Annotated in this window: 48 protein-coding genes and 1 pseudogene (2 of these 49 cut by a window edge); 28 read left to right on the forward strand and 21 right to left on the reverse strand. The window is 61.8% G+C overall.

Going from position 1 to position 57,671, the window contains the following annotated elements; translation table 11 throughout:
• From FHX03_RS02515 to FHX03_RS02530, 4 genes are all read left to right on the forward strand, one after another.
• Window positions 1–290 carry the 3' portion of an RT0821/Lpp0805 family surface protein gene (locus FHX03_RS02515; protein WP_003588112.1) on the forward strand. 169 nt of this gene lie to the left of the window's left edge, so only the last 290 of its 459 coding nucleotides appear in the window; its start codon lies beyond the left edge, outside the window; it ends in the stop codon at window positions 288–290.
• A 276-nt stretch (window positions 291–566) separates the two neighbouring features.
• Window positions 567–1,772 carry a J domain-containing protein gene (locus FHX03_RS02520; RefSeq protein WP_183852466.1) on the forward strand — a complete coding sequence of 402 codons (1,206 nt, stop codon included), beginning with the start codon at window positions 567–569 and terminating at the stop codon, window positions 1,770–1,772.
• 122 nt (window positions 1,773–1,894) lie between these two features.
• Window positions 1,895–2,713, forward strand: a complete 819-nt coding sequence (fabI, locus tag FHX03_RS02525; protein WP_049736024.1) for an enoyl-ACP reductase FabI — start codon at window positions 1,895–1,897, stop codon at window positions 2,711–2,713.
• A gap of 21 nt (window positions 2,714–2,734) precedes the next feature.
• Complete coding sequence (locus FHX03_RS02530; RefSeq protein ID WP_183852468.1) at window positions 2,735–3,325, forward strand: histidine phosphatase family protein; 591 nt, start codon at window positions 2,735–2,737, stop codon at window positions 3,323–3,325.
• 30 nt (window positions 3,326–3,355) lie between these two features.
• Here FHX03_RS02530 and FHX03_RS34975 read toward each other — a convergent pair.
• Together FHX03_RS34975 and FHX03_RS02540 are read right to left on the reverse strand one after the other, a co-directional pair.
• Window positions 3,356–3,598, reverse strand: a pseudogene (locus FHX03_RS34975) (DUF1902 domain-containing protein).
• 21 nt (window positions 3,599–3,619) lie between these two features.
• Entirely contained in the window at window positions 3,620–3,880 is a 261-nt protein-coding gene (locus tag FHX03_RS02540) for a DUF1344 domain-containing protein (protein ID WP_003569889.1), read from the reverse strand.
• Between the two features lie 241 nt (window positions 3,881–4,121).
• Between FHX03_RS02540 and FHX03_RS02545 the strand changes: the two genes are divergently transcribed.
• The 3 genes from FHX03_RS02545 (at window position 4,122) to ribB (ending at window position 9,658) form a co-directional block, all read left to right on the forward strand.
• Window positions 4,122–7,295, forward strand: coding sequence for an EAL domain-containing protein (locus FHX03_RS02545; RefSeq protein WP_183852470.1), 3,174 nt, complete (start codon window positions 4,122–4,124; stop codon window positions 7,293–7,295).
• A gap of 152 nt (window positions 7,296–7,447) precedes the next feature.
• Window positions 7,448–8,545, forward strand: coding sequence for a chorismate synthase (gene aroC / locus FHX03_RS02550; protein WP_183852472.1), 1,098 nt, complete (start codon window positions 7,448–7,450; stop codon window positions 8,543–8,545).
• 9 nt (window positions 8,546–8,554) lie between these two features.
• On the forward strand, window positions 8,555–9,658 hold the full coding sequence (gene ribB, locus FHX03_RS02555; protein ID WP_097624085.1) for a 3,4-dihydroxy-2-butanone-4-phosphate synthase: 1,104 nt from the start codon (window positions 8,555–8,557) through the stop codon (window positions 9,656–9,658).
• Between the two features lie 50 nt (window positions 9,659–9,708).
• Here ribB and FHX03_RS02560 read toward each other — a convergent pair whose 3' ends face one another.
• Complete coding sequence (locus tag FHX03_RS02560; protein ID WP_183852475.1) at window positions 9,709–10,899, reverse strand: winged helix-turn-helix domain-containing protein; 1,191 nt, start codon at window positions 10,897–10,899, stop codon at window positions 9,709–9,711.
• Window positions 10,900–11,192: 293 nt separating this feature from the next.
• Here FHX03_RS02560 and FHX03_RS02565 point away from each other — a divergent pair, with 293 nt between their 5' ends.
• The 3 genes from FHX03_RS02565 to FHX03_RS02575 are packed head-to-tail and all read left to right on the forward strand — an operon-like array spanning window position 11,193 to window position 13,063.
• Complete coding sequence (locus tag FHX03_RS02565; RefSeq protein WP_097624083.1) at window positions 11,193–11,867, forward strand: energy-coupling factor ABC transporter ATP-binding protein; 675 nt, start codon at window positions 11,193–11,195, stop codon at window positions 11,865–11,867.
• A complete protein-coding gene (locus tag FHX03_RS02570) occupies window positions 11,867–12,475 on the forward strand; it encodes an energy-coupling factor transporter transmembrane component T family protein (RefSeq protein ID WP_183852476.1) in 609 nt (202 codons plus the stop codon). Before FHX03_RS02565 ends, FHX03_RS02570 begins: the two co-directional genes overlap by 1 nt.
• A gap of 24 nt (window positions 12,476–12,499) precedes the next feature.
• Window positions 12,500–13,063: a biotin transporter BioY gene (locus FHX03_RS02575; RefSeq protein ID WP_012556795.1), complete on the forward strand. Its 564-nt coding sequence runs from the start codon at window positions 12,500–12,502 to the stop codon at window positions 13,061–13,063.
• A 592-nt stretch (window positions 13,064–13,655) separates the two neighbouring features.
• Here FHX03_RS02575 and FHX03_RS02580 read toward each other — a convergent pair.
• Together FHX03_RS02580 and FHX03_RS02585 are read right to left on the reverse strand one after the other, a co-directional pair.
• Window positions 13,656–15,221, reverse strand: a complete 1,566-nt coding sequence (locus FHX03_RS02580) for a methionine--tRNA ligase (RefSeq protein WP_183852478.1) — start codon at window positions 15,219–15,221, stop codon at window positions 13,656–13,658.
• A 253-nt stretch (window positions 15,222–15,474) separates the two neighbouring features.
• The gene (locus FHX03_RS02585) at window positions 15,475–16,368 is read right to left on the reverse strand and encodes a LysR substrate-binding domain-containing protein (RefSeq protein ID WP_183852480.1); all 894 of its coding nucleotides are present in this window, start codon (window positions 16,366–16,368) and stop codon (window positions 15,475–15,477) included.
• A 249-nt stretch (window positions 16,369–16,617) separates the two neighbouring features.
• Here FHX03_RS02585 and FHX03_RS02590 point away from each other — a divergent pair, with 249 nt between their 5' ends.
• Window positions 16,618–17,004: an ectoine synthase gene (locus FHX03_RS02590; RefSeq protein WP_183852482.1), complete on the forward strand. Its 387-nt coding sequence runs from the start codon at window positions 16,618–16,620 to the stop codon at window positions 17,002–17,004.
• A gap of 176 nt (window positions 17,005–17,180) precedes the next feature.
• The gene (locus FHX03_RS02595; RefSeq protein WP_183852484.1) at window positions 17,181–17,798 is read left to right on the forward strand and encodes a 2'-5' RNA ligase family protein; all 618 of its coding nucleotides are present in this window, start codon (window positions 17,181–17,183) and stop codon (window positions 17,796–17,798) included.
• A 173-nt stretch (window positions 17,799–17,971) separates the two neighbouring features.
• Here the strand turns inward: FHX03_RS02595 and FHX03_RS02600 are convergent, their stop codons facing one another.
• Window positions 17,972–19,843, reverse strand: a complete 1,872-nt coding sequence (locus tag FHX03_RS02600; RefSeq protein WP_239619825.1) for a methyl-accepting chemotaxis protein — start codon at window positions 19,841–19,843, stop codon at window positions 17,972–17,974.
• A 494-nt stretch (window positions 19,844–20,337) separates the two neighbouring features.
• On the opposite strand from FHX03_RS02600, the gene FHX03_RS02605 reads away from it, so the two are divergent.
• A complete protein-coding gene (locus FHX03_RS02605) occupies window positions 20,338–21,348 on the forward strand; it encodes a PAS domain-containing protein (protein WP_183852486.1) in 1,011 nt (336 codons plus the stop codon).
• Window positions 21,349–21,536: 188 nt separating this feature from the next.
• Here the strand turns inward: FHX03_RS02605 and FHX03_RS02610 are convergent, their stop codons facing one another.
• The 4 genes from FHX03_RS02610 to FHX03_RS02625 all read right to left on the reverse strand — a co-directional run bounded on the left by FHX03_RS02610 (window position 21,537) and on the right by FHX03_RS02625 (window position 27,295).
• On the reverse strand, window positions 21,537–22,640 hold the full coding sequence (locus FHX03_RS02610; RefSeq protein WP_183852488.1) for a helix-turn-helix transcriptional regulator: 1,104 nt from the start codon (window positions 22,638–22,640) through the stop codon (window positions 21,537–21,539).
• A gap of 276 nt (window positions 22,641–22,916) precedes the next feature.
• A complete protein-coding gene (locus FHX03_RS02615) occupies window positions 22,917–24,266 on the reverse strand; it encodes an SLC13 family permease (protein ID WP_097624073.1) in 1,350 nt (449 codons plus the stop codon).
• Between the two features lie 93 nt (window positions 24,267–24,359).
• Window positions 24,360–25,874 (reverse strand): malonate--CoA ligase, encoded by a 1,515-nt coding sequence (locus FHX03_RS02620; RefSeq protein ID WP_183852490.1) that lies wholly within the window; start codon window positions 25,872–25,874, stop codon window positions 24,360–24,362.
• Window positions 25,871–27,295 (reverse strand): malonyl-CoA decarboxylase, encoded by a 1,425-nt coding sequence (locus tag FHX03_RS02625; RefSeq protein ID WP_183852492.1) that lies wholly within the window; start codon window positions 27,293–27,295, stop codon window positions 25,871–25,873. The genes FHX03_RS02620 and FHX03_RS02625 overlap by 4 nt, the downstream gene beginning before the upstream one ends.
• 162 nt (window positions 27,296–27,457) lie before the next feature.
• Here FHX03_RS02625 and FHX03_RS02630 point away from each other — a divergent pair, with 162 nt between their 5' ends.
• Window positions 27,458–28,108, forward strand: a complete 651-nt coding sequence (locus FHX03_RS02630) for a GntR family transcriptional regulator (RefSeq protein WP_097624070.1) — start codon at window positions 27,458–27,460, stop codon at window positions 28,106–28,108.
• A 149-nt stretch (window positions 28,109–28,257) separates the two neighbouring features.
• On the opposite strand, the gene FHX03_RS02635 is transcribed toward FHX03_RS02630, so the two are convergent.
• Together FHX03_RS02635 and FHX03_RS02640 are read right to left on the reverse strand one after the other, a co-directional pair.
• Complete coding sequence (locus FHX03_RS02635) at window positions 28,258–28,677, reverse strand: hypothetical protein (RefSeq protein WP_131711366.1); 420 nt, start codon at window positions 28,675–28,677, stop codon at window positions 28,258–28,260.
• Between the two features lie 12 nt (window positions 28,678–28,689).
• Complete coding sequence (locus FHX03_RS02640; protein WP_097624069.1) at window positions 28,690–29,091, reverse strand: acyl-CoA thioesterase; 402 nt, start codon at window positions 29,089–29,091, stop codon at window positions 28,690–28,692.
• Between the two features lie 188 nt (window positions 29,092–29,279).
• Between FHX03_RS02640 and FHX03_RS02645 the strand changes: the two genes are divergently transcribed.
• The 4 genes from FHX03_RS02645 to FHX03_RS02660 all read left to right on the forward strand — a co-directional run bounded on the left by FHX03_RS02645 (window position 29,280) and on the right by FHX03_RS02660 (window position 32,365).
• Complete coding sequence (locus tag FHX03_RS02645; protein ID WP_183852494.1) at window positions 29,280–30,215, forward strand: histone deacetylase family protein; 936 nt, start codon at window positions 29,280–29,282, stop codon at window positions 30,213–30,215.
• 2 nt (window positions 30,216–30,217) lie between these two features.
• Entirely contained in the window at window positions 30,218–30,469 is a 252-nt protein-coding gene (locus tag FHX03_RS02650) for an exodeoxyribonuclease VII small subunit (protein ID WP_003545921.1), read from the forward strand.
• A gap of 88 nt (window positions 30,470–30,557) precedes the next feature.
• The gene (locus FHX03_RS02655) at window positions 30,558–31,325 is read left to right on the forward strand and encodes an SDR family NAD(P)-dependent oxidoreductase (RefSeq protein WP_183852496.1); all 768 of its coding nucleotides are present in this window, start codon (window positions 30,558–30,560) and stop codon (window positions 31,323–31,325) included.
• 116 nt (window positions 31,326–31,441) lie between these two features.
• Complete coding sequence (locus FHX03_RS02660) at window positions 31,442–32,365, forward strand: pirin family protein (protein WP_183777282.1); 924 nt, start codon at window positions 31,442–31,444, stop codon at window positions 32,363–32,365.
• Between the two features lie 43 nt (window positions 32,366–32,408).
• Here the strand turns inward: FHX03_RS02660 and FHX03_RS02665 are convergent, their stop codons facing one another.
• Window positions 32,409–34,388, reverse strand: coding sequence for a phospholipase D-like domain-containing protein (locus FHX03_RS02665; protein WP_183852498.1), 1,980 nt, complete (start codon window positions 34,386–34,388; stop codon window positions 32,409–32,411).
• A gap of 287 nt (window positions 34,389–34,675) precedes the next feature.
• Between FHX03_RS02665 and dxs the strand changes: the two genes are divergently transcribed.
• Window positions 34,676–36,592 (forward strand): 1-deoxy-D-xylulose-5-phosphate synthase, encoded by a 1,917-nt coding sequence (gene dxs, locus FHX03_RS02670; protein ID WP_054181462.1) that lies wholly within the window; start codon window positions 34,676–34,678, stop codon window positions 36,590–36,592.
• Between the two features lie 171 nt (window positions 36,593–36,763).
• Here the strand turns inward: dxs and FHX03_RS02675 are convergent, their stop codons facing one another.
• The 3 genes from FHX03_RS02675 to FHX03_RS02685 all read right to left on the reverse strand — a co-directional run bounded on the left by FHX03_RS02675 (window position 36,764) and on the right by FHX03_RS02685 (window position 43,639).
• Window positions 36,764–40,072: an AAA family ATPase gene (locus FHX03_RS02675; protein WP_183852500.1), complete on the reverse strand. Its 3,309-nt coding sequence runs from the start codon at window positions 40,070–40,072 to the stop codon at window positions 36,764–36,766.
• Window positions 40,073–40,498: 426 nt separating this feature from the next.
• Complete coding sequence (locus tag FHX03_RS02680; RefSeq protein ID WP_183852502.1) at window positions 40,499–42,436, reverse strand: methyl-accepting chemotaxis protein; 1,938 nt, start codon at window positions 42,434–42,436, stop codon at window positions 40,499–40,501.
• Window positions 42,437–42,655: 219 nt separating this feature from the next.
• Window positions 42,656–43,639, reverse strand: a complete 984-nt coding sequence (locus FHX03_RS02685) for a DUF4424 domain-containing protein (RefSeq protein ID WP_097624062.1) — start codon at window positions 43,637–43,639, stop codon at window positions 42,656–42,658.
• 92 nt (window positions 43,640–43,731) lie between these two features.
• Here FHX03_RS02685 and FHX03_RS02690 point away from each other — a divergent pair, with 92 nt between their 5' ends.
• Together FHX03_RS02690 and FHX03_RS02695 are read left to right on the forward strand one after the other, a co-directional pair.
• The gene (locus FHX03_RS02690; RefSeq protein WP_409565121.1) at window positions 43,732–44,517 is read left to right on the forward strand and encodes a TlyA family RNA methyltransferase; all 786 of its coding nucleotides are present in this window, start codon (window positions 43,732–43,734) and stop codon (window positions 44,515–44,517) included.
• Window positions 44,514–45,764 (forward strand): class I SAM-dependent RNA methyltransferase, encoded by a 1,251-nt coding sequence (locus FHX03_RS02695; protein ID WP_097624061.1) that lies wholly within the window; start codon window positions 44,514–44,516, stop codon window positions 45,762–45,764. Before FHX03_RS02690 ends, FHX03_RS02695 begins: the two co-directional genes overlap by 4 nt.
• A 54-nt stretch (window positions 45,765–45,818) precedes the next feature.
• On the opposite strand, the gene FHX03_RS02700 is transcribed toward FHX03_RS02695, so the two are convergent.
• A complete protein-coding gene (locus FHX03_RS02700; RefSeq protein ID WP_097624060.1) occupies window positions 45,819–46,268 on the reverse strand; it encodes a winged helix-turn-helix transcriptional regulator in 450 nt (149 codons plus the stop codon).
• An 86-nt stretch (window positions 46,269–46,354) separates the two neighbouring features.
• Here FHX03_RS02700 and FHX03_RS02705 point away from each other — a divergent pair, with 86 nt between their 5' ends.
• Window positions 46,355–47,173: an oxidoreductase gene (locus tag FHX03_RS02705; RefSeq protein ID WP_131711364.1), complete on the forward strand. Its 819-nt coding sequence runs from the start codon at window positions 46,355–46,357 to the stop codon at window positions 47,171–47,173.
• Window positions 47,174–47,256: 83 nt separating this feature from the next.
• Window positions 47,257–48,261 (forward strand): MBL fold metallo-hydrolase, encoded by a 1,005-nt coding sequence (locus tag FHX03_RS02710; RefSeq protein WP_183852506.1) that lies wholly within the window; start codon window positions 47,257–47,259, stop codon window positions 48,259–48,261.
• On the opposite strand, the gene FHX03_RS02715 is transcribed toward FHX03_RS02710, so the two are convergent.
• Together FHX03_RS02715 and FHX03_RS02720 are read right to left on the reverse strand one after the other, a co-directional pair.
• Window positions 48,258–49,013 (reverse strand): crotonase/enoyl-CoA hydratase family protein, encoded by a 756-nt coding sequence (locus FHX03_RS02715; protein WP_183852508.1) that lies wholly within the window; start codon window positions 49,011–49,013, stop codon window positions 48,258–48,260. The genes FHX03_RS02710 and FHX03_RS02715 overlap by 4 nt on opposite strands.
• Window positions 49,014–49,022: 9 nt before the next feature.
• On the reverse strand, window positions 49,023–50,801 hold the full coding sequence (locus tag FHX03_RS02720; RefSeq protein ID WP_183852511.1) for an acyl-CoA dehydrogenase: 1,779 nt from the start codon (window positions 50,799–50,801) through the stop codon (window positions 49,023–49,025).
• A gap of 222 nt (window positions 50,802–51,023) precedes the next feature.
• On the opposite strand from FHX03_RS02720, the gene FHX03_RS02725 reads away from it, so the two are divergent.
• The gene (locus tag FHX03_RS02725; protein WP_183852513.1) at window positions 51,024–52,019 is read left to right on the forward strand and encodes a transporter; all 996 of its coding nucleotides are present in this window, start codon (window positions 51,024–51,026) and stop codon (window positions 52,017–52,019) included.
• 259 nt (window positions 52,020–52,278) lie between these two features.
• Window positions 52,279–52,542, forward strand: a complete 264-nt coding sequence (locus FHX03_RS02730) for a DUF982 domain-containing protein (RefSeq protein ID WP_183852515.1) — start codon at window positions 52,279–52,281, stop codon at window positions 52,540–52,542.
• Window positions 52,543–52,813: 271 nt separating this feature from the next.
• On the opposite strand, the gene FHX03_RS02735 is transcribed toward FHX03_RS02730, so the two are convergent.
• Window positions 52,814–53,284, reverse strand: a complete 471-nt coding sequence (locus FHX03_RS02735; RefSeq protein WP_183852517.1) for a BA14K family protein — start codon at window positions 53,282–53,284, stop codon at window positions 52,814–52,816.
• 169 nt (window positions 53,285–53,453) lie between these two features.
• Window positions 53,454–54,698, reverse strand: coding sequence for an aromatic ring-hydroxylating oxygenase subunit alpha (locus tag FHX03_RS02740; RefSeq protein WP_097624179.1), 1,245 nt, complete (start codon window positions 54,696–54,698; stop codon window positions 53,454–53,456).
• 403 nt (window positions 54,699–55,101) lie between these two features.
• Here FHX03_RS02740 and FHX03_RS02745 point away from each other — a divergent pair, with 403 nt between their 5' ends.
• The 3 genes from FHX03_RS02745 to FHX03_RS02755 form a co-directional block, all read left to right on the forward strand.
• Complete coding sequence (locus FHX03_RS02745; protein WP_003588182.1) at window positions 55,102–55,710, forward strand: DUF6656 family protein; 609 nt, start codon at window positions 55,102–55,104, stop codon at window positions 55,708–55,710.
• 88 nt (window positions 55,711–55,798) lie between these two features.
• On the forward strand, window positions 55,799–56,773 hold the full coding sequence (locus tag FHX03_RS02750; RefSeq protein WP_183852519.1) for an L-threonylcarbamoyladenylate synthase: 975 nt from the start codon (window positions 55,799–55,801) through the stop codon (window positions 56,771–56,773).
• Window positions 56,774–56,809: 36 nt separating this feature from the next.
• A protein-coding gene (locus tag FHX03_RS02755) for an FAD-binding oxidoreductase (RefSeq protein ID WP_183852521.1) crosses the window boundary here: on the forward strand, window positions 56,810–57,671 show its 5' portion. It continues 575 nt past the right edge of the window; 862 of the gene's 1,437 nt are visible here — the first part of the coding sequence; it begins with the start codon at window positions 56,810–56,812; the stop codon falls past the right edge of the window.

The raw sequence follows: 57,671 nt of genomic DNA on the forward strand, positions 1-57,671 counted from the left end.
CGCAGACGCCGCCGAGTACCGATACGCTGTCGGACGAGATGACCGTGCGCAATGCCGTGACCTCGGCTGATGTGCAAAGGCTCGAGGGCCAACCGCTTCCCTGGGCGAATGCATCGACAGGCAGCGCCGGCGTCATCGATACGATCGTCGAGAATAACGAGTCGGGCCAGGTTTGCCGCCAGTTCCGCACGACGCGGCATTCCTATGTCGGCATCGCCAAATTCTACGGCAAGACCTGCCTCGTCGGCGGCGGCAACTGGCAGCTCTTGAGCTTCCAGCCGGAAAGCTGATCCGGCGGGAAAGCTGATCCGGCTCGCCGACAGGTTAACGCCCGACACCTTTCGGCCGAATGCTTAGCAAAGAGCTAACCATTCGGCGCAAAACACCCCACATCTCTCCATAGAAATAAGAAGTGATTAGCAACTCCGACGCACGATCAGCGTTGAGAGTGGTTGTCCCTGCCTATGCGGCGGGATGGCGCGAATTGTTATTGGGCTTTTGATTTCGGAATTTCGGGATGCCGGGCAAGGACGTGGCTTCCCGCATCGCAACACCGGCGGTTTGACATGCGCGATCCTTATAAAATTCTGGGCGTCAAGCGCGACGCGGCAGCGGACGAGATCAAGGCGGCCTGGCGCAATATGGCCAAGTCAGCCCATCCCGACCACAATCAGGGTGACCCGACGGCAACCGCCCGGTTCGCCGAGATCGGCCGCGCCTATGAAACGCTGAAGGACCCGCGCAAACGCAGCCTGTTCGACAATGCCGTGCGGATGGCGGAAGCCAAGAAGAACGAACAGACGATCATGCAGCAGCGCCAGGCCGCACGTGAGGCCGCAGTGCGCGCCAAGGCGGCGCAGGCCAATGCCGAGCGGGTGATGGAAGAGCTTGCGCGCGCCGCCCAGAAGGCCGCCGCCGACGGCTCCAGACAACAGGCAGGATCGGCCGAGCCCGCCGACGAGATGGTCGATCGCATTTTCGGCGCTCAGGCCCGCGCTGCGGCCGGCGGCCAGGCGCAGGCTCGCGCGCAACAGGCGCAATACCAGCAGGCCCAGAGCCAGCAGACACAGAATCAACAGGCCCAAAACCAGCAGGCTGGCGAGGCCGGCAGGCGCGTGGATGGCGACGCCGCCGAGGGTGAAACCAAGGGCGACGAGGAGGCCGGCGAGGCTGGGCCAAATGCCGGCGCCAACCTGCCGCTGCCGCTCAGCATCCTGACATCCCTGGTGCGCCGGTTCACCGGCGTCAAGGATACCGGCGTGGAAAAAGCCCCCGACGAGGTGGCGACGGCGACGGTGACGATCGACGACGTGCTGAAAAGCGGCTGGATCACCGCCTCACTGCCGGAGGGTCGCGAGATCGGTTTCGCGTTGCCGGCCGGCACCAAGGATGGTCACGAGCTGCGGCTCAAGGGACAAGGCTTCAAGCTGCCGGGCATGCAGCGGGGCGATGCCGTCATCAACATTCGCATTGCGCCCGATCCACGCTTCACGGTCGCCGGTTTCGATCTGCATGCGGTGCTGCCGCTCAGCATCGAAAATGCCGTGCTCGGCACCGAGGCGCGTATCGAAGGACCGAGCGGGCCGCTGAACGTGACGATCCCCGCATGGTCCGGCTCGGACAAGACGATTAGAATTCCCGGCCAGGGATTGCCTCGCGAAGAGGGCGGCAGAGGCGATCTCGTCGTCGAATTGCGCATTATCCTGTGGGAAAAGCCCGACGACAAAGTCACCGATCTCATGCGGAGCATGCGCGAAGGCCTGTTCCTGTGAAATATTTATGACTTTCGCACCCTTTGTTACGAAACCTAACAGTTGATGATCCAGGCCAAGCTTGAACCGATTAGCGGCCTATGCCATAGGCAGGATCAATCAGAATTCCTAGGGAGCGAAATATGGCTCAAGCATCCGGCCTCATGGCAGGCAAACGCGGCGTCATCATGGGTGTCGCCAACAATCGCTCGATTGCGTGGGGTATTGCCAAGGCCATTCATGCGCAGGGCGGAGAAGTCGCGCTCACCTACCAGGGCGATGCGCTGAAGAAGCGCGTCGAGCCGCTTGCCGCCGAAATCGGCGCAACGCTGGTCGGACACTGTGACGTTGCCGACGAAGCCACCATCGACGAGGTTTTCGCAAACGTCGAAAAGCTCTGGGGCAAGATCGATTTCCTGGTGCATGCGATCGGCTTCTCCGACAAGGACGAGCTCACCGGCCGCTACGTCGACACCTCGGCCGACAATTTCGCCAAGACGATGCAGATCTCCGTCTATTCCTTCACCTCGGTCGCACGCCGCGCCGAGAAGCTGATGACGGATGGCGGCGCTATGCTGACGCTGACCTATTACGGCGCCGAAAAGGTGATGCCGAACTATAACGTCATGGGTGTCGCCAAGGCCGCGCTCGAAGCGAGCGTCAAGTATCTGGCCGTCGACCTCGGACCGCAGAATATCCGCGTCAACGCCGTCTCGGCCGGCCCGATCAAGACGCTCGCAGCCTCCGGCATCGGCGATTTCCGCTATATTCTGAAGTGGAACGAATACAACGCGCCGCTGCGCCGCACCGTCACCATCGAAGAAGTCGGCGATGTCGGCCTCTATCTGCTGTCCGATCTCTCGCGCTCCGTCACCGGCGAAGTGCACCATGCCGACAGCGGCTATCATGTCATCGGCATGAAGGCGGTCGACGCCCCTGACATTTCGGTCGTCAAGGACTGAAGCATTCCCGGAGCAGAGACCGTGCTTATCTACGTGATCAGACACGGTCAGACCGACTGGAATGCCGAGCGCCGCCTGCAGGGCCAGAAGGACATCCCGATGAACGCCACGGGCCTGGAACAGGCCCGGCAGAACGGGGTGGCGCTTGGCGAAATTCTCGGCGACACGGTCGATGAATTCGATTTCGTCGCAAGCCCGCTGCAACGCACGCGCGCGACCATGGAAATCGTCCGCGGCGCCATGGGCCTGCCGCCGTTTGCCTATCGCACCGATCCGAGGCTGGTCGAGATCTCCTTCGGTGACTGGGAGGGCTCGACGCTCAAGGAGCTGAAGGCCACGCAGCGCGAGCGGGTGGCCGAACGCAATGCTTCGAAATGGGATTTCATCCCGCCCGGCGACGACGCGGAAAGCTACGAGATCCTCTCCTGGCGCACCGGCTCATGGCTGCAATCCGTCGACCGCCCGACCGTCTGCGTCACCCATGGCGGCGTCATCCGCACACTGTTCCAGATGATCGCCGACCTGCCGAAGAGCAGCGCTGCCGAAGGCGGGATCCCGCAGGACCAGATTGTCAGGATCAATACTACTGAGCGGACGATCGTCTGGCTGTAGGGCGTTGCCGCATCTTAGCCCGCGATAGGCTCACTTTGTGGGATTGGGGATGCCGACGAGTTGTTCGGCTATGATGTGGATCGGGATTTCCGGCTGGTTAGAGGTAAAACCGTTCAGCTCGAGAAGGCCGGCTGCAAAAGCGATAAGTTTAGGCTTGGGGGCTTCGAAGGGTACCGGCTTCAATGGCCAGTCCTTCGATATCGTTGCTGCTAGCGACCCAAACGCCAGCCTCTTCATCCCAATAGCACGCACGACGATCGAAGCATGCTTCATGCCATCCTCCGCGGACCCGCCCTACTTGACGATATCGAGATCGTTGATGACGCGCTTGCCGTCGACCTCGGTATAGAAGACGATCACCTTCACGCCGGCTTCGAGGCCGTCGAAATTGAATTCCTCAGGCGCCTGATAGGTTTTGCCGTCGTCGAGCGTCAGCACCAGATTGGCGGTATCGACCTTCTTGATCGTCGCCTCGACATCGGCGCTCTCGGCAAAACCGCTCATCGGCGACAGGAAACTTGCTGTTGCCAAAAGCGTGGCGACGACGAAACGCATGGCGACAATCCTTTTCAGACGCTGCACGAGAACATGACTGGCCACAGATAGCCTCCTGAATATGGCGAAAATTGCCCGGAAGAATGGCTTTTCCCGCCTAATTGATGAATAGGATTTTAAATATAATCAAGACGCCGTGTTAACCGCTGCTTTTGCCTTCCCATGATTTTTGGCATCGCTTGCGGGCAATCGTAAATTAACCCCCACGCCCTAAAGTCGCCCGGAAGACGGGAGTTTCATTTTGCTATTCAGGCTGAGCGACAACAAGCAGTTACGGCGCGTGTTGAAGAATACCCGCGTTTCGTTTCTGGTTTCATCGCTTGTCGCCCTTGTCGTCATCATGGTCGGCTTCGGCCTCGACCGGGCCAATACTCAATCCTATGAGCGCGAACTTCATATCCGCACCGAAAGCGAGGCAAACCTCATCCGCGCCCGGGTGATGGCTGAGATCAATATGGACCTCAGCATGGTCCGCGATCTTGCCAATCTGATCTCCGTCAGTGCGGCAAACGGCGAGGAGATGGAGCGGCAGATCAACTGGCTGCTGATCCAGAATCCGTCCTTCATTCACATCGCCGTCGCACCGGATTTCATCATCGACAACGTCTATCCCCGGCTACCCGGCAATGAGGAGATCGGCCGCGACGTGCGCGCAACGCTGTTTTCACGCCAGGCGATGACGCCGGCGGCCGCCGATCTGTCGGCGCGCTTTTATGGCCCTGTCAGCACCGACGGCCGGGACGGCTTTGCCATATTCTTCCCGGTTTTCGTCAAGGAGAACGGCCAACGGCGGCTCTGGGGGGCGGTCGAGCTCGTCATCGACCAGCAGATGTTCTACGAGGCGACCGGGCTGATGCCGGCGCGCGACCGCGAGAACCGGGAACGTTTTCCGCATCTCAACCATCTATCAATCGCCCTCCGGGATACCGGCTCATCGGCGAGGGCCGCGACAACCGCGCCGTTCTTCGGGTCGTCCGAGATCGATGACAAGGATCCTATGCGCCAGAAGATCGGCTTTGCCGGCGGCAAGTGGGAACTTTCCGTCGTTCCGAACAGCGGCTGGCACGCGATACCGGAGAACCAGACCGAGCTGCGGCTGATCGTCGTTGCCGCCGGCTGCATCATCATCATCCCGATCTTCTTCGCGACCCTCCTGCTTGGGGAGCGCAATCGCAATATCACCGAGCTCGAGACGCGCGAAGCGAAACTCAAGGAATTGTCGCAACGGCTCGATCTGGCGTTGGAATCCTCGAATATCGGCATCTGGGAGCTGGATGATCATTCGAGCAGCCTGCTCTGGGATGCACGTGCGGCGGCCCTGCACGGCAAGCCGGCGCAGGAAGGAAGCCGGGCGCTCGACGAATGGCTAACGGCGATCCTGCCCGAGGACCGCGAGATCGCCGAAGTGCATTTCTTCAGCTGCAGCATCGCCGGTGCCGCCTGCACGGCGCAGTACCGTATCGTGCCAGCCGATGGCGGCATCCGTCACCTGCGCTCGGTCGGCGCCTTCTATACCGATGCCGGCGGCGTCAGCAGGACGATCGGCATCGTCTGGGACGTGACCGCCGATGCGGAGACGACCGATACGCTGCGCAAGGCGAAAGACATGAGCGAGGTCAAGAATGCCGAGCTGGAGCTGGCGCTTGAAGAGCTTTCCAGCCGCGAGGGACAACTCGCCGAGCTGTCGAGCCGGCTCGACCTGGCGCTCAACTCCTATCAATGCGGCATCTGGGAAGCGCGGCCCGACCGGGGCGGCTCGATCTGGAACGAGCGCATGCACGAGCTCTATGGGCTTGCGCCGCGCAACGGCTTCATGACCGAGGAGACCTGGCTTGGCTGCATCCACCCCGAGGATCGGGGTCTGGCGCTCGAAAGCGCGCGCCACTTCAAGAAAAATGGCGATACCCACACCCTCGTCTGTCGGGTGATCGTCGATGGCGGCGCGGTGCGCTATGTCCGCTCCGTCGGCAAGGTCCACCAGACGGGGACCGGCGAGATGAAGATCATGGGCATCGCCTTCGATGCCACCGAAGACGTGCTAATGACGATCCGGCTGAAAGCCGCCAAGGACGAGGCGGTCGCCAAGAATATCGAGCTCGAGCTTGCCAAGAACAGGATCGAGCACAATTCGCTGCACGACCCGCTGACCGCGCTTGCCAATCGCCGCAAGCTCGATATCGCGCTCGAAGAATTGACGAATGACGGCCGCCGGCAGCGGCAGAAATTCTCGATCCTGCACATCGACCTCGACCGCTTCAAGGACATCAACGACACGCTTGGCCATGCCGCCGGCGATGCCATGCTGGTGCACGCCTCGAAGGTGCTCGCCAAGAATGTCCGCGGCAGCGATATCGTCGCCCGCATCGGCGGCGACGAATTCGTCATCCTCGCCCTTGATGTCGGCGACACGGAGATGGCACAGCTTTCGGCGCGGATCATCGAAGAGATGCGCCAGCCGATCGATTTCCAGGGTTTTTCCTGCCGCTGCGGCGTGTCGATCGGCGTGGCGCTTGCCAACGGCATTCACGTCGATGCGCGCAAGGTGCTGATCAATGCCGATATCGCGCTCTACCGCGCCAAGAGCACGGGCCGCAACCGCTTCGAATTCTTCAATCACAATCTCCAGGCCGATATCGTCAACACCAAGCGCACGGCCGACGAGATCCTCGCCGGCATCGACAATGGCGAGTTCACCGCCTGGTACCAGCCGCAATTCTCAGCCCGGACGATGGAACTGACGGGTGTGGAGGCGCTGGTGCGCTGGAAACATCCGACCAAGGGGTGGCTGACGCCAGACAAGTTCCTGCGCATCGCCGACGAGATCAATGTCGTGCAGATGCTCGACAGGATCGTGCTGGAAACGGCGCTGCGCGACAAGATGCGCTGGACGGCGCAAGGCATTGCCGTGCCCAAGGTCTCGGTCAATGTTTCGGCGCGGCGGCTGCATGACGGCAGCCTGCTGGAATCGCTCGCCGACCTGCATATCCGCCCCGGCGAGCTTTCCTTCGAACTGGTGGAATCGATCTTCCTCGACGAGAGCGAGGACGTCGTCTCGCACAATCTCGAGCACATCAAGGCGCTCGGCATCGATATCGAGATCGACGATTTCGGCACCGGCCATACCTCGATCGTCAGCCTGTTGAAGCTGAAGCCCAAGCGCCTGAAGATCGACCGCCAGCTGGTGCAGCCGATCGTCGGCGCAACACAGGAGCGGGCGCTGGTCCGCTCGATCATCGACATCGCCCGCTCGCTCGGCGTCGAGACGGTGGCCGAAGGGGTGGAGACGGCGGCCCATGCCGAACTGCTGCGCGATCTCGGCTGCGACATCCTGCAGGGCTATGCCTTCTCGCGGCCGCTCTCCTTCGACGATTTCACCACCGAGGCCACCGGCACGGGATGGCGGCTGGCATCCTGACCGCCTTCCTTTGATAGGGACGGAAATAGCATTTCCGCCACCGCCGGTTTGACGCAAAGAAAGGCTTTTGCCTCGACGGTTTTTTGGCCTATGAGTGTCGCGCCTTTTCAAGCAATGGCGCAACCGGCTTTGGCGCGCCACCGTGGGAACACATGTCGCACAATACATTCGGTCACCTCTTCCGCGTAACCACCTGGGGCGAAAGCCATGGTCCGGCGCTCGGCTGCGTCGTCGATGGCTGCCCTCCGGGGCTGCGCTTCAAGCTCGAGGACCTGCAGGTCTGGCTCGACAAGCGCAAGCCCGGGCAATCCCGCTTCGTGACGCAGCGGCGCGAGGACGACCTGGTGAAGGTACTCTCCGGCGTCATGCTCGACGCCGACGGCGAGACGATGACGACAACCGGCACGCCGATCTCGATGCTGATCGAAAACACCGACCAGCGCTCCAAGGATTACGGCGAGATCGCCCGGCAATTCCGCCCCGGCCATGCCGATTTTACCTATGACCTCAAATACGGCATTCGCGATTATCGCGGCGGCGGCCGCTCCTCGGCGCGCGAGACCGCAGCAAGGGTCGCCGCCGGCGGCATCGCCCGGCTGGTCGTGCCCGGTGTCACGGTGCGCGGCGCCCTGGTGCAGATCGGCAAGCACAAGATCGACCGCCGCAACTGGGATTGGGATCAGGTCGGCCAGAACCCGTTCTTCTCCCCCGATGCGGCGATCGTGCCTGTGTGGGAAGAATATCTCGACGGCATCCGCAAGACGGGCTCCTCAATCGGCGCCGTCGTCGAAGTGATCGCCGAAGGCGTGCCGGCCGGCCTCGGCGCGCCGATCTATGCCAAGCTCGACCAGGACATCGCCTCGCTGCTGATGTCGATCAACGCCGTCAAGGGCGTCGAGATCGGCAATGGTTTTGCCGCCGCCGAAACCTCAGGCGAAGACAATGCCGACGAGATGCGCATGGGCAATGACGGCACGCCGATCTTCCTTTCCAACAATGCCGGCGGTATTCTCGGCGGGATCTCGACCGGACAGCCTGTCGTGGCACGTTTCGCCGTCAAGCCGACTTCGTCGATCCTGACCGAGCGCCAGTCGATCGATGCCGACGGCAAGAATGTCGATGTCCGCACCAAGGGCCGGCACGACCCCTGCGTCGGCATCCGCGCCGTGCCGATCGGCGAGGCGATGGTCGCCTGCGCCATCGCTGACCATTATCTTCGCGACCGCGGCCAGACCGGCCGCCTGAAATAGGAGCGCCCCATGTCGTATGATCAAAAGCGCGTCGTCGACGCCATCCGGGCTTTCGAGGCCGGCGAGATCGTCGTCGTCATGGACGACAATGACCGCGAGAACGAGGGTGACCTGATTGTCGCCGCCGTGCACACCACGCCGGAGAAGATGGCCTTCATCGTGCGCCACACATCCGGCATCGTCTGTGCGCCGATGCCGAAGGAAGAGGCCAAGCGCCTCAACCTCAACGCCATGGTGGCGGAAAACGACTCGGCCCATACGACGGCCTTCACCGTCTCGGTCGATTTCAAGCACGGCACGACGACCGGCATTTCCGCCGACGACCGGACCCTGACGGTGCGCAACCTCGCCAATCCGAATGTGGGCGCCGCCGATTTCGTCCGGCCCGGCCACATCTTCCCGCTGGTTTCGCGCGAAGGCGGCGTGCTAATGCGCTCCGGCCATACGGAAGCGGCCGTCGACCTCTGCAAACTCGCCGGCCTGCCGCCGATCGGCGTCATCTCGGAACTCGTCAATGACGACGGCACCGTCACGCGCGGCCCGCAGGTGGTCGATTTCGCCGAGCAGCACGGGTTGAAGCTCGTCTCCGTCGCCGATCTCATTGCCTATCGCCAGCGCAAGGAAACGTTGGTCGAGCACGGCACGAGCTTCGACATCGACACACCGTTCGGCAAGGCCAAGGCTCATACCTATTCCCTGCCCTGGGACCCGATGCAGCATCTCGCCGTCGTCTTCGGCGACATCCGCGACGGCGTCGACATCCCGGTGCGCCTGCATCCGGAAAATGTCGCCGAGGATCTCTTCGGCAAGAACAGCCCGGTCGATTTCTACATGCAGAAGATTTCCGAGGAAGGCCGCGGCGTCATCGTCTACCTGCGCGAAGGCTCGGTCGGCGTCGGCCACCACGACAACGGCCGCAAGGCCCGCAACCAGGGCCGCGAAGCCCATGCCGAAGCGCAGAGCCGCGACAGCGAATGGCTGGAAATCGGCCTCGGCGCCCAGATCCTCAAGGACCTCGGCGTCAGCTCGATCAAGCTGCTCACCAGCCGCGAGCGCCACTATGTCGGGCTGGAAGGTTTCGGGATCAAGATCAGCAAGACGGAGATTTGCTGAGGCTCGGAGAAAGCCCCCTCCCCACAAGGGGGAGGGGTTGGGGAGGGGTTTTATCCTCTCCAGCCGTCGAGCAACACAACCTTCTCTACCCCCGCAAACCGCGCCAGCCGCTCCAGCTCGGCTTCCAGCCTCTCAAGCCGCGCGGCTGACGGCTTCACGCCAGGCTCCAGCCAGAGCCGCTTGACATCGAGCGTCGACTTTTTCCGATCCGCCTTCATGTCGATGCGGCCGATCAGCCTGTCACCTTCGAGCAGCGGGAAGACGTAATAGCCATATTCGCGCTTCGGCTCGGGGACGAAAATCTCGATGCGGTAGAAGAAGCCGAACAGGCGTTCGGTGCGGTTGCGGTCGCGGATCATCGGGTCGAAGGGGCTGAGTACGCGGATGCGCGGCGGTGCGCCGGGGTAGTTGTCGAGCGTCGAGAGGAAATCGGCAAAGGCCCAGGAGGGGCGCGGCTTGGCCCCGAGCGCCGGTTCGATCAGCACTTCGGCGAGCTCGTCGCGATGGGCTGATACCCAGGCCTTGGCTTCCTCAGGCGAGACCAGGTTCCAGAAGGCCGATATCTCGCCATGGGTGGCAAAGCCGAGGCGGGAGAGCGCGCTGCGGCAGGCCCAGTCGATAAAGTCCTCCCGGCTCACCTCCGGCTCACGGAATTCGGCCGGGATGACGCGCTCGGTGAGATCGTAGATCTTCTGGAAGTTCGAGCGGCCGGCGATGGCGAACTTGCCGGTGTGCCAGAAATATTCGAGCGCCGTCTTGTTCGGATGCCAGTTCCACCAGCCGCCGGAAACATGGCCGTCGGCCTTGATGTCGCGCGCCAGGATCGCCCCGTCGCGCTCGACGCGCTGATAGGTCTCCTCGAAGGCCGCCTCGAAGCCCTCGCCGCGCCATTTGCGCCAGCGCTCGACGATGACCTTCTCCTGATGGCGGAACTTGTGCTTCCAATAGACGAAGAAGGCGCTCGGCAGGATCGAGGCGTCGTGCGTCCAGTGCTCGAACAGCGCGCCGTCCTTTTCGAGCAGTGCCGTCAGATGCTCGCGCCGATAAGTCTGGTTGCGGGAGAACAGGATCTGATGATGCGCCCGCTCGACCGTCTGGATGCTGTCCACCTGAACGAACCCCAGCTCGCCGATCAGTTGCAGCAGCCCCTGCTTGGTCAAAGCGCGGTTCGGCGGGGCGCTGAGGCCCTGCTTGGCGAGGAAGACCCGGCGGGCGTCGGAATTGGAGAGCAGATTCGTCATGGATACATCATAACGCGGAAAATCTTCCTAGCCACCCGATATCGCTATCGGATGTCGACAGCGAGGTTTGCTCTTTGTAGAAGCACTGCTGTCAGGTCGGCGCCAATGACTGCCCCTCACCCTAACCCTCTCCCCGTTTTGACGTGGAGAGGGGACGTGCCAGACGCAGCGTCGAGGTAGAAGGAGATGGTGCGGCATATCCCCTTCTCCCCGCCTGCGCGGAGAAGGTGGCGGCAGCCGGATGAGGGGCCGGGATCGGCAATCTCCTCCGATGAAAAATGCGAGGAACTGGTTTGGACATACACTTCGAAGGCGCCGGGGTTAGTTTCGGAACGCGGGTGGCGCTCGCGCCGCTCACGCTCGGCATCAGCGGCAAACGCATCGGCGTCATCGGGCTCAATGGCTCGGGCAAGACCACGTTTGCGCGGCTGATCAACGGGCTGACCAAGCCGACGGTCGGGCGGGTCACCGTCAACGGCCGCGACACGGCCGACGAGAAGACGGCGGCAGCCGATGTCGGCTTCATCTTTCAGTCGCCGCAGAACCAGATCATCATGCCGATCGTCCGGGACGACATCGCCTTCGGGCTGAAGCGGCGCGGCTTCACCAAGGCGGAGATCGAGGCGAAAGTCGAGGGCGTGCTGGCCCGCTTCGGCGCCGAGGCGCTGGCCGGGCGGCGGGCGCACGAGCTTTCCGGCGGCGAGCTGCAGGTGGCAGCCCTCTGCTCGGTGCTGGCGACGGGGCCCGGTATTCTGATCCTCGACGAACCCACAAACCAGCTCGATCTCAAAAACCGGGCGCTGGTCGAAGGAATTATCGCCGGACTTGCCGAAAGCGCCATCGTCATCACCCATGATCTGGAGCTGATCGCCGGTTTCGAGCGGGTGCTGCTGTTTCATGAAGGGCGGCTTGCCGCGGATGCGCCGGCGACTGAGGCGATCGCCCGCTACAGGGAGATCGCCCTCTGATGCAGTCGCTCTATGTCGAAGGCAACAGCGCAATGCATCGGCTTTCGCCGCGGGTGAAACTGCTGTCGCTTGCGATCTTCAGCATCGTGCTGTTCATCACCGGCAATCTCGTGCTGCTGTCTCTCGCCTTGCTGGCGGCGGCGATCCTCTATCGCATGGTCGGCCTGCCGATTGGCGCCGCGCTGAGGCGGCTCCGGCCGATCTTTCTGACGATCGCGGTCGTCGCGCTCTTCAACCTGCTCTTCAATCCCTGGCAGCAGGCGCTCGTGCCGCCGCTGCGGCTGACGGCGCTGATGCTGCTTGCCGCCGCCGTGACGGCGACGACGTCGATCACCGCCTTCATCGACGAAGTGACGGCACTTGCCCGCCCGCTGGAGCGTACGGGCCGGGTGCGGGCCGACGATATCGGCCTGGCGCTGGGCCTGGTCTTGCGTTTCGTGCCTGAAATCGTCGACCGTTACCAGGCGATCCGCGAGGCACACAGGGCGCGCGGGCTGAAGGTCCGGCCGGCGAGCCTGCTTGCGCCGCTGATCATCCTGACGCTCAAGGATGCGGATAATATCGCCGCGGCGATTGACGCGCGCGGCATTCGACGGCATGGAAGTTAATCAATTTTAACCACGGAATTCATGATGAGCACCCGCGACCTCGTTCTCACCGCCCTCTTTGCCGCAATCATCGTGGCGCTCGGCCTGCTGCCGCCGATCCCGCTCGGCTTCATTCCGGTGCCGATCACCGCGCAATCGCTCGGCGTCATGATGGCCGGCGTCGTGCTCGGCGCCCGGCGCGGCGCCATTGCCGTGCTGATCGTGCTCTTGCTCGTCGCCATCGGCCTGCCGGTGCTTTCCGGCGGCCGCGGCGGGCTTGCGATCTTCGCCTCGCCGACGGCCGGCTTCCTCATCGGCTGGATCTTTGCCGCCTTCGTCACCGGTTACCTCAGCGAGCGGCTGATCAACGACCGGCAGTCCGGCCTGGTGCAGACGGTCAGCTTCTTCCTCACCGCCATGGTCGGCGGCATCGTCGTGCTCTATGCTTTCGGCATCACCTATCTCGCGACGGTTGCCGGTCTCGGCTTCCCGAAAGCCTTCGTCGGCTCGATGGCTTTCGTTCCCGGCGATGTGATCAAGGCCTTCGTCGCCGCGCTCCTCGGCCGCGCCGTCATGGTCGGCTATCCCCTGCTGCCGGCGCGCGCATAGCCGTCCCAATGGCAAATACTGGCAATGGCCGTCTTCGTCAGAAGGCGGCCATTATGCGTTAATGGCCGCGTCAATCCATCGCCCGCCGTCGGAAGCGAGCCACGCGTCTTTATGCCGGTACGTTGGGATAAGGGATCGTCCGCGTTGCGATCTCGGCATAGCCCCGGAATCCGGGCAACAAAAAACCGCCTTGAGGCGGTCGGGCATTCTATCGATTTGAGATTGATTTAGTCTCCTCCACCTCCGTCGCTGCCGTCACAGCCGCCGCCGTCGTCTGAGGCGTCGAAGCCACCGCCATCGCCGGAGCTTCCTGAACTGCGCTTGCTGCTCGCGATTAGCAGGGCAACAAGAGGACAAAACATGCGAAGGGCATGGCATCCGAGAAAAATGTGTCCAATCAGTATCCTTTCGTTTGCATCGAGAAATCTTGTTTCCCCATGAGAATAATAGATTATTTTCTCGATCCGGACAATTGCTCCAGTATAAAACTTTTATGACATCCTGGATCGCGTCAAAACGCCCTCTCTTGTCACCGCCCTCCCGACCCTGCGCTGCTGTCGCTGCAGCGCAGGGTATCCGGCCCCGGGATGATTCAAGCTACCGCTCTTTGTGGGAAGAGCACGGCTTGCGGGGCAGCCTTGGCCCCAGCCACGATCAGCGGATCCCGATAGAGCCGAGGAGACGGTATTCCCAGCCTGGAGTGCAGCGTTGCGGCCGAGCCCGGCAGCAACGGGAGCAGGCAGCGGGCAACGATCGCAAGGCCGCAGACCTGCTCCGCCAGGCAAGCGCCAAGACGTTCGGCGGTCACCTTGCGATCCTCCGGAGCGGGATCGCCAAGCAGCGCTTTCGCATCAGCCCATGGTGCACCTTTTGTAAATCGCCGGTTCGCCTCACCGACAAACTCGAAAATATCAGCGAGGCCGACATGCAGCTCGTAGGCATCGAAGGCCTCCGCCACCTTGCCCGGAAGGCGGTAAGCTTTCTGCACGAACTCGCTCTCCGGTACGGGCGGTACGATGCCGCCGAACGACTGATATAAAAGGGTAAGCACCCGGTTGGCGAGATTGCCGAGCTGGCCTGCGAGCTCTCCCGCCCATGCGGCTTCGAGACGCTCGCCCGAGAAATCGCCGTCGTCTCCCGAGCGTATATGCCGGAGCAGGTAATATCGCAGCGCGTCCGGCGTTCCGTAGGCGTCGATGATGCCTTCGGGATCAATGCCGTTGCCGGCCGACTTGCCGATCTTCCTGCCGTCCACCGTGACATAGCCGTGCACCAGGATCGACGACGGCGGCGGCAGGCCGGCGGACAGCAGGATGGCCGGCCAGTAGATGGCGTGGAACTTGGAGATGCCCTTGCCGACGACGTGGATGCTTTCTCCGCGATTCCAATAGCGCTGCTGGAGCACCTGATCGGATCCGTGCCCCAGACCTGTAAGATAGTTCGCCAGGGCGTCGAACCAGACATAGACGACGTCACCTGCTTCGGGGCCACCCCCATCGGGAACCGGAACGCCCCAGCCTCGCGCCCGTTCGGCGCTGCGCGACACGCTGATGTCGGTCAGGCCACGCCGCAGCAGGGCAAGGACCTCGTTGCGCCGATGGGCTGGAACGATGCGAAGCTCACCAGTTTCGACGAGTTCACGGAGTTTGCCGCCATATCGGGATAGACGGAAGAACCAGTTCTCCTCACGGACGATCTCAAGAGCGATCCCATGTTCCGGGCAGCGCCCGTCATCGAGTTCCGATGGCTCGTAGAATTGCTCGCAGCCGACGCAGTAGAGGCCCTCATAGGCCTTGCGATAGAAGTCGCCGGTGTCAGCGCAGGCCCGCCATAAGGCGTGGACACAGGCGACATGCCTTGGATCACGGGAGGTGCAGACGAATTCCTGGTTGGAGATATCGAGCCGGCCGCCAAGGCGCTCGAACCTGTCGGCGTTGGCATTGACGAAGTCCCTCACCTGCAGTCCCGCGGCTTCCGCGGCCCTGACATTCTTCAGGCTGTTGTCATCGGTCCCGCACTGGAACCTGACGTCATGGCCGAGGAGCCTGAGATGACGGGCATAGGCATCGGCCTGGACGAGTTCCAGGGCAAAACCCACATGCGGCGCGGCATTCACATAGGGGATGGAAGTGGTGATATAGATATCCGCCTTGTTCATCGGTGTTTCCTTTCGAAGGCTGTTATTGCCGGCGAGACGGATCGACCCATGAAAAAAACCGCCTCGAGGGCGGTTGCTGGTGCATTATGGACGCACGAAACCCGCCACGCTATGAGCGCGGCATCATCATCACGAAAGTGCTGATCACGTTGTTGTCCATACCATTTTTCTAGCATCAAGCGTGGTTTCGAACAAGCGCGCTGTTTGGGCCGGCGCGCTTTGCCCTCCCGTTGAGCGCCCGCCTTGGCGGAGCTTATTCAACGATCGGTGAGCCGGCGGATCGGCATTCCTTCGTGAACCACTCCGTAAAACGACGCACCGGCTTTTTCGCCCAGGAACTGGTGATCAGGTAATATCCCTGGGTCTCGGCGGTCGAGATGTCCGAAAGCACGACGAGGTCGCCGCGATCGATCTCTCGCCGAAACACTTCGACCGGGCATAATGCGACCCCATGCCCGGCTATTACCGCCGTGGCAAGGATGTTGAAGTCCTGAAATATCGGCCCGCGAACCGGCTCGGGCGCCTTCATCTCAGTCTTCCGGAACCATTCTTTCCAGCCGTCGACGGATTCGTCGTGCAGCAGGTCGGCCGCTGCAAAGGGAATACTGCCGACAGTCCAATTCCGCTTGGCCAGATAATGAATGCTGGCCACCGGCTGGTTGCGGCGGGAGAAAAGCAGGCGGCTCTCCCGCCCTCCCGACAGGTCTTCCCCCATGGTGATGAGAACATCCAGGCTTTCGTCATCGAAGCGTTCCTCGGCTCTGGCGTAAACGATCCTGACGTCGAGATCGGGATCGCTCTCCCGGAACGACGGCAGTGCCGGAACCAGCCAGCGCGACGCGATCGAAGGAATGCAGCCGACCGTGATCGAACGCATATTGTGGTCTCTGCGCATGTTGCCGGTTGCATGGGCGATGGCTGCCAATGAGCCGGAGACGGCAAGATAATATTCGGCACCCGCTGGCGTCAGCGCCACGCCGCGCCCGGATTTTTGCAGCAGCTTGCGGCCGAGCCACGCCTCCAGATGTTTGAGCTGATGACTGATGGCCGCGTGGGTCACATGCAGTTCGTCTCCGGCCTTTGAGAGGCTCATCAGCCGAGCGGTCGCTTCGAAGGCTCTCAAGGCGTTCAGCGGCGGCAGTTGCATATGTTCGTATTCCTCACATGAGCGGCAGGGTTCATATGCCACCAGAAATCTCAAGACCTAGTCAAATCCTGCTTATATTGGCGCGACAAAATTCCCGCATCAAACTCACCGCGAGTCGAGTTCAGAGACTACATGTAACTTATTCTAACAGCTTTCTCAATTTTGTTCATTTGAAGCGAGCGTGGATTCCGGTGCCTATTGGGATCACGGAGATCAATGAAATCTCCGCCATTGGCGAGAGGAAAGAACATGTTTGTGAGAAGTCTAAAGGAAGTCGAGCAGACCGAGCGCTTCGTCGATTGGGGCAATGGCACGAGCCATCGCCTGCTGACGAATGATGACGGGATGGGGTTCACGGTCTGCCACACGGTCGTTCGCGCCAACACGCAAGCCCTGCTGCAGTATCGCAACCACCTGGAGGCCTGCTATTGCATCCAGGGCGAAGGCGAGGTCGAGGATATGGACGGCAACGTCTTCCCCATCGGCGTCGGCGACATCTACGTCCTCGATAAACATGATCGCCACTATTTGCGGGGTGGCAAGGACAAGGACCTCATTCTCGTCAGTGTCTTCAATCCACCTTTGAAAGGGACGGAACGTCACGATCTGAACAACAGTAGCGGTTCCGAATACTGAGCCGAGGGACGCGGCGGGGGTGCTGCAATCTTCCTGAGCGGCTCACGATCTTCATCATCCGCCGATCTCCGGCCGGGTCGCCCGTCCTTGGCGAACAGTTTGGCGATGTGATAGCAAGGATCGGAATTGCACGCTCTCGGTGCGGCGTGCCCCGGCTGGGTGGAAGGGTGCTGCCAGTGATCCGCACGAAGGTTGATACGCTGTGGTTCAAGCGGTGCTGCGCGTTTCACCTGCAGTTCCTTCCCGATCGCGAGGCGCTGTCAAAGCTCTGCGTCCTGCAAGACAGCATCGAGCGAGACAGCGCCGCGTCCCTCTCACGCGTCCCGGCCACAAGCCTGCACATGACGGTCGTCACCCTCGTTAATGCGGCAGCCCAATTCGGCATTCCGAACGAGGAGGTCTGGAAGCGGAACGGGGAACAATGGACGGAGATTGTCGAGAGACTGATCGACGAGACCCCACCCTTCGACGTTCATTTTCACGAGGTGGCGGCTTCGGAAGCGGCTATCTTCGTAAAAGCCGAGGAGCCGGCGGAATTGCACAGACTTCGCTCGGCCATTTCACAGGCCATCTGCTTCGAACAGTGGCGTCCAACCCCGCCCCGCATAGCGCATATAACGCTGTTCAGGTTTTTCGCCCAAGAGCCGGTGCCGGCGGTAAGTTTCGACGCAGGCTGTTTACCCATGGGAATGCGAGCTGGATCCCTCACCTTGCTGGAAGAGCACGTTTATCCAAACGTCGATATCAATATCCTCAGCGAACCGGTCCTCCGCGGCAAAAGCGCGGAATGCTAAAATGGTTAGCCCACCGGCGCCAGCCGGCTGATGGCAATCAGCGCATGAGCGGCAGCACCAAGCCGAGCCGGCTCAGCGCGCGGCTGCATTGCATCTCGTTCTTCATACAGGAGGTCTGCGGCGGCAGGCTCCGCCGCAGGTTGGGTTCTGTCGGTTCCAAACCGTCTGACACACTAGCGAACGGCTGCCAGTCTGGGGGCTCTCGCCGACTCCTCGCCTGGTCTGCGTGCCCAGGCTGCGTCCGGCTCGCGGACCTGGGTGCGACGATTGAGTTTAAAACGGCCAACCAGTTCGGTGAGCATTTGGGAATCTACTGCGAGGGAGTGGCCGATCGCCGTACTCTCTTCGACCATCGCCGCATTCTGCTGCGTCATCTGATCGATTGAATTCACTGCGCCGCTGATTTCCTGTAGGCCGATCGACTGTTCGCGTGAGGCAGTGGTGATCGCATCGACTTTGGCGTCGATTTCGGTGACGTAGCTAGCGATTTTTGAAAGTGCCTTGCCCGTTTCGTCGACGAGTTGAACGCCCGAGGCGACCTCATCGGTCGAGTTGCGGATCAGCGCAGTGATCTCCTTGGCTGCACTTGCCGAGCGCTGGGCAAGCTCGCGCACTTCCTGTGCCACGACTGCAAAGCCCTTGCCTGCATCTCCGGCTCGCGCCGCCTCGACGCCGGCATTAAGCGCCAACAGATTGGTCTGGAAGGCGATCTGGTCGATGACATTGATGATCTGGCTGATTTGGCCTGAGGCGTCCGCGATTCGTTTCATTGCCTGGACGGCTTCGCCCACCACCTGGCTGGAGGCGGTGGCGCAGTCCTTGGCTTCGCGAACGAGGTCGCGGGTTTCGGCTGTGCGTTCGGCCGAAGAACGCACCGTTGACGATACCTCTTCGAGGGATGCGGACGTCTGCTCGAGCGCTGCGGCCTGCTGTTCGGTGCGACGTGCAAGATTGTCTGCGGCACCGCGCATCTCCTGCGCCGAGGCCGAGAGATGTCCGGTCTTGGCCAGTACCTGTTCGAGCGTGGCCTGGAAGGTGGCAATCGAATTGTTGAAGTCGTGCCGCAGCGGTTCAAAGTCGGCGGCAAAGGGTTCATCGATCGTGGTACGGATATTGCAGTCCGCCAGTCGACCGAGGCCCGCGCCGAGTGTCTGAACGACTTGCTGCAGCAATTCTGCCTGCTGCGCCTGCAGGCGGCTGCGTTCGGCTGCGTCGCGTTGCGCGACGGCGCGGCTGTCATCCATTTCCTGCTGCAAGCGCTGACGCTCCATACCGGCATGGCGGAAGACTTCCACGGCGCCCGCGATCACGCCGATTTCATCCTTTCGCGACAGGAACGGCACAGATTTCGTGTAGTCGCCGCCTGCAAGCTCCTGCATGTTGTCGGCAATCGCGAAGAGCGGCCTGATGGCGCGACTGCGGACGAACCACAGGCCAAGCAGAAAGAGTGCAACCGAAACCGCGCTGCCCGACAGCGCAAGCGTCCTCGCCCGAACGCCGGCGGCCTCAGCGGCGGTCTCTGACTTTGCCAACCAGACATTGCTAAGCTGCGCCAGAACATTGACCTGCGCTTCATGCGCATGAAACGCGTCCTTCAGGTGATCAAGCGCTGCGTGAACGGCGTGTTCGTCCTCTTGGGAGACGGCAGAGGCATAGGTGCGCTCTACCTCGTCCCAGAAGACGTCCGCCGAGCTGTAGACACCCGACAGCCTGGCGCGGACTTCCGCGGGAAGGTCGGCCTTTGCCCAGAATGCCTTGCGATCCAGGTATCCCTTGTGAAGCTCGACAATGCGGCCGAGATTGGGATGCAACAGCTCGGTATGCACCGCACCCTCCGTCGCCAGCATATAGGCTTCGACGACGAAAATTGGCGGCGGCAGGATATCGGCAACCAGATCCTTGCCCTCGACGAGGCCGTTATAGACCGGACCCCTGACCCTTAACTCCTCGAAGGCCTTAGTCTGCAGACCAACAGCCAGGATCAAGCCTGCCGTAACGATGATTCCAAACAGCATGATGAGGCGGGAGACAGATAGATTTGGCACAGCGGCGACCTTTGTTTTGTTGGGGAGGAGTTACACAGGAGTGGAAAGCTTGGTCGTGGAACCTGCAAAGTATCTGGAGTTGCTTTGCGCCAGGAACTTGTTGGCAAGTTTGACGACGAAAGGAGGAGACGAATATTTGCCTGCGGCGCAGATTTTGCGGGCAGTAGGAGCATTGCGATTTCGACGGCCACCACGATCATTCACCGGCAATATTCTGGAATTCGCGATCCGATCCCGAATTCCTGAGCTTCCACGTTTGAAGTATAGATTAGCGCTAGCGAGTAACTCGTCAGTAAGAACGCGGCAGCCAGCCAACATATTTCTAATGAACAATAATTGCTCACATCAGAGACTTTGAGCAATTAATGCTCATTAAGCTGCGAATATCTGCCCACTTGGCGAAATCTTGCTCAAATTGATATATGTCGTCTTCACTGCCTTCCGAAGGCCGTAAAAGACGGCTCTGGGCTCGCCAAAAGAGGATGCGCGCGGCAATGCCACTCCGGAATGCAAAAACACCTGAAAAACGAGCGCAACTGATTGAGGTATTCCTCGGAGCGGGAACCTGGACCTATGATCTGATCACGCGGGAACTGACGTGGTCGGACGGGCTCTATCGTCTCGTCGGACTCGATCCAAAAGCCGTTGCGGCAAGTTTCGACCTCTATGAATCCCTTGTGCATCCCGACGACCGTCTAGCGCACGAAGAAATTGTAGAGTTGGCACATGCGAACCAACTGTCCTCGCGCCGCTTTCGCGTCATCCGGCCCGACGGGCATCTTATTTGGCTCGAAAGCAGATTTGACCGCCAATATGACCGCAGTGGCCGGCTGGCCATCCTCCACGGTGTCGTTCAGGACGTAACCAATGATCACAAGGCGCAAATTGCACACAACCGCGCCGCCGCGGCCAATGCGTCGTTGCGTAAGCTTGTGGGTGGCGAGTTCTGGCGCGCCGACAGTCAGGGTAAGCTGCTCGACTATACCAACTGGATGCGCTTCACCGGTCAGACGGCGGAGCAGCTCAGGGATTACGACAGGCTTGCAGCGGTTCATCCTGACGATCGGCAACATTTCCGCACGACTTGGCAGGGAGCGATTGAGGGCAAGTATAAACTGGATCTCTCCGTTCGTGTCCGACGGCATGACGGCGTTTTTCAGCGTTTCGAAAATACGGCGGTTCCCCTACTCGATAACGATGGCGAGATCGTTGAATGGCACGGCGTCTCCAAGTTGGTTGAGGATATTCCCGCGAAACCCAATCTGCAGAATGCGGTCTGCGAAGTTCACATCAGGGCCGCGCGCGCAATGCTCGGTTGGACGGCTCAGGAACTGGCAGAGCGATCGGGCATTTCCTTTTCCACAATACGACGTATGGAAGCGGATGCTCACTCGGTCAAAGCTGAAAACGTCGAGCGGGCGCGCGAAACGCTGGAGATCCATGGCATTACATTCCTGTCTGAACCAAAGGATGTTGTAACGGTGACATTCGCAGCCAAGAGGTAAGCGGTTTCGGTATCGCAATCATGCCGCCGAACCGCTGCCGCGACCGAAGATTTCAGTTTAACCGGAACCAATGGCAACTCGGGGATAGCGACTATCGTCTCACGAGATGGCAGCTTGGGGCGCCATCGGCCTCAAAAGCATGAAACGCGATAAGCGGTAGCCCAACAGTTCCAGCCAGCCGATACCAATCAACGCATCAGCAGCGACACCAGGCCGGCCTGGGAGTTGACCCCGAGCTTGGAATAGATGTTCCGCAGATGAGTTCTGACGGTCTCGTAACTGATCTCGTCGGCGATCGCCACTTCCCTTGCGGAATGACCCGATGCGATGCTCGATGCGATCCGGACTTCGGTTGCGGTCAGCTTGTAGAGCTGCATCAGCAAATCGCGCCGCTCCCTGAGGGGGCTCGCCAGCATCGGCTCGGCAATGAGCGCCACGGTCGGCCCCTCCAGAAACTCGGTAAACGCATCGGACTGAAGCCGGACGAGCGTGAGGCGGTAGTTATCCTGGTCCCTGCCGTTGACGATTGCCGTGTGCGGTTTGGTCTGCATACCGTTTCGGGAGGTCAGGAATTCAAGAACGGCAGCCGACTTCTGGCATTGCAGTCCGAGCTTGCCATCTGCGGTGATCCGCACCGGCAGGCCGGCTTCCATCAAGGCCTCCGCGCTATTATTCCAGCGACGGACTTTCCCTTGCTCCGAAACATAGATCAGGCCGACCCCGATGCTGTCGAACAGGGTTTGGGTTACGTGTTCGTGCGGCGCAAACAGATCGCGCTTGCGAATGAAATCGAACGCCCTCTTCAGATGCGGCGCGAGGATCGTGTAGCGTTGGGCCGCTTCCCTGTTGAGATCGGGGTCGGCCGAAGATGTCGAGGTCGACAAGATGAAGGTGCGGTCTTCCTCGCGAATGATGGAAACACCCACACTCGTTTCGCATCCGGCCTGTCGCTTCAGCCAGTCGTTGTAAAATTCCGATTTGATCAGCTCTTCGCGCGGAAAGATCTCGTCGCCGCACAGGCCCTGGCCGACGGGCACGAGACCCAATCTGGGGATCCAAGGATTGACCGCGGCAAAGTGGCTGCTGAACTGGTCGACCTCGGCCTGCGAAAAGCCCGACATGAAGGGAACATGGGCAACCGACGAGGTCAGATCGTGGTAATGCAGCGCGGCCTTGCCGCCCGGCGACGTTTGCGCAACGCGATCGAGGAAATCCTGCCAGCTGCACTCGCCGAAGAGACTTCCATAAATCAAATCCGTCAAGTGAGATGAGACGTCAGTCGATTGAACCATGATCGATTTTCAACTTCAGCGAATGAAAGCATCTTCGAATAATCAATAGCGTTGAATTCGGAAATGCAACGGAATTCGCGCGTTCAAATCCGGTAGCTGCCGGCTGCGCAATACTACAACCGAAGCATGCTTCAACTTCGACCGTCGTTACATTTGGCTACTGGCGCCTTCCAGCCGGGAAACGCATGGAACTGCGAATGCCCGCGCGCGGCATGGACATTTTGACGCCGCGGGCGATGCCCCGCGGCGTCAAGCAATGGCTGCGGCTGCCCGTCGTCAAACCAGCCCCGGCACGACGAAAACCAGCCAAGCGACGATCGGGCCGATGATGGCAATCAGCGCGCTGTAGATCAGCAGTTGCCTGAGCACCTGCTCTCGACTGTCATCCGGGGCATTCGCGACCACAAGCGCGCCATTGGTGGAGAACGGGCTGGTATCGACGATCGTCGTCGAGATCGCGATGGCGGCGACCACGCCGATGGCACTGACATGTCCCTGCATGAGGAACGGAACGGCAAGCGGGATGATCGCGCCGAGCAGCGCGGTCGAGGATGCAAAGGCCGAGACGATGGCGCCGGTAAAGCAAAGCAGCAGCGCCACCAGCAGCGGCATGCCGAGACTGGATATGCCATTCGCCACGTAATCGACCGTGCCGGCCTTCTCCATGACGCCGACATAAGTGATGATGCCGGCAATCAGCAGCACGGTCGACCAGCTGACCTTGTCGATTGCCGCCTTCTGCGTTTTCGGGGATAGCAGCGCGAGAGCGACGGCGACGGTCATGGCGACGAGGCCGACATTGAACTTGAAAACCAGGGCGCCGATGCCGAGCGCCGTCAGGCCGATCAGGGTGGTAATTCTCTCATTGTTCAGGCGCAGCGTCGCGGCGGTATCGGCCGCCGTACCGTAGGCATGCTCCCGGATGGGTTTTGCCGGCGTGCCGCCGTGACCTCTGATCGACGCCGACACGCCCTCGGGATGCAGTTCGGGCAAAGGGCCAAAGGACGATGCGGGTACCTGCCGCATGACCTTTGCGCCCCCGAAAACGAAGAAGACCAGCACCGCGATCGCCAGGTTGAAGAAAAAGCTGGAGAGAAACAGGGAGGTCGGCGCGAAAGGCAGGCCGGCCTTGGCGACGATCTGGTTGGTGATGCCGCCATAGATGCTGATCGGCGAAAAACCGCCCGCTTGCGCGCCGTGGATCACCATCAGGCCCATCATGACGGGGTGAATGCGGTACTGGATGGCAAAGCTCAGCGCGACGGGCGCAAGAATCGCGACCGCGGCAGGCCCAAGAGCGCCGAAGCCGGTAATGACGGCGGCGACGAGGAACATCACCCAGGGGATCAAGCCTATGTGTCCACGCACCAGGCGGACGGCGCATTCGACCAGCCAATCGATGGTGCCGTTGATCTGCGCGATGGCGAAGAGGTAGGTGACGGCGACGAGCGTCAGGAACAGATCGCTCGGAAAGCCGGCAAAAATGTCGGTGGTTTTCATGCCGATGGTCATCGAGCCAAGCACGAAGGCGCCGGCAAAGGCGAGCGCGCCCATGTTGATCGGCTGGATCGTCGCAACGATGAACATGGCGACCAGCAGGCCTATGGCCAGAATTTCAATACCCATGATTCCCCTCCCTCCGACGCCTCCGGCGCCGTCGCTGCTGTTTGCAATATTGAAGCGGATACCGACGCGCCCTCCTCCCAGAGGGCGGCCGTCTTACGTCCCTGTGTAGAGATCGGCGTATTGCTGCCGCAGGATGTTCTTCTGAACCTTGCCCATTGTGTTGCGCGGCAAGTCCTCGGCGAAGATGATGCGTTTGGGCTGCTTATAGCGCGCGAGGCGATCCTGGAGGGCGCGGACAATGGTCTTTTCATCCAGGCCGGCGTCGGGTCTGCATACGACGACGGCCGTTACGCCCTCTCCGAAATCGGGATGCGGCACGCCGATCACAGCGCTCTCGACGACGCCCTCGATCTGGTCGATCTCGCTCTCGACCTCTTTCGGATAGATATTGTATCCCCCCGAAATCACCAGATCCTTGCCGCGGCCGACGATGTGCACATAACCGTCCCGGTCGATCTTACCGAGGTCGCCGCTGATGAAGAAGCCGTCCGCGGTAAATTCGGCCGCGGTTTTTTCCGGCATGCGCCAATAACCCTTGAAGACGTTCGGCCCCTTGATCTCGATCATGCCGGTTTGTTCAGGCGGCAGCACTTGTCCCGTGGCGGGATCGGTGACGCGCACCGTCACATCAGGCAGCGGCAAGCCGACCGTCCCGGCGATCCGCTTCTCTTCATAGGGGTTGGAGGTGTTCATGTTGGTTTCCGTCATGCCGTAGCGCTCGAGAATCGCGTGGCCGGTCCGCGCCTGGAACTGGGTGTGCGTTTCTGCAAGCAGCGGCGCCGAGCCTGATATGAACAGGCGGATGCTGGCTGCCGCCTCTTTACCGAAGTGCGGGCTTTGCAGGAGGCGGACATAGAAGGTCGGCACGCCCATCAGCATGGTTGCCTGCGGCATCAGTGAAACGACCTCGTCGGCGTCGAACTTCGACAGCAGGAACATCGAGGCGCCGGCGAGCAGCGTGACGTTGGTGGCAACGAACAGCCCGTGCGTGTGGAAGATCGGCAAGGCGTGGATCAGCCGGTCATCGGGGGTGACGCGCCAATAGTCGCGCAAGGTCAGAGCGTTCGAAAGCAGGTTCCCATGCGTGAGCATCGCCCCCTTGGAGCGTCCCGTCGTTCCCGAGGTGTAGAGGATCGCGGCCAGATCATCGGCGGAGCGCGAAGCGTCGACAAAGTCGGCCGGCTCGTCACGCGCCAGATCGAGCAACGAGCCGCTGCCGTCAGCGTCGAGCGTTTCGACGATCGCGCCGTAATGCTTGGCGATTTTCTCCACGCCCTCCCGCGCAGCCGAGGCAACGACCACCAGACGCGGCTCGGCGTCGCCGATGAAGTAATCGAGCTCGGCCAGCGTATAGGCGGTATTGAGCGGCAGGTAGACCGCGCCGATTCGAAGACAGGCGAGGTAAAGGATCAATGCCTCGGCGCTTTTCTCGACTTGCACCGCAACCCGATCGCCGGGGCGAATGCCGAGCGTGTCCATGGCGCCGGCGAGGCGGCCGGAAAGAGCAAAGGCATCGCCATAGGTCCAAGTCTGAGCGCTGCCGATCCGAATGAACGGTGCGTCATCGGGTGCGGCGGCCCGCATGGCGTCGAAAAGATGGTTGCTCACTTTCGCCCTCCTCCAAGCGTTGAGTTCATGATCTGTGCGAAGGCTCGAGAGCCTTGCTGGCCGTTGCCGCCGCGACGGCCTTCGTCGCTCTGGTTGAGCAGGCTTTTGACGGCTGGCGAGGCGATCACTTCGCCGCGCTGCGCTAAGGCCTCGTGGTTGGCCACGATGTCGTCGAGCTTATAGAGGTAGTTGACCATCAGGCCATGCGCCTGCCGGACTGCCTTCGGCGATCGGTCGCCGAGAAAATTCACTCTTTCAAGCCGAGCACCGTTGCCGAGATGGAAGCGGGCCACCGGATCGACCGGGCGGCCCTCCGGCGTCCGTTCGGTCAGGAAGTAGCGCGCCGCAAGCGGCAGCAACACGCGCTCCAATTCGGCGCTGCTCTTCTCCTTGTCGGGCCAGTTCGGGTCATCAAGCAGGCTCAGCGTTTCCAGGGCCGCTTTGGACAAGGACCGGGCGCCGGCCGGATCGCGCGCCTTGGCAAGCCAACGGGCGAAGCCCGGGACAGGCGACAGCGTGACGAAATTCTTCAGGCCCGGCAGGTCTCGCCGCAGGTCTTCCACGACCTGCTTGATCAGGAAATTGCCGAACGAGATTCCGCGCAGGCCATCCTGGCAGTTGGAGATCGAATAGAAGACAGCCGTCGTCGCCTCATCGGCATTGATCTGCTCCCTCCCCTCGTCGAGTACATCGGCGATCGCATTCGGCAAGGATCGGGTGAGCGCCACCTCGACGAACACGAGCGGTTCGTCGGCCAATCGGGGATGGAAAAAGGCAAAGCATCGACGGTCGGCCGGCGCCAGACGGCGGCGCAACTCCTCCCAGCTGGCGATCTCATGCACGGCCTCGTATTTGATGATCTTTTCGAGGATGTTTGCCGGCGTCGACCAGTCGATCGGCCGCAGCGTCAGAAAGCCGCGATTGAACCAGGAGCCGAACAGATGCGTGAAGTCGGCATCGAGCGCGTGATAGGCTTCGGACCGGTCCTTGGAAGCAAGGAGCTGCTGACGCATACGGACCAGTCTGGCGGTGCCGTTCGGCGCATGATTCAACCGGCGCAGGAGCTCCTGGCGCCGCGGCTCCGCGGCCTGATGGAGCGCGATGACGGCGGCAGAGCTTTTGTCAGCGCGGTAATTTTCCATCGCCTGGTCGAGCCTCACCGTGTCGGGCCCGAACGTTTCGTGAAGCATATGGAAGAATTGCTGCGCGCCCGCGCTTTCGAGCGCGCCCCAGCGATCGAGTATCTCGGCCGCAAGGGCGATGCCTGATGCTTCACCCCGACTCGACAACAGCATCTCGCAGAGAGTGTGCAGATCGGCTTTGGCCGCAGCCTGGGTATTGCGCGAGCCGGAAAACAGAAGCTGGCGTCCGTGATCGGTGATACTTTGCAGCATGTCGGTGAAGAAAGAAGCTTCAGGCATGTCATTCTCCCCTCTCTGCAGGCCCGCCACATTATGCGCGCCTTGGACCCCTGCTTCCCATCGAAGGGCTTGGTCTGTAGTATGTAGACTGTCATTCTTCGTACACGAAGTCAATGATCGTGTATACAAGAATGAAATTTATGTATGAAGGATGGGAGAAAAATGTCCGAGAATGTCGGCCGGTGGCTCCGGGATGAGATTGAAAATGCAATACTTTCCTACGAATTCGCCCCCGGCGAACGGCTGGATGAAACCGTGCTTGCCAATCGGTTCGGCGTGTCGCGAACGCCGGTGCGCGAAGCCTTGATGCAGCTAGACGCGATCGGCCTGATAGAAATCCGGCCGCGCCGGGGCGCTGTCGTGATCGATCCGGGGCCGCACCGCATTTACGAGATGTTCGAGGTGATGGCGGAGCTCGAGGGCCTAGCTGGAGCGCTCGCCGCACGCCGGTTGGACAAGACCTCCCGGGAAGCGATCACCGCCACCCACGGCCGCTGCGAGCAGTCCGCCGGCGCCGGCGACAGCGATGCCTACTACTACGACAATGAGGAATTCCATAAGGCCATCTACGCCGCAAGCCGAAGCGATTTCCTGCAGGAGCAATGCGTGCAATTGCATCGGCGCCTGCGCCCCTATCGCCGTCTCCAATTGCGGGTGCGCAATCGCCTGTCGACCTCTTTCTCGGAACATTGCGCCATCGTCGATGCAATCTTCGCCGGCGATGGAGATGAAGCCCGCCGCCTGCTGCGCACGCATGTCGGCATTCAGGGAGAGAGGTTCAGCGATCTGGTCGCCAGCATGGCGGCGAGATGACCGGAGGGCGTGACATAAGCCGAATCGCGTTGGTTTTCTGTTCCTGACGCAAGATAGGGCCGCTACCGATCCCTTATTTAACTCTGCCCGGATCTCCGGCTCACCCAGTCGCCTTCAGAGATCAGCGCTGGACCAACTCCGGGATCGGTTCAATTGCTGTCGACTTTTTGGATGGCGGCTGGAAACGTCCGGGAAACCTCGTTTCCATCAGGAAAGCCTTCGGTCACAACCGTAAATTTGATCCAGCCTTTCCATCCTATAAGACCGGTGCGCTTCGGCGCGATCACCACTACCACGATGTCCTCATTCGGAACAACGTGAACGGCACGAACTCCTGGACCTGGCTCTGAGTGCAGTACTGCGAGTACCGTTCCGCCCCCCGGCTTGGCACCTGCATAGATGGGAGAACCGTCACCTAGTGGTGCGATTGCGCTAATAAAACGCGTGCTGACGTAACCCTCGCCATTGAAGAAAAGAGGACCTTGGTAGGGACGGGGCTCATCATCGCTCCAAGCAGCGCTGACGGACACAAGCAACAGGCCAGTTGCGAGCATTGAAAGTCGCGTCACCGAATGGCTCCTCTAATCCAAGAACCCATAAAGCCAGTCCCGCGTCTCCTCCGGCAAAGACACCGGCTGCTGATCCTCGCCGCTGCGGGCCTGCCAGATGATCTCCACCTCGGCGGCGCGTTCCTCCCCCGTATCGATCGAGACGATGAAGCCGATGGAGCGCACGCCGATCTTGTCGACGGCGGCGGTAAAAAGGGCCGGCTCGTCGTAATGCAGCGGGCGGTGGAGAACGCAGGTAATCTTGCTGGCGATATAGACCGGTTCGTCCTCGACCTCGGGCCGCGCTAACCAGAAGCTCGCAATGACGGACTCGGCATAGGAAATATAGGAGGCCAGAAACATCTGGCCGGTCATATCGACATCGCGAAACGGCACATGTATTTCCGTTACACCCGGGCGTTTCGACTGACTCATCAACAACTCTGCCTACAAAATTCCCCGTTGACGACAGTAGCACGGGGTTTTTCGAAGTAAACCGCTGAGATGACAGGAATTTATAATGCCGGCGGCGGCGAGATGGGGCGCAGGAGCGCTTGTTGAAATCGTCGGGCAATGCCCCATCTGCTGTGGAACATGACGCAAGCGGCCGATAGAGTGTCTCCATGAGCACCCGTCTTTACGAACATCCGATCTTCCTGGAACATGTGACGCCCGCCGGCCATCCGGAGCGGTCGGACAGGATCCGCGCCATCAATGTCGCGCTCGAACATCCGAATTTCGAGCGGCTGGAGCGCCGGCAGGCGCCTGAAGCGAGCGCGGATGCGGTGCTGCTGGCGCATCCGGAGGAACATCTCAAAGCCGTGATGCGGGAAATTCCTGAGGAAGAGGACCGGATCAACCAGCTCGAAGCCGATACCTATGCCAGTCCCAAAAGCCTGCAGGCGGCGCTGACCGGCATCGGCGGTGCGATGGCGGCGGTGGACGACGTCTTTTCCGGCGCCGCCGACAATGTCTTCGTCGCCGCCCGTCCGCCGGGCCACCATGCCGAGAAGATGACGGCGATGGGCTTTTGCTTCTTCAACAATGCGGCGATTGCCGCCCGCCATGCGCAGAAGCGGCATGGCGCCGAGCGCGTCGCCATCATTGACTGGGATGTGCACCACGGCAACGGCACCCAGGATATCTTCTGGGACGACCCCTCGGTGCTGTTCTGCTCGACGCATCAGATGCCGCTTTATCCCGGCAGCGGCGCCAAGGACGAGAAGGGCAGGCACAACACCATCGTCAATGCGCCGCTTTCGCCGAATGTCGGCAGCGACCATTTCCGCGAGGCGTTCAAATCGCGCGTGCTGCCGAGCGTTGCCGATTTCAGGCCGGATCTCATCATCATCTCCGCCGGCTTCGACGCGCATCACCGCGACCCTCTGGCGCAGATCAACCTGACGGGCGAGGATTTCGACTGGGCAACCGGCCGCGTGCTCGAACTGGCCGACCGGCACGCGAAGAACCGGGTCGTCAGCCTGCTCGAAGGCGGTTATGATCTCGAGGGGCTCGCCGAATCGGCGGGCATGCATATTCTGCGAATGATGAAGGGTTGAGAATGACTGACAGCGCCAAGCCGGAGGTATCCGGCCTTTCCTTCGAAAAGGCGGTCGCCGAACTCGAAAGCATCGTCGCCCGGCTGGAACGCGGCGACGTGGCGCTGGATGAATCTATCGAGATCTATGAGCGCGGCGAAGCGCTGAAGAAACATTGCGAGACGCTGCTTTCGGCCGCCGAAAACCGCATCGAGAAGATCAGGCTCGACCGCGCCGGCAAGCCGCAGGGCGTCGAACCGCTCGACGGGGCCTGAGGGTCAGAGCAAAGCTGCCTTTTGGCGCTTGGCGATCGGCTCGCGGCCGATCTATGATCCCCTTCCAATATCATGAGGGGACGGAAACATGACGGACAGATTGAAGGGCAAGGTCGCCATCATCTCAGGCGGCGCGACCGGCATGGGCGGTGCCGCCTCGAAGCTGTTTGCGGCGGAAGGCGCGCGTGTCGCGATCATCGACCGCAATGGAGAAGCTGCGGCCGAGACCGTCAAGCAGATCCGTGATGTGGGCGGCGAGGCCGACTGCTGGACGGCCGACGTCTCCGATGAAGCTGCGGTCAATTCAGCCGTCGCTGGCGTCGAGGAACGCTACGGCGCCGTCACCGTACTTTTCAACCATGCCGGCACCATCGTCATCAAACCCTTCCTGGAAACGACGCTTCAGGAATGGGACTGGCTGCACGCCGTCAATGTGCGTTCGATGTTCCTGATGACCAAGGCGGTGCTGCCGAAGATGATTGCCGCGGGCGGCGGGTCGATCGTCTGCACCTCGTCGATCTCGGCGGTCGCCGCCACGCCGATGGAAGTGCTTTACGACACGACCAAGGGCGCCGTGCATATGTTTGCCCGCGCCATCGCCGTGGAATTCCGCGACCGCAACATCCGCTGCAACGCCGTCTGCCCCGGCTTCATCCGCACGCCGCACGGCCTGCGCGAGGTGGCCGACCTGCAGGCGCTCGGCGTCGACGTCTCTGATGCCGCCATCGCCGCGCAACAGGGTCGGATCGGCGAGCCCGAAGACGTGGCGCGGGCCGCCCTTTACCTCGCCAGCGACGAGTCGAATTTCGTCAATGGCGCCCATCTGTTCGTCGACAACGGCTTTACGGCAATCTGAGACGGGCCGGCTTAGCGCGCGATTGGACGCGCGGCGCTGCAAGCGCTATCTGTGGGCAGTGTAAAGCTGCATCATTCAAACTGCTGCAGCGGCGCCTCAGATCGGAGAGTTCCATCATGTCCTTCTTTCCCGGTAAAGATCCCCTGCCCGGCGATGCCTTCGCCTGTGATGCGATCGAGAATCTGATCATTCCGCGCACCAGCGACATCGGCGGCTTCCAGGTGCGGCGGGCGCTGCCGACGCGGCAGCGGCGCCTTGTCGGGCCGTTCATCTTCTTCGACCGCATGGGGCCGGCGATCCTGAAGCCCAACGAGGCGCTTGATGTGAAGCCGCATCCGCATATCGGGCTGTCGACGGTTACCTATCTCTTCGACGGCGAGATCCGCCATCGCGACAGCCTCGGCACCGAAAAGGTCATCCGTCCGGGCGATATCAACCTGATGACGGCAGGGCGCGGCATCGTGCATTCCGAGCGCACGCCCGACAATCTGCGCGGCCATCCGCTGCTGATGTCGGGCCTGCAGACCTGGCTGGCGTTGCCCGACGACAAGGAGGAAATCGATCCTTCCTTCGCTCATACGGAAAAGTCTGAAATGCCGCTGATCGAGACTCCAGGCGTGCGCGGGCGCGTGGTCATCGGCTCGTTCGAAGGCATGACATCGCCTGTCGGGGTTTTCTCCGACACGCTCTATGTCGATCTCGACCTGCAGCCGGGCGCCAAATTTCCTTTCGGCGCAGCGCATGAAGAGCGCGCCGTCTACGTGCTCTCCGGCGAGGTCGTCATCTCAGGCGACCGCTTCGCCGCCGATCAGCTGCTGGTCTTTCGGCCCGGCGATCCGATCACGCTCGAAGCCGGCAGCGACGGCTGCCACCTGATGCTGTTCGGCGGCGCGGCGCTGAATTCGAAACGTTACATCTGGTGGAATTTCGTTTCCTCCTCGAAGGAGCGGATCGAAAAAGCCAAAGAGGAATGGCGCAGCGGCCGCTTCGATATCGTTCCCGGCGACGAAGAGGAATTCGTGCCTTTGCCGGAAGGCTGACGGCGGCAATGATCGGCCGCCGCCGGTCACCTGCCCCCGAATTTCAACCCGCCGCGAAATACCGCGTCAGTGCACCCTTCGTGCGGTTGATATAGCCATCCTGCCAGCTGTCGTCGACGTTGAGAAAGCCCGACCAGCCCTTCTTTCCCTGGCGCTTCAATTCCGCCTCGACGGCGCGGAAGCGATAGTGGTCATAGACGTCGAGGATGTGGACGGCATAGGCTTCGGCCAGCGCTCGGTCGCCTTTGACGATCAGCATGTTTTCGTCATTGGCATAGGAGGCCTTGAAGCCGAGATTGTGGCTGCCGAGGACGACGAGGCATTCGTCCGACAGGGGATCGATCACCAGCACCTTGTCGTGAATGATGGCGCCCACCTTCTTGGCCGTCAGTTCCTCCGCACCGAAATCCGCCAGCAACTGGCGGTCATCGATGCGCGACGCCCGAACGATCGATACATTGGCCTCGTCGAAAGTATGGGGCGAAACACCCTCTTCATCGTCATCCGGATCGTCGGGATCGTTGTCCTTGCCGGGGACGTAATTGGGCATGGCCTGCGGGCTGGAAACGGCGCCGGTGACGATCAGCTTCTGATCCTTCAGGCCGATATCGATCGCCTCGCCGACGATGCAATCCCGGCCCGACTGACCGGGATAGAAGGCAAGAAAGAGCACCGCATGCTCGGCACGGCGCATCAGGCGATAGACCTCGCGAAGGTCGGGCGGAATTGCCTTGCCTTTTCTGCGGCTTTGCATGTTCGGCGAGAACCAGGTTTCAAGCGAAGCCCCGTTGGCTGTGGGTATAATGGACGGCGTCTCGTTGGAGCGGCGGAATTCCTTGCTCTGCTGGTTGTCGGGCATGCCGTCATCGAATTCGACGGGCGCTTCCAGCGTCTTATTGTCTTTCAGCATCCGATCCCAATAAGCGACATAGGCCGCGGCGACCGCATCGTTCCTGACGATCAAGGCGTTGTTGGACTGGCCGGCAAGCCCGGTGGCCGTCCAGTTGGTGCTGCCGGTGAAAACGCTGCGCGGAGCGTCATCCGCCGGTAGGTGCACGACAAATTTGTTGTGGCCGATCTGGCTCGAATTGTTGAACATCCGGTGGTGGATCTCGACGCCTGCATCGATCAATGCCTTGCGCGCAGGCGCATTGCGCACATCCCAGGCATCCCCGACCTTTCCGGTATTGGCGAGGATGATGCGCAGCCTGTTCTTGTTGGCAAGCAGCAGCTCCAGCAGTTCCTCGTCCTCCAGCTCGTAAAGCGCGACGAGGAAACGGCCCGGTCTACTCATGAATTCCCTGAGCATCGGAATAACATCGCCGGCAAGATATTTGCGGATGCCGTTCGACGGATTGGAAATCATGTCGATCAGCTCATTCGGCTGTTTCACCCCGTCTTCGAGAAGGACGTTGCGCAACCACTGGGCGGCGAGAATACCATTGGTGAAGGTCGACTCGAACTGGCCGCGCTTGCGCGTCACATGGACGGGGTTGGAGGCGACCGCCGGTCCGAGATAACCGAGCGGCCGCGGAGGACCGTCATAGGCCTTGACGGAGATTTTCTCGAAGGTGCCGTCGGCCTTCTTGATCGGCCTGCCGTTGGCGTCGCGCTTGTTGATCTCGACAAGCTGAGGCGTCGGGTCGGGGGCAGCCGCCATGCCCGGCTTCAGATCGCCGAGTGGACGGATCTCGTAGCGCACCCGCACCTCGTCCGGCCGCCGCCGCATTTCATTGCGCCGCTTGCGCAGCGTCAGGTCGCGCCAGGAGAGCTTCTGCACTGGCCAGAGCGATGTCGTCTGCGGCAACCAATGCGGATTGCGCTGTCCCTTGAAGGCGACCCAGGCGGCGCACGTCACTCGGTCATCGCTGCCATCGGGTCTTTTCGACACGTTTCCCTGTTCGTCGAGATAGACGCGAACGACTTCGAACCCGAGGCATCCATCGATCTTGGCGTCTATGTGCCAGGCCACATAGGCGACCTCGTTGTTCACATAGGCATGCGCTGCGACAATCGTTCCCATGGCCCGTCTCCCCAGTGAGCGCCGCAACTCTGCTACCATTCCGTGTCATATTCAAGCTGCTCGCCGGCCCTTCGCGCGTTCGACCACCGTTCGGAAAAACAGGGCGGAACCGGCCAGGATCAGGCGAATGCAACGCGCAGAAATAGAATGTGATATCTCCCGAAACCGCTCACACATTTTTCCGCCATGCTCTAAGGTGAAAACCTTCGGTTCCTGAAAATCACTTGTTTTGCCTCGTTCTAATCGAATAAAGCGGTACAAGGAAAAGTAAGAAAGAGCGCCCGCCCGTGACACAACTGCCGAAGACCCCCCTGCTCGATCAGGTCACCTACCCCGCCGACCTGCGCAAGCTGGAGGATCGCGACCTGCCGCAGCTTGCCCGCGAAGTGCGGGACGAAATGATCGATGCGGTGTCGCGCACCGGTGGTCATCTCGGAGCCGGTCTCGGCGTCGTCGAGCTGACGATCGCCATTCACAGCGTCTTCGACACGCCTGACGATCGGCTGATCTTCGATGTCGGCCATCAGTGTTATCCGCACAAGATCCTCACCGGCCGGCGCGACCGCATCCGCACGCTGCGCCAGGAAGACGGGCTTTCCGGCTTCACCCGCCGGGCCGAGAGCGAATACGACCCCTTCGGGGCGGCGCATTCCTCGACCTCGATCTCGGCCGGCCTCGGCATGGCGATCGCCGCCGATCTCGACAAGAACGACCGGCGCGTCATCGCCGTCATCGGCGACGGGGCGATGTCGGCCGGCATGGCCTATGAGGCGCTGAACAATGCCGGCGCGCTCGATGCGCGGCTCATCGTCATCCTCAACGACAACGACATGTCGATTGCGCCGCCGACGGGCGCGATGAGCGCCTATCTCGCCCGCCTCGCCTCGGGCCGCACCTATATGGGCTTCCGCGACTTCGGCAAGAAGCTGACGGCCTATCTCGGCAAGAACATCGATCGCGCCATCACCCGCGCCGTCGAGCATGCCCGCGGCTACGTCACCGGCGGCACAATGTTCGAGGAGATGGGCTTCTATCATATCGGGCCGATCGACGGGCATTCCTTCGACCATCTGCTGCCGGTGCTGCGCAATGTGCGCGACAATGCGCGCGGACCGGTGCTGATCCATGTGGTCACCCAGAAGGGCAAGGGTTATCCACCGGCAGAAGCCGCCGCCGACAAATATCACGGCGTAAACAAGTTCGACGTCATCACCGGCGCCCAGGCCAGGGTCAAGCCGAATGCGCCGAGCTATACCAGCGTCTTTGCCGAAGCGCTGGTGCAGGAAGCCACCCTCGACGACAAGATCGTCGGCATCACCGCCGCCATGCCAAACGGCACCGGCCTCGACAAGCTCGCCGAAGCCTTTCCGTCGCGCTGTTTCGATGTCGGCATCGCCGAACAGCATGCCGTGACCTTCGCCGCCGGCCTTGCCGCCGAGGGCTACAAGCCGTTCGCGGCGCTCTATTCCACCTTCCTGCAGCGCGCCTACGACCAGGTCGTGCACGACGTGGCGATCCAGGGACTGCCGGTGCGTTTTCCGATCGACCGCGCCGGCTTCGTCGGCGCCGACGGGCCGACGCATGCCGGCTCCTTCGACACCGCCTTCCTCACCACCCTGCCCGGCTTCGTGGTGATGGCGGCGGCCGACGAGGCCGAACTCAAGCATATGGTGCGCACCGCTGTCGCCTATGATGCCGGGCCGATCTCGTTCCGTTATCCGCGCGGCGAAGGTGTCGGCGTCGACATGCCGGTGCGCGGCGAAATCCTGCAGATCGGCAAGGGCCGCATCGTCAAGGAAGGCACCAAGGTGGCGCTGCTTTCCTTCGGCACCCGGCTTGCCGATTGTCTGCTTGCCGCCGAAGATCTCGATGCCGCCGGCCTTTCGACGACGGTTGCCGATGCACGTTTCGCCAAGCCGCTCGACCACGACCTGATCCGCCAGCTGGCCCGCCACCACGAAATGGTCATCACCGTCGAGGAAGGCTCGGTCGGCGGCTTCGGCAGCCAGGTGATGCAATATCTCTCGAGCGAGGGCCTGCTCGACAACGGCCTGAAGATCCGCTCGCTCGTCATGCCCGATATCTGGATGGAGCAGGCAAAGCCGGAAGCGATGAACGCCCATGCCGGGTTGGATCGCGCCGGGATTGTTTCCACGGTGTTCCGGGCGCTTGGGCGCGGGGTTGCGGTTGGAGTGGCTGGGTAGGAGAATTGCGAGGGCGTGCCGTGTGGTCCCCGCATACGCCCTGCGAGCACCCGGGTCGAGCCACGCAGGGGCGCAACACTCCCCTTTCACCACCCATCGCCGTACTTGCTCCAGCGCCACCCCACCCTCTGCCTCGAATCGAGCCCTCCTCCCGCGCGCGAAAGCTCGGCCTTAACTGCACAGCGTATCTAACACTGATTGTGCAGCAGTGAGATCCACGATTTGATGCTTAGCGTCAAACATATGAACCACTGCTTGCAGACGCGCTGCGGCATCGTCGACGCGGCCTTGTCGTGCCAGAACCGGTGCTAGGTGTGTGATGGTGCGAAGCTCAAAAAGTTTTGCTTGCTGCCGACGGGCGGTAGCGATGGCTGTTTCGAACAGCTGCGCGGCGCCCGTCAGATCGCCGCCTTCCGCGGCGATTTGGCCACGAAGGCGAATACATTCTGCTAAGTAAGACGCTTCATCAGTATCGAAAACAAGGGTATCGACGTCATCAAGTATGCGCGATGCGTCTTCGACGCGACCGGCCCGCAGGAGTAGATCACAAAGTGCGCATATTTTCTCAGGGGTATGAAATACGACGCCCTGGCCACGCCAAAGACCAACGCTCTCCCCGACATCATCGATGCCAGCGTCCAGTTCGCCCAGATGCGCGCGGGCATAGCCACGCCACCTAAGGCCGCTGCCTCGACGTGCCGTGTAGCCATGCAGTTCGCTAATCTCGACTATCTTGTCAGCATTTTCTAGCAGTTGTTCATATTGACCGAGTAGCGCCTCCAATTCGCACCGTTCCAGGAGATACCAGGCGAGGTCGAAGGGCTTCTCTAGCTGACCAAAATTTTGAAAAATGCGTTCCTTCGTTTCGACTGCGCCGTCAAAGAAACCCAATATCAGCAATGACTCGCTAAGATAGCCCAGGGCCGCGAGACGCTGATCCACGCCGGCGAACAAAATACGACCGTCTTCGTCGACACTATCAATCAAACTGAGCGCATTCCGCAAGGCATCCGCCGCAATCGACTGTTCTCCCCGGTTGAAGTGAGCCATCCCCTTGGCAGCCAAAAGGCCACTCAGATAGGTCTTGGGAAGGAGATTGGAAGAGCTTGCGAGCTGCTCTTCCACCAGGATCAGGTAGTCGTAATTGCGGCCAGAAGCATAATAAAATGGCGCGAGTGACAGCACTACGTCACATTGCAACTTGACCAGACCAGTGTTTGCGGCGGCAAGATGTGCGTCTTCAAGCGTTTTCCCAAGACGCTCGGAGCGATACCCCTCGGCCTGCATCAAAGCATTCGCCATCGCAAGGTTGAGCCTCGTCATCCGTTCGGCGCCGCCGGATACATCGCCCAGCCTCTTGCTGCACTCGATTGCACTGGCAAAATGCGACACGGCTTCGCGAGTGGCTGCTCGGGCCGCCGCTGCCTCTCCCGCCTGTTGCCAGCGCTCGAGAGCCGCCGCCCAATCTCCGGCCGCTTGCAAATGATGCGCGAGAAGTTCGGGTTGCGCGTCGGTGATTTCGGTCCACCGTTCCTCTAACGCGATTGCGACACGCCTGTGCAATTCCTGGCGCTTGCCGCGTAGAAGCGTGCCATAGGCTACGTCCTGAACGAGCGCATGTTTGAAGAGGTAGGTGGCCAGTGGCCGCGTCCCGCGACAGAATGCAAGACCGGCGGCGACGAGCTGATCCAGCGCTCCATCCAGCTCAACCGCGTTTCGCCGTGCAACGGCTGCCAACAATTCGTAGGAGAATTCGCGCCCGAGAACAGCGCCGACCTGGGCGACCTCCTTGGCGACAGAGCCAAGACGGTCGAGCCGCGCCATCAGTGAAGCCTGCAATGTGGCCGGAACGTTCAACGCAGTCGTGGCCGCATGCGAAAGGACGGTATGGGCGTCGCCACTCTCCAGCACTGCCTTCGTCAGCTCTTCGATGAAGAGTGGCACTCCATCGGTACGCTCGACGATCTCCGCGGCCATTTCGCTCAGCAGTTCTCGGCTGCCGACCACTTGCTCAACGAGTGCTGCGCCTTCACGTGGGCCCAGCCGATTGAGCAGGAGCATCGTTACGTGGTCCCGATCGGTCCACATCGGTTCAAACTCGGGACGGAACGTGACGAGCAGCAGGACCCGCAGGCGAGGCACCCTCTCGATGACGAGGTCGAGCAGCTCGCGCGAACTGGGGTCGAGCCAGTGCACATCCTCGAAAAGCATCAGAACCGGGCCTTGTCGCGACAGTGTCTCGAGCTGACCGATCAGCGCCTCGAACGTTTTTTCTTTCTTTCGCTGCGGCGTGAGCTGAAGAGGTGGGAAACGGCTGTCGATCGGCAGCGACAACAGCTCGGCGAGCAATGTTCCGTCCTCGGGCGAGGCTGGAGCAAGCAGCGCCACCAGTTTGTCGAGCTTCCTGTCCGGCGTGTCCTCCCGTTCAAACCCGGCGGCCCGTTCGAGCTGCGCAATGGTCGGATGGAGCGCGCTGTCCTGGCGATGCGGTGAGCAGAAATAGCGAAGGCGGGTATGCGGCTCATTCTGGATGCGCTCCTGCAAGGCGACGGTGAGCCGGGACTTGCCGATCCCTGCCTCGCCCGAGAGCAGCACGACGCGGCCTTCACCACTTTTCGCGCAATGCCATTGTCGCAGCAGCACCTCGAGCTCTTCCTCACGGCCGATCAGCGACGGCGGTGTGGTCCCGTGCAGCGCCTCGAACCGGCTGGCGACGGCGCTCTCACCCTCGACCTGATATGGACGGATGGGCTCCGGAAACCCCTTCGCAGCGATTGCCCCAAGATCGCGGTATCGGAAAAGTTCCCCGAGCAACTGCCGCGTTTGCGGTGCGATCAGAACGGCATCGGGCTCGGCAAGAGCTTGCAAACGCGCAGCAAGGTTCGGCGTCTCGCCAACGACGCCACGCTCCTGTCCTTCGTCCGAGGTGATCAGATCGCCGACGACCACCTGGCCGGTGGCAATGCCGACGCGTACCCGCAAAGGCTCGGACTGCTGCAGCCGCGCGATAGTGTCCACAAGAGCAAGGCTGGCTCGCACCGCCTGCTCCGCGTCGTTCTCGCGCGCCTGCGGATAACCGAAATAGATCAACACGCCGTCGCCCATGTACTTGGCCACAAAGCCGGAGAAGCGGGCGATCGTATCAGCGACACAGCGATGGAAAGCCCCGATGATCTCTCGCAGATCCTCGACATCGAGCCGCGACGAAAGCGCTGTGGAGCCGACGAGATCGACGAACATGACGGTGAGCTGCCGGCGCTCGGCGACGGGCTCGGCAGCGCTCGAATTGAAGCGATTTGCAGTCCGCCCCAATTCGGCAATTGCCCTGAGAAGCCGCTTGCGATGCCCGAGCAGAATCCCGAGCTGGCAGAGGTCTGCGTCGGTCAGGTCGGACAGAACGTCTGCATCGATCGCATTCTCGTGGAATGCCTGTTCGTATTGCTCGAGGCCAAGGCCTCGCAACCAGGAGGCAATGTCCACGACAGCTTCCCCCTCGCCAGAATTCGCCTTTAAGAACATACTAAACTAAGAGGTGCCGCCGCGTCATCATCATTCCGTGACCGTCGTCAGTTCCCTGAAGCGATAAGTCGCTCCTTTAGCGACGCGGCACGGCGGCGCATATCTCGACCAGGAAGTCCATGACACGGTCACTATGTGGTGGCCACCTTCTAACGCCATTCGGCACGCCGCGGCTACGCGGTTGGTCCAGGTGCGCGCAGAAACATCGGTTGCCGCCGGTTTGCGGCAGAGGACGACGGAGATTGACGCTATGACCCAGCCAGACTCACAGTCGATAGAGCGGATCGCCAGGTTTTTCGTCCACCAGACGGGGCCGTCAAAACGAAGGAAGGCGGTACATCTCTGCACCGCCCTCTTCCTTTGACGCCCCTTCCGAAAGCCACGCTCTCAGAACTCCGTCCACTCTTCCTGAACGGCCGCCGCAGCACTTGCCTGTCTGCCGCCGAAGGCCTTGGTGACCTTGCCGGCGAGGGCGCGGGCCGGTGAGGCGACCGGGCGGGCGTTAGCGGCGGCAATCGTTGCACGCGGCGCCGGGGCAGTCTGGCCGAGCTTGAACTGGTGCAACAATTCGTCCAACGCGTTTGCCTCCTGGGCGAGCGCATGGCTTGCCGCCGTTTGCTCCTCGACCATGGCGGCGTTCTGCTGGGTGCCCTGGTCCATGTTGTTGACGGCGGTGTTGATCTCCTGCAGGCCGATCGACTGTTCGCGGGTGGCGGTGACGATCGCGCTGACGTGGTGGTTGATCTCCTGCACCTCGGCGACGATTGCTTCCAGGGCCTTGCCGGTCTCGCCGACAAGCGAAACGCCGGCAACGACCTGTTCGCCCGATGTGGTGATCAGCGCCTTGATCTCTTTCGCTGCCTTGGCCGAGCGCTGCGCAAGCTCGCGCACTTCCTGGGCAACGACGGCAAAGCCCTTGCCGGCATCGCCGGCGCGGGCGGCTTCGACGCCGGCGTTCAGGGCCAAGAGGTTGGTCTGGAAGGCGATGTCGTCGATGACGCCGATGATGTTGGAGATTTCACCCGACGACTTTTCGATCTGCTGCATGGCGGAGACCGCCCTGCGGACGACTTCGCCGGATTTTTCGGCGCCAAGGCGGGTGCGCTCGACGAGATTGCCGGCGTCCTCGGCGCGCTTGGCGCTGTCGCGGACGGTCGTCGTCACCTGCTCGAGGGCTGCGGCAGTCTGTTCGACGGCGGCGGCCTGCTGTTCGGTGCGGTGGGCAAGATCGTCGGCGGCCGAGCGGATTTCGCCGGCGCCGGCATTGATCGCCGAGGCGTTGCGGCCGACCGATTGCAGGGCCGCCTGCAGCTTTTCAACGGCATGGTTGAAGTCATTGCGCAGGCTGTCATATTGCGGCGCGAACGGCGTCTGGATACGGCCGGCCATGTCGCCATTGGCAAGCTCGGCGAGGCCGCCGGCCAGCGCGTCGATGGCATGGCGGATCTCGCCTTCCTCGCGGGCCTTCTGCTCGTCGCTTGCCCGGCGCTGGCGTTCGGCGTCGCCGCGCATGCGGTCGGTCTCGCCGGCAAGCCGCAGCTTCTCGATCGCCGCCTGCTTGAAGACCAGCACAGACTGGGCCATGCGGCCGACTTCGTCGCCGCGGTCGGTTGCCGGGACCTCGATATCGTTTTCACCGCCGGCGAGGCGATCCATGGCGCTCGTCATGCCGACGATCGGGCGGACGATGGTGCGCGACATCAGCCAGGCGAGCACGGCGGCGGCGAACGAGGCGACGATACCGCCGGCCAGCAGCGTCGTCTTCAGATCGCTGTTGGCATCGGCGCGAATTTCAGCAAGCGCTTCGGACTTTTCGCGGGCGCTGGCCTTGATCTTCGCCGAGGCCTGGCGGAACCCGTCGAGCTGGCCCTTGGTGGCGTTGACGCCGATCTTGACGACCTCTTCGATCGGCATGTCGGTTTCCTTGCGCGCCTTGGTCTGCGGCTCGGCCAGTTCATGGAAATAGAGGTCGGCGGCCTTCTGCATGCCGTCGATCATCTCGACCAGCTGCGGTTCGCCGGCCGCCGTCTGCTTGGCAGCGGCAATCGCCTTCAGCATGCGCTCGCGGTTGGCAAAGACATCGCCATAGGTGCTGTCGCTGCGGAAGAGGATGAAGCCGCGCAGATTGACGGCCTGCTCGAGCATTGCCTGCAGCGCATCGTCGATCTGGTTAACGAGCAGCTCGGACTTTTCCTGCTCGGCAGAAGCAGCCGCAGACGCCGTCGCCTTGGAATAAACAAAAGCGGAAATGGCGACGAAAATGAGAATGAGGGCTGCGAACGTGGCCGCAAGCTTACCGTTCAAGGATATGTTTTTGGCGGACATCGGTGATTTCTCCTGACGACAGTCGACGCGGCGAGAGGCAGGTCGCGTGAGACGCAACCGCCGGGATGTTTGAAGCTGAAAACATGATCGGCGTGGAAACGCTTGCGCCTTCATGGCGCCGAGCAGTTCAGATGAACCGCTGCAATCGCGCTGAACCTATATGGGCAGGCTTTAAATTTGTTTAAATTTGTGCGGCGCAACAGCGGCGGAGCCTGCGGATTATTGTGCCGTTTCCGGCGGATTGAGGATCAGAATGTCGAAGTCCTTGGCGGGATCGAAATCCTCTGCTGTCATCCGGAAGGTCGTCGGGCCGATCTTCTCGACATTGCTGCCGCAGAAGCTGATGAGGCTGCCGGGCTTGCCCTTGTCGATCGTCAGCTGGAAGCGCCGGATCGGCCCCGCCCAGTTGGCGCCGGTCGACAGTACATAGGAGATCCAGCTTTCGGTGTAGTTGGCGCCATTCGTCTCGGCTTCCGCGGCACGCTGCTGCGCGACCCGGACGAAGTCTGCGTCCAGGCAGTATTTGCGGGAATATTCCTCGAAGCGCTCGCCCTTCGGCTGGCCGTTTTCGAGAAAGCTGATGGCGACGGTGCCGCCGACGGCTGGCTGGTAGCGGTGCTCGACGCTCACTTTCTTCTTCGCGGGAAAAGTGGTGCGCCACCAATAGGTCGAGCGCAGCGTCCAGAGCGGCACCAGATCGGCCTCTGCCATCGGATAGATCAGGCCGCGGGCGATCCAATCCTTCCGGATGGTCTGGGGAAGTTTGGCGAGCGCGTCGCGGGTCTTGTCGCTGTAGGGCAGGACCGGAATGTTATTTTTGGCGAGTTCGTCGGTGACGTCGATGCCGAGCGAGACGACACGCTGCTGCAGCTTGGCGGTGATCGGCTTGCCGTCCTGCACGGTGGAGAAATGCAGGAAATTGTCGCTGTCATAATCTGCGATGGCGGAGTTGTTGTCCATCTGACCCGATATGTCGGGCATCGGGAAGGCGACCAGGCTTTCGACATCCTTGTCGGACGTGTTCTCGAACACGTAATCGACCCGCACCTCAGAAGCGGAAATGAAGAGATCCTCTTGCACCATGCTGACATCGTCGGATTGGGCAAAGATCAGCCCGCCGGTCTTGACCTCGGCCATGGTATCGTTTGCCAGCGCCGGCGATGCGATCCCTGCCGCGACAAGAAGAGTGAAGAGCTTCAGCATAAAACACCCCCGTGCCTGCGGCCGCCCCGTAATCGCCGCGGCAGGATTATCGCCGAAAGCTTTCGAGGGTCAATGACGCTGTCTGGAACAAAATGCTTGCAACCGGCGGCTTTGCCGGTCATTCACAGCCGATGTCCGATCAAAGCAGCCAACGCCTCGACCAACTTCTCGTCTCCCGCGGCCTCTTCGCCAGCCGCTCGCGGGCTCGCGACGCCGTGCAACGCGGCACCGTGCGGATCGCCGGCCAGGTGGTGACGAAAGCCGGCGCGCTCATCGGCGACGACGCCAATATCGAGATCGACGATCCGGCGCAGGACTATGTGTCGCGCGCGGCATTGAAGCTTGCTAGCGCCCTCGAGCATTTTCGGCTCGATCCCGCCGGCCATCGCTGTCTTGATATCGGCGCTTCCACCGGCGGCTTCACCGAGGTGCTGCTGCAGCGCGGCGCCGCGCATGTCACGGCGATCGATGTCGGCCATGGCCAGATGCATCCGCGCATTGCGGCCGATCCGCGGGTGACGAACAAGGAAGGCCTCAACGCCCGCCACCTGACGGCCGAGGATATCGGCAAGCCCGCCACATTCCTCGTCTCCGACGTCTCCTTCATCTCGCTGAAGCTGGCGCTGGCGCCGGCTCTCGATATCGCCGAAGCGGGTGCGGTCGCCGTGCTCTTGGTCAAGCCGCAGTTCGAGGCGGGGCGCGAGGCGATCGGCAAAGGCGGACTGTTGAAGGACCCCTCGTCCGCGCCCGCCGTCGCTGCGGAACTGGAGCGCTGGTTCATCGAGGATATGGGCTGGAAAAGCCTCGGCCTCATCCCCTCCCCGATTGCTGGCGGCGACGGCAATCAGGAATATCTTCTGGCAGGATCGAAACCGTGAGCACCGAAACCGTCACCATCGAAAAGCTCGGCGCCCAGGGCGACGGCATTGCCGGCAGCGCCGGCGGGCCAATCTATGTGCCGTTTTCGCTACCCGGAGAAACCGTGGCGATCGCCCGCGTCAAAAGCCAGGGCACGATCATGTCGATCACGACACCCTCGCCCGACCGGCAGGAGCCGCCCTGCCGGCATTTCGGTCCGGATGGCGTCAACGGCACCTGCGGCGGCTGCACGCTGCAGCACATGACCGATAGCCCCTACCGCGCCTTCAAGCGACAGCTGGTCATCGATGCACTCAGATCGAAGGGGCTGACGCCCGATGTCGGCGAGATCGTGCCGGCCCGGCCGGGCGAGCGCCGACGCGTGGTGTTTGCGGCGCGCAAGACCGAGAAGGACATGCTGATCGGTTTCAACCAGGCCGAAAGCCATCATATCGTCGCGATCGAGGAATGTCCGATCTCGTCGGCGGGGATCGTCGCCCGGCTGCCGGCGATCCGGGCGATTGCTTCAGCACTCGCGACCAATGCCGAACCCTTCCGCGTCTCCGTGCTGGAAACGCTGTCCGGCCTCGACATTGCGGTCGACGAGGTGAAGAAGCTCTCCGACCCGCAGCGGCGCAAGGCGGTCGAAACCGTGCTCAGCCTGCGCGGCATTGCCCGTGTTTCTCTGAACGGCGAAATCCTCATCGAGCCGTCGAAGCCGCTGATTGATTTCGGCGGCGTCCAGGTTTCACCGCCGCCGGGCGGCTTTGCCCAGGCAACCAAGCCGGCGGAAGAGGCAATGGCCGAGCTGGTGCTTGCCCATGCCGGCAAGGCCAAAAGGATCGCCGATCTTTTTGCCGGCGCCGGCACATTTTCGCTGCGGCTGGCGCGTGTCGGCCGCGTGCATGCTGTCGAAGCCGAGGCAAAGGCGCTCGCCGCCCTCGACCATGCCGCCCGCAACACGCAGGGGCTGAAACCGGTCAGCATCGAGAAGCGCGATCTCTTCCGCCGCCCGTTGATGACGCAGGAGTTCAAGCCCTATGACGCCGTCGTCTTCGATCCGCCACGCGCCGGCGCCGAGTTCCAGTGCAAGGAGCTTGCCCGCTCGAGCGTGAAGAAGATCGCCGCCGTCAGCTGCAATCCGCTGACGCTGGCGCGAGACCTCGCGATCCTCGTCGAGGGCGGCTACCGGATCACCGGCGTGACGCCGATCGACCAGTTCCTCTGGACCTCGCATGTCGAGGTGGTGGCGACGCTGGAGAAATAGGGGCTGCCGTCGGCTGCTCCCTCCGTATCAATGTCGAGGGGCGACGCCCCCTCTCTATTGGTCGCCGGATTCTTGTTCTTGACCAGCACTCAGCCGCATTGCCCGGGTTCCGAGTTTTGCACCCGTCACCGCATCGATGGCGATCGGCTCGATCTCCGAGCCCGTTTCGACATCGACATAGCGGGCGAGTTCGCCGTCGCAGTGGCGGTGCGCCCACGCCCCGATCATCATCAGCACCGGCAGGAAATCCCGGCCTGCTTCCGTCAGCACGTACTCCTCGCGGGGCGGTCGCTCGGAATAGAGGCGCTTTTCCAGCAGGCCATCGTCGGTCAGCGCCTTGAGGCGCTTGGTGAGCATGGTCGGGACGATGCCGAGGCTCTTCCTGAACTGGTCGAACCGGGTAAGGCCGGTATGGGCGTCCCGCAAGACCAGAATGCTCCACGCATCGCCCACAGACTTAAGACCGCGGGCCACCGGGCACTGGAGGATCGAAGTATTTTTCATTAGGTATCTTTTCGATAGTGACATGATATCTAAAAGATAGTAACACAGCGTCAGCCAATGATCCACTTCAAATGAGAGCTGACAGCATGATCGACAGAACCAAAAACATCGCCCTGGTCACCGGTGCTTCCTCCGGCATTGGCCTTGTCACCGCCCAAACCCTGGTGAAAGCCGGTTATCGCGTCTATGGGACCAGCCGCAAACAGGTTGCCGGCAAGCCCGGGATTACCATGCTGGTCTGCGACGTGACGGATAAGGCCTCGGTGGAGGCGATGATTGCCGAGATCATGCAACAGGCCGGCCGGATCGACCTCGTCGTCAACAATGCCGGGATCGGCCTGCTCGGCGGCGCGGAAGAATCGTCGATCGACCAGGCCCAGCGCCTTTTCGACGTCAATCTTTTCGGCGTCGCCCGCGTCGTCAATGCCGTGCTGCCCATCATGCGCAAGCAGAAGAGCGGCCGGATCATCAATATGAGCTCGATCCTCGGACTTATCCCATCCCCGTACAACGCCTTCTATGCCTCGACCAAACATGCGATCGAGGGCTATTCCGAATCCCTCGACCATGAAGTGCGCAACTTCGGCATCCGTGTCGTTCTCGTCCAGCCCGGCATCACCAAGACATCCTTCGAGGAGAACCTGACGCGCGTCGATCAACCTCTTCCCGTCTACGACTCGGAGCGGACCCGGAGCGAGGCTCTGATGCGCAAGTGGATGGAGACGGGCGACGCGCCACAGGTGGTCGCCGACATGGTCGTGAAAGCCGCAACCGCCAAGAAGCCGAAGCTGCGCTATTCCGCCGGCAAGCAGTCGCGCCAGGTCCGCTCGCTTCGCCGCTTCCTGCCGGAGCGGCTGGTCGACAGCCTCCTGCGCAAGGTCAACGAGTTTCCTGCCTCCTTGTGAGTCTTTAATTTGGAACAGGTTCAGATCCCGGTCGACCTGGCCTAAAATCCGAACCTGTTCCAGGCGAAGGAAACCGCTTCCGAATGCGCAAGACCAAACGACGCAATCCCTATTATAACGGCCCGGTGTCCGATCATTTCGACGGCACGCATTTCTTCAATCCCGACGGTATCGAGCCGCTTGGTTTTCGCGATTTGCTGCGGTGGCAATTCGGCGGCGGCCGCCAGCCTTGGCCGAAATCGGTCCCAAGTCCATACGCGGCGGCCAAGCCGGATACACGTGTCGACGGTGAGGATCTGCGGGTGACCATGGTTGGCCATGCAACCATGCTGGTGCAGGTCGCCGGGCTCAATATTCTCACCGACCCGGTGTGGTCGGAGCGCGTCAGCCCTTTCACCTTTGCCGGACCCAAACGCGTCGTCCAGCCGGGCATTGCGTTCGATGATCTGCCGCCGATCGATCTCGTGCTGATCTCGCACAATCATTACGATCACCTCGATATCGCAACGCTCAAGCGGTTGCATGCAAAGCATCGACCGCATGTGGTGACGCCACTCGGCAACGACACGATCATCCGCCGCGCCGTGCCTGATATGGAGACGACATCGATGGACTGGGGCGAACGCATCGCGCACGCCGGAATCAGCATCGATGCCGAACCCGCCCATCATTGGTCCGCCCGCGGCGGCGCCGATCGCCGGATGGCGCTCTGGGCAGCGTTCGTCCTCTCGACCCCGGCCGGAAAGATCTATCACATCGGGGATACGGGCTTTCATCACGGCGTCAATTACAAGGCGGCACAGCTGAGGCATGGCGGCTTTCGCTTGGCGATTTTACCCTTCGGTGCCTATGAGCCGCGATGGTTCATGAAAGGCCAGCACCAGAATCCGCAGGAAGCGGTGATGGGGATGAAGCTGGCGAATGCGGCCTATGTGGCCGGGCATCACTTCGCGACGTTCCAACTGACGGATGAAGCGGTTGACGCACCGGTAAGGGCGTTGCAAGAGGCAATGGGCGAGCACAATATTGCCGCGGACCGGTTCCGGCCGCTCAGGGCCGGCGAGGTCTTCGATGTGCCCATGCTCTAGCGACGCATGAAGGCTTCGAAGGCGGCCCGGGCCTCGGCGCTTTTCAGACGGGCGGAGAAGTGGCGGGCCTCCTCGTCGATGCGGGCGATGATCTCGTCCCTGTCGCCGCGGACGAGATCGCGGGCGATGCGCATCGCTTCCGGCGGTTTGGCGGCAAGCCGAGCGGCAGTCGCCAGCGTCACAATATCGACCTCGCCGGGTTCGACCACCTTCCAGATCAGACCGGCGTCCTTGGCCTCTTCAGCCGAGAAGGTTTCACCGGCCGCCAGCAGGGCGAAGCCGCGCTGATGGCCCATCAGGCGCGGCGCAACGAGACTGGACCCCGCCTCCGGCACCAGCGCCAGATCGACGAAGGGAGTGCGGAACTGGCTGCGGCTCGAGGCGATCGTCAGGTCGCAATGGAGATGGATCGTCGTGCCGATGCCGATCGCCAGACCGTCGACGCCGGAGATCACGGGTTTTTGGGCTTTCACCAGCGCATAGAGGAAATCGAGGATCTCCTGCTCAAGGCCGCCGCCGCCGACTGCGGCGGCAAGGAAATCGTTGAGATCATTGCCGGCGGAAAAGCAGCCTTCGGTGCCGAGGAAGGCGGTGGCGCGGATGGTCGTATCGGCATCGGCCGATTTCAGGGCATCGGACATGGTGCTATACATGGCGCGGGTGATGGCGTTCTTCTTCTCCGGCCGGTTGAAGCGGATGATCTGGACGCCGGGATGTGCGGAAGGCTGCTCGACGATGATGTGATCGGTCATTGGATGTCCTCAGGCAAGCAGGATGCGGGCGGCGGCAAGGCTTGCCGCGCCATTGACGACGCGGTCGCGAAGGGCTGCGGTCTCGGCAAGCAGGTTTTCGGCGGCGAAGCGGCTGAGCGCGATGCGGCCCTCGCCCCTGCCATCGCCGCTTTCGGCGAGAGCACCCTTGGCGAGATAGCAGCCGGTGAGCACGAGGCCGAACAGGCGCTGATAGGGCGTCGCGCCCGAAAGCGCCTCGGCCGCCTTGCCGTCGGCAAGCATCTTCATGAGCCAGCCAGTCGCCGCTTCGAGATCTGAAATTGCTGCGTCGAGCCTGACTGATGTCTCGCCGAAACCATCGAGATTGGAGCGGCGGGCGCTATCGGCGATCTCCTTCAGCTCGGCGATGAAACCCTTCACCTGCTCGCCGGCGGAGAGCGGCAGCTTGCGGGTGACGAGGTCGATCGCCTGGATGCCATTGGTGCCCTCGTAAATCGGCGCGATGCGCGCGTCGCGCAGGTAACGCGCCGCACCAGTCTCCTCGATGAAGCCCATGCCGCCATGCACCTGAATGCCAAGCGAAGCGACGTCGACGCCGGCATCGGTCGAAAAGGATTTGGCGATCGGGGTCAAAAGCGCGGCGCGCTCCTGCCAGTGGCGGCTGACGTCGCCGGCCCGGTGGGACATGTCGATCGCGTGGGCGCAGGCATAGGAAATGGCGCGCGCGCCTTGGGTCAGCGCCTTCATGGTGAGGAGCATGCGGGCGACATCGGGATGTTCGACGATCGGGCTCATGCCGGCGCCGCTCCAGCCGGGCGCCCTGCCTTGGGTGCGTTCCTTGGCATAGGCGACAGCCTTCTGGGTGGCGGCCTCGGCGATCGCCACGCCCTGCATGCCGACGGCCAGGCGCGCATTGTTCATCATTGTGAACATGCAGGCGAGGCCCTTGTTCTCCTCGCCGACCAACCATCCCACGGCCCCCTTTTCGTCGCCGAACCGGCCGTCGCCATAGATCATCGTGCAGGTCGGCGAGCCGTGGATGCCGAGCTTGTGCTCCAGCGAATGGCAGAAGAGATCGTTCCGGGGCCCAAGCGAGCCGTCCTCGTTCACCAGGAATTTCGGCACCAGGAAGAGCGAGATGCCGCGAGTGCCGGCCGGCGCATCCGGCAGGCGGGCGAGCACAAGATGGATGATGTTGTCGGCCGCGTCATGCTCGCCCCACGTGATGAAGATCTTCTGGCCAAAGATGCGATAGCTGCCGTCGGCGCGGCGCTCTGCACGGGCCTTGAGCACGCCGAGATCGGAGCCGGCATGCGGCTCCGTCAGGTTCATGGTGCCGGTCCATTCGCCTGAGACCATTTTCTCCAGATATTTTTTCTTCAGCGCGGCGCTGCCATGGGTGCTGACCGCCTCGATCGCGCCCATTGTCAGCGTCGGGGCGAGCGCAAAGGCCATGGAGCCGGAATTCCACATTTCCAGCGCAGCGACGTTCAGCATATGCGGCAGGGCCTGGCCGCCGAAAGCTTCGGGCGCCGTCAGACCGTTCCAGCCGCCGGCGATCCAGCTGCGGTAGAGATCGCGCCAGCCATCCGGTAGCCTGACCTCGCCGCCTTCCAGACGGGCGCCCTGGCGGTCGCCGATGTCGGCGAGCGGCGCCACTTCCTCTGTGGCAAACCGTCCCGCCTCGGAGAGGACGGCATCGACCAGATCTTCGCCGAGATCGCCGAGAAGCCCTAGTGAAATCGCTTCGCCCATGCCGGCTACATGCTTCAACGTGAACGCGATTTCCTCGACGGGCGCCTTGTACATTGTTTCCTCCGCAGGACCGGCCTGCATCCCGCGCAAAGCCCTCCGGGGCAAAGGGCTAATTGATTTTTACGTAAACGTCAATTTCGATTTGCCGGTCTGCCATGCCATAATTCGACTGAAACGGCGCCGAGCTCTTGCACCGTCGCACAAATAGCCGTCATGAAGACTCTCTAGGGGGGAACCTCTGAAAACGACATCGCCTTCGCAAAGGATCGGCGACCAATGGATACATTGCCCGTCAACATACCCGGTTTCGTCTGGGCTTATCGCTTCTCCCCGGATGAAAAGACCGCAGTGCGGCTGAACAACAGTGCGACGGTGGCGGATCTGACCGCCGACAATTGTTTCTACTGGCTGCACCTCAACCTTGTCGACGCGCGTGTGCCGGCATTGCTCGACACACTCACCGGGCTGACGGAGGACGCGAAATCGGCGCTGACGACGCGCGACACGCATGCGACCATCACCGTCGACGAGCAGATGCTCTACGGCACGCTCGTCGACTGCCAGCGCGATTTCGCTGAGGATACCAACAATCTCGGCTGGCTGCATTTCGCCATGTCCGACCGCTTCATCATCACCACCAGGCTGCAGCCGCTGCGTAGCGTCGAGCGGGCGCGGACACTGATCGACAAGAATCCGGGCAAATTCTCGCGGCCGGTCGATCTGTTCGAACTGCTGGTGATCGAGTTTCAGCGCACGCTGATCGCGATCGTCATCGAGCTCACCGACGAGCTGAACCTGATCGAGGATTTCGTCTACGACAATGCGCCGCGCGACGAACGGCGGCGGCTGGCACCGGTGCGACGAACCGTGGTCAGGCTGCATCGGCATCTGCGCACGGTGCTGGCGCTGATGCGCCGCGCGGCGGCAACCGACGAGGACGAGATGCCCTTCGGCTTCGACGACGTGGCGCGGCGGCTGACGAGCCGGCTGGAAACGGTCGATCACGACATCTATGCGCTGCAGGACAGGGCGCGCCTGCTGCACGAAGAAATCGATTCGAAACAATCCTCCGAAACCAACCGCCACCTCTATCTGCTATCGATCATGACGGCCTTCCTGCTGCCGCCGACCCTGGTGACCGGCTTCTTCGGCATGAACACCGCCAACCTGCCCTTCGCCGTCGGCGACTACGGCACCGAATACGCCGTCGCCCTCATCGTCGCCTCGATTGCCTTTGCCTGGTGGCTGCTGCGGCGGGTGGATATTCTTTGAGGGTGAGAGGTGCGGTGGGCGTGCTGAGTTTCTCCACCATACGTTGCGGTATCTATCACAGGGCTCACCCGTCATCCTCGGGCTTGGGGAGGCCAACATGGATCCTCGGCTCAAGGCGGAGGATGACGGAGGGCGGGGTTACGTTCGGCCAAACTCACCGTCGGCACAACGCAATTGCGCGACGCTGCGCGTACCCCACCTCGCCCGGAACGGTTCTTGCACGGTTACTAATACATTTACCGTGGGGAGACCAATTGTCATGGAATGGTGCATATCCGAAGAGTTTGTCCCTCTGATGCTCGTTGTGAGTGGGCCGGAAAAATACAAGCGTGTTGCAAGCCTCGTACAGGCTGCCGAGATGCTGACGGTTGGCTGGCCAATCGACGATGGAGACGAATATCTGATTGCGATCAGGGCGTGCCGGGCTGCGATCCATGGGGAAATTTCAGCGCAGGACGCGCGAGCAGCGCTCATCCGTGCCGCCGACGAAGCTGGCATTTCGGTGATTACTGCCGTTCATTGAGTTTCGCAGCCGACGATGAAATGGTCCACGGGCTTTCATGCCAGCGCCCTCTCGTTCCGCTGCATGCGCAGGTCCATGAGTGATTGCTGAGTCCCTGCGCATCGCATCTCGGGCCACCGGCGCTTCTGACCCGTATCTCGCGGAATTAGGCGCAGAGCTTCCCCCCATCCCCCGTCATCCTCGGGCTTGACTCGAGGATGACGGGAGGCGGGGTGATGTTCCGGCCAACTCCTCCGCCGAAGCAACTGGCGTCGCGCTTGCCTACCTCACCTCAATACGGCGAATAGCACTGCTGGCGCGGGCCGTTATAGGGCTGGAACGTATTGTCGTAGGCGCGATAGGACCGGTAGCGGCTGGCGCACCAGGCGACGTGGCTTGAACCCATGCGGGGCGCGGGGGCGACGTAGCGCGGCTGGGCGACAACGGCGCCGCCGATGACCGCGCCGGCGCCGAAGGCGGCGAGCGGATACCAATAGCCGTTATAGTGACGATAGCCCGGGCGGTAATAGGAATATCCGCGATATCCGCCGTAATAGCCGGGGCGGTAATAAGCGCCGGGGCGATAACCTGGCCGGTAATAATCGCGGCGATAGTAGCGGCGGTATTGAACGTTCTCGACGGTGGAGGATTTTTCCACCTGTGGGGCGGTCGGCATCTGGATTGCCTGCGACGGCACGAAGCCTGTCAGAACCACGGCGGCAGCCAGAACTGCAGTCGCGATCTTGTTACTCAAACCGAACATTCTTCTCTCCCATTCAGCAGCGATAACCGCCTGCTCAGCAACGCTTTCGTGCCGGAATGGTTCCGAAAGCGGCCGGGGCCCCGGCTGCTTTCGTATTTTTAAAGAAATCGATCTGAACCGGGCATTAACCGGAGCGAACCACCTTCAATGCCTCACGTCCGACTTGTGTTCAGGCCACGGCGGAGATTTTCGCCTGATCGCCCTGCAGACGGTTGACCATGAAGTTCGAATACCATTCGAGGAACTGCATGACGCCGCCCTCGTGCAGGGAAGAATAGGGGCCGGGTTCATAGGCCGGAGAGTGAATGCCGAAGGCGTTCTCTTCGACGATGCGGCGATCCTGGTCGTTGGTCTCGGTCCAGACGTGGGTCAGTTCCTCGAGATTGTAATCCACACCTTCGACGGCGTCCTTGTGGACGAGCCATTTGGTCGTCACCGCCGTCTCGTTGGCGCTGAGCGGCAGTACCCGGAAGGAGATGGCGTGGTCGCCAAGCAGATGGTTCCACGTCGTCGGATAGTGGAAGAGCAGCATGGTGCCGATATGGCTGATCGAGATATCGTCGGCGAGCGGACGATTGACCGCGCGCTTGCCCGACATGGTGTAGCTCTCGGCATCTTCGATCAGCGGCATGCGGGCGGTGCGGAATTGGCCGTCCGGCGAAATCTGGAATTTGCTCGGCAGGCCGGCGGCCTCGCAGCGCGCCCAATGGCCGGCGATCTCCGGATCGTCGGCGCCGCCATCCGTGCCGGTGACGCTCGGTGCTTCGGGATAGGTGCGGCAGAGTTCGGGATGATTGGCGGCGCAGTGATAACACTCGCGGTTGTTTTCCCAGACGAGCTTCCAGTTGCCCTTCTCGATGATCGTGCTCTGGAAGGCGACCTTGCTCTCGCTGATCCGGTGCGGCGCGACATAGGGCTCGATCTTGTCGCGCACCGGCTGGAAGTCCGGAGCGGTGTTGGCAAGGCAGATGAAGACATAGCCTGCGACGACTTCGCAATGGACGGGCTTCAGGTTGAAGCCGGTCTTGTCGAAATCATCGCCCATGTGGCGGGCGAAGGCGAGCTTGCCTTCGAGATCGTAGGTCCACTGATGATAGGGGCAGACGAGACGCACGGAGGAGCCGTGCTCCTTGGTGCAGACGCGCGAGCCGCGATGACGACAGCTGTTGTGGAAGGCGCGGATGACATTGTCGCGGCCGCGGACGACAACGACGGGATAGGTGCCGATCTGGACGGTGAAATAGGCGCCCGGCTTCGGCAGTTCGCAATCATGGCCGATGAACAGCCAGTCGCGATAATAGATCATCTCCATGTCGAGCTGGAAATAGTCCTCGTCGATATAGAACGGCCGTTCGAGGCTGAAGCCCTCCCGGCGGTTCTTGAGCTGACGCAAAACGTTGCTGCGAATATCCATCTTCATGTCCTCGTGCACCCGGTTGCCGCCCTTACGCAGAAGGCCGGCGGAAGCGCGCCCGCTTCCTTCTCCTTCGGGAGAATTGTTCATGGCAGCCATTTAATCATCTGGGCTGGCTGCCGCTCGGTTGTAATGCGACATCGGCTTCGAAATTGACGACAGGATGCAAGCGGCCCGTCTAGGTCGATCGCATCTGCCGACTCTGCAGCAATTATCGTCAATTGCGACATGGCGTAAAGACCCGCTGCGTAAAGAGGTAAGCCGGCCGGCATAGAAGTCCGTCGCGTTTGCGACATCTGTCGGCATTTGCCTTTTGCCGGCCGGCCGCCGGGTGATTTTAACATCGCCTTAAGCATACCGCCCTATCCTACTGTCGATTCAGACCGACCGAAGAACGCGAACCATGGCCAAACTCCGTTATTTCGACGCGAAAGATGCAAGCAGATCGCAGGAGCCGCAGCTGGTTGCCGCGCATTCCGAATTCCTGCGCACCGGCCGCATTCCCCGCGAGCGACGGCACTGGCTGGCCGAGGAAAAGCGCTATTTCACCCATGACGAGGTCGCTGCCAAAACCGGCCGCAAGCTGCAGGTGGCCGGCGAGAAGACGCATCAGCACATCAACGGCTTTCACCACTCGATCCAGTTTCCGAAAATGATCTTCCATCGGACGCTGGAGGACAGCCCGCATCTCGGCTATTGCCACGTCACCGCAGCACGAACGAAGTTCGCTCACTACGAAGAGGTCAGCTGGGCCTTCTACATCGCCAATTTCTATTCCGACATCGGCGAGAACGACAACTTCTTCGAACGGATCGATGTCGGTTATTCCCGCATGTATTTCGCCGTCGCCATCAAAGCGGGCGAGAATTCCCAGGAAAAGATGACCATCGACCGGTCGGTGCGCGGCAACGGCCTGCTGTTCCGCACCCATGATCCGCAGGCGGCAATCCGCAACATCCTTCTGCTTGGCGCCCGTAACGAACAGCTGCGCGAAATCATCCGCCAGCTGTGACGCCCACCGATGGGTGAGGCAAACATCGCGATTGATCGCAGGCAGCGGAAAGCCTAATGACTGCCGGGACCAAAGCATCGGGCAGCACATGGCACGCATCATCGATATAGAGGCAGACAGGCGGGCAGCACTTGAAGCGGCCTCAGCCGCTCTTGCCGACGGCTTTGCCATCGCCATTCCGACCGAAACCGTCTACGGCCTTGCCGCCGACGCCACCAATCCGGCGGCCATCACCCGCATCTACGAAACCAAGGGACGGCCGCGTTTCAACCCGCTGATCTGCCATATGGCCGATCTTGCCATGGCCGAAGAGCATGCCGAATTCGATCCTGTCTCGCGGGCGCTCGCCGCAGCCTTCTGGCCCGGCCCGCTGACGCTGGTGCTGCCGCTGAAACCGCAAAGCCCGATCCATTCGCTGGCGACCGCCGGGCTCGACAGCGTCGGGGTGCGCGTGCCGAAAGGTTTTGCGGGCGCCCTGATCGGCGCCTTCGGGCGGCCGCTCGCAGCCCCCAGCGCCAATACCTCAGGCGCGATCAGCGCGACGAGTGCGGCTCATGTCGAGGCCGATCTCGGAGCGAAGGTCCCGTTGATCCTCGATGCGGGGCCAAGCGCCGTCGGCGTCGAATCGACGATCGTCAAGGTGGAGGGCGACCGGGTAAGGCTGCTGCGGCCCGGCGGCCTGGCAGCACGCGAGATCGAGCGTGTCGCAGGCCGGCCGCTGCTCAGGGCGAAAACGGCATCGGCGGCGATCGAAGCACCTGGTATGCTTGCCTCGCACTATGCGCCCGGCGCCTCCGTGCGTCTCAATGCGACGAGGGTCGAACCCGGCGAAGCGCTGATCGCCTTCGGCGGCGCGGCAATCTCCGGCACAAACGGCGCCCGGATCGTGCTTGATCTCAGCCCGCGCGGCGACCTTGCCGAGGCGGCGGCCAATCTTTTCGATTATATGAAGCGGGCCGATGCCAGCGGGGCTTCGAGCATCGCCTTCTCGGCCATTCCCGAAGAGGGGCTCGGCGAAGCGATCAACGACCGCCTGCAGCGGGCGGCGGCGCCGCGCGACTGACAGACCCGATCAAATCGACCGAGGAGACCGACCCCGATGAGCAGCACCGGCATTTCCACCGAACTTCTCGGCCGTTTCGCAGCCATCGTCGGCGATAAATACGCGCTTCGGGGCGAGGCCGATCTTGCGCCGCATCTGGTCGAAAACCGCGGCCTCTATCACGGCTCCTCCCCTCTCCTGCTGAAACCCGGCTCGGTCGAGGACGTCTCTGCTATCATGAAGCTTGCGACGGAGACCGGAACGGCGATCGTGCCGCAGACCGGCAATACCGGCCTTGTCGGCGGCCAGACGCCGCGCGCCGGCAAGTCCGATATCATCCTGTCGCTCGAGCGCATGAACAGGATCCGTGACGTCGATCCGGTGGCGAACGTGCTGGTCGCCGACGGCGGCGCCATTCTCGCCGATGTGCAGAAGGCGGCCGAAGCGCATGGGCGGCTGTTTCCGCTGTCGCTCGGTTCCGAGGGCTCCTGCCGCATCGGCGGCAATCTTTCCACCAATGCCGGCGGCACGGCGGTGCTGGCCTATGGCAATATGCGCCAGCTCTGCCTCGGCCTCGAAGTGGTGCTGCCGACCGGCGAGGTCTGGGACGGCCTACGCCGCCTGAAGAAGGACAATACCGGCTACGATCTGCGCGACCTCTTCATCGGCGCCGAAGGCACGCTCGGCATCATCACCGGCGCTGTGCTGAAGCTGTTTCCCCAGCCGCTCGGCCATCAGGTGGCATTCGCCGGCCTGAATTCGGTCGAGGATGCGCTTGCGCTTTTCAACCTAGCCTCCAGCCTCTGCGGCACCTCGCTCACCGGTTTCGAGCTGATGCCGCGTTTCGGCGTCGAAATCACCACCCGCCATATCGAGGGCGCACGCGATCCGCTCGACGCGGCCTATCCCTGGTATGTGC

Origin of the sequence: Rhizobium sp. BK456, assembly GCF_014194045.1 — a bacterium.
GTDB classification, from domain to species: Bacteria; Pseudomonadota; Alphaproteobacteria; order Rhizobiales; family Rhizobiaceae; genus Rhizobium; species Rhizobium redzepovicii.

What these genes read in the sequence shown, in the direction of transcription:
- aroC (WP_183852472.1), top strand. Translation starts at nt 7,448, where the DNA reads ATGTCGCACAATACATTCGGTCACCTCTTCCGCGTAACCACCTGGGGC.
- FHX03_RS02625 (WP_183852492.1), bottom strand. Translation starts at nt 27,295, where the DNA reads ATGCCTGAAGCTTCTTTCTTCACCGACATGCTGCAAAGTATCACCGAT.
- FHX03_RS02540 (WP_003569889.1), bottom strand. Translation starts at nt 3,880, where the DNA reads ATGCGTTTCGTCGTCGCCACGCTTTTGGCAACAGCAAGTTTCCTGTCG.
- FHX03_RS02590 (WP_183852482.1), top strand. Translation starts at nt 16,618, where the DNA reads ATGTTTGTGAGAAGTCTAAAGGAAGTCGAGCAGACCGAGCGCTTCGTC.
- FHX03_RS02685 (WP_097624062.1), bottom strand. Translation starts at nt 43,639, where the DNA reads ATGCTGAAGCTCTTCACTCTTCTTGTCGCGGCAGGGATCGCATCGCCG.
- FHX03_RS02570 (WP_183852476.1), top strand. Translation starts at nt 11,867, where the DNA reads ATGCAGTCGCTCTATGTCGAAGGCAACAGCGCAATGCATCGGCTTTCG.
- FHX03_RS02660 (WP_183777282.1), top strand. Translation starts at nt 31,442, where the DNA reads ATGTCCTTCTTTCCCGGTAAAGATCCCCTGCCCGGCGATGCCTTCGCC.
- FHX03_RS02740 (WP_097624179.1), bottom strand. Translation starts at nt 54,698, where the DNA reads ATGGATATTCGCAGCAACGTTTTGCGTCAGCTCAAGAACCGCCGGGAG.
- FHX03_RS02580 (WP_183852478.1), bottom strand. Translation starts at nt 15,221, where the DNA reads ATGAACAAGGCGGATATCTATATCACCACTTCCATCCCCTATGTGAAT.
- fabI (WP_049736024.1), top strand. Translation starts at nt 1,895, where the DNA reads ATGGCTCAAGCATCCGGCCTCATGGCAGGCAAACGCGGCGTCATCATG.
- FHX03_RS02520 (WP_183852466.1), top strand. Translation starts at nt 567, where the DNA reads ATGCGCGATCCTTATAAAATTCTGGGCGTCAAGCGCGACGCGGCAGCG.
- FHX03_RS02645 (WP_183852494.1), top strand. Translation starts at nt 29,280, where the DNA reads ATGAGCACCCGTCTTTACGAACATCCGATCTTCCTGGAACATGTGACG.
- FHX03_RS02735 (WP_183852517.1), bottom strand. Translation starts at nt 53,284, where the DNA reads ATGTTCGGTTTGAGTAACAAGATCGCGACTGCAGTTCTGGCTGCCGCC.
- FHX03_RS02745 (WP_003588182.1), top strand. Translation starts at nt 55,102, where the DNA reads ATGGCCAAACTCCGTTATTTCGACGCGAAAGATGCAAGCAGATCGCAG.
- FHX03_RS02615 (WP_097624073.1), bottom strand. Translation starts at nt 24,266, where the DNA reads ATGGGTATTGAAATTCTGGCCATAGGCCTGCTGGTCGCCATGTTCATC.
- FHX03_RS02640 (WP_097624069.1), bottom strand. Translation starts at nt 29,091, where the DNA reads ATGAGTCAGTCGAAACGCCCGGGTGTAACGGAAATACATGTGCCGTTT.
- FHX03_RS02725 (WP_183852513.1), top strand. Translation starts at nt 51,024, where the DNA reads ATGGATACATTGCCCGTCAACATACCCGGTTTCGTCTGGGCTTATCGC.
- FHX03_RS02560 (WP_183852475.1), bottom strand. Translation starts at nt 10,899, where the DNA reads ATGACGAATCTGCTCTCCAATTCCGACGCCCGCCGGGTCTTCCTCGCC.
- FHX03_RS02665 (WP_183852498.1), bottom strand. Translation starts at nt 34,388, where the DNA reads ATGGGAACGATTGTCGCAGCGCATGCCTATGTGAACAACGAGGTCGCC.
- FHX03_RS02710 (WP_183852506.1), top strand. Translation starts at nt 47,257, where the DNA reads ATGCGCAAGACCAAACGACGCAATCCCTATTATAACGGCCCGGTGTCC.
- ribB (WP_097624085.1), top strand. Translation starts at nt 8,555, where the DNA reads ATGTCGTATGATCAAAAGCGCGTCGTCGACGCCATCCGGGCTTTCGAG.
- FHX03_RS02715 (WP_183852508.1), bottom strand. Translation starts at nt 49,013, where the DNA reads ATGACCGATCACATCATCGTCGAGCAGCCTTCCGCACATCCCGGCGTC.
- FHX03_RS02585 (WP_183852480.1), bottom strand. Translation starts at nt 16,368, where the DNA reads ATGCAACTGCCGCCGCTGAACGCCTTGAGAGCCTTCGAAGCGACCGCT.
- FHX03_RS02690 (WP_409565121.1), top strand. Translation starts at nt 43,732, where the DNA reads ATGCTTGCAACCGGCGGCTTTGCCGGTCATTCACAGCCGATGTCCGAT.
- FHX03_RS02655 (WP_183852496.1), top strand. Translation starts at nt 30,558, where the DNA reads ATGACGGACAGATTGAAGGGCAAGGTCGCCATCATCTCAGGCGGCGCG.
- FHX03_RS02650 (WP_003545921.1), top strand. Translation starts at nt 30,218, where the DNA reads ATGACTGACAGCGCCAAGCCGGAGGTATCCGGCCTTTCCTTCGAAAAG.
- FHX03_RS02730 (WP_183852515.1), top strand. Translation starts at nt 52,279, where the DNA reads ATGGAATGGTGCATATCCGAAGAGTTTGTCCCTCTGATGCTCGTTGTG.
- FHX03_RS02720 (WP_183852511.1), bottom strand. Translation starts at nt 50,801, where the DNA reads ATGTACAAGGCGCCCGTCGAGGAAATCGCGTTCACGTTGAAGCATGTA.
- FHX03_RS02630 (WP_097624070.1), top strand. Translation starts at nt 27,458, where the DNA reads ATGTCCGAGAATGTCGGCCGGTGGCTCCGGGATGAGATTGAAAATGCA.
- FHX03_RS02575 (WP_012556795.1), top strand. Translation starts at nt 12,500, where the DNA reads ATGAGCACCCGCGACCTCGTTCTCACCGCCCTCTTTGCCGCAATCATC.
- FHX03_RS02610 (WP_183852488.1), bottom strand. Translation starts at nt 22,640, where the DNA reads ATGGTTCAATCGACTGACGTCTCATCTCACTTGACGGATTTGATTTAT.
- FHX03_RS02750 (WP_183852519.1), top strand. Translation starts at nt 55,799, where the DNA reads ATGGCACGCATCATCGATATAGAGGCAGACAGGCGGGCAGCACTTGAA.
- FHX03_RS02705 (WP_131711364.1), top strand. Translation starts at nt 46,355, where the DNA reads ATGATCGACAGAACCAAAAACATCGCCCTGGTCACCGGTGCTTCCTCC.
- FHX03_RS02680 (WP_183852502.1), bottom strand. Translation starts at nt 42,436, where the DNA reads ATGTCCGCCAAAAACATATCCTTGAACGGTAAGCTTGCGGCCACGTTC.
- FHX03_RS02605 (WP_183852486.1), top strand. Translation starts at nt 20,338, where the DNA reads ATGCCACTCCGGAATGCAAAAACACCTGAAAAACGAGCGCAACTGATT.
- FHX03_RS02700 (WP_097624060.1), bottom strand. Translation starts at nt 46,268, where the DNA reads ATGAAAAATACTTCGATCCTCCAGTGCCCGGTGGCCCGCGGTCTTAAG.